The sequence below is a fragment of the Pediococcus ethanolidurans genome, assembly GCF_001437405.1.
Lineage (GTDB): Bacteria > Bacillota > Bacilli > Lactobacillales > Lactobacillaceae > Pediococcus > Pediococcus ethanolidurans.
The window spans coordinates 1-57671 of record NZ_JQBY01000004.1 but is presented as its reverse complement, the minus strand read 5'-3'; the positions used below and the strand labels follow the sequence as shown (position 1 = coordinate 57671).

The 57671-nt window shown below is 37.4% G+C and carries 52 protein-coding genes (1 of these 52 running past the window's edge); 40 read left to right on the top strand and 12 right to left on the bottom strand.

The features are described from left to right. The 3 genes from IV87_RS02635 to IV87_RS02625 all read left to right on the top strand — a co-directional run. Positions 1-1496, top strand: the final stretch of a protein-coding gene (locus IV87_RS02635) for a YhgE/Pip family protein (RefSeq protein ID WP_057805357.1). Its footprint begins 1717 nt before the window's first position; 1496 of the gene's 3213 nt are visible here — the last part of the coding sequence; the start codon falls outside the window, past its left edge; it ends in the stop codon at positions 1494-1496. A gap of 194 nt (positions 1497-1690) precedes the next feature. Further along, positions 1691-2311, top strand: coding sequence for an HAD family hydrolase (locus IV87_RS02630; RefSeq protein WP_057805356.1), 621 nt, complete (start codon positions 1691-1693; stop codon positions 2309-2311). Positions 2312-2338: 27 nt separating this feature from the next. After that, complete coding sequence (locus IV87_RS02625; RefSeq protein WP_057805355.1) at positions 2339-2572, top strand: helix-turn-helix domain-containing protein; 234 nt, start codon at positions 2339-2341, stop codon at positions 2570-2572. 124 nt (positions 2573-2696) lie between these two features. Here IV87_RS02625 and IV87_RS02620 read toward each other — a convergent pair whose 3' ends face one another. Further along, positions 2697-3224: a sigma-70 family RNA polymerase sigma factor gene (locus IV87_RS02620; RefSeq protein ID WP_057805354.1), complete on the bottom strand. Its 528-nt coding sequence runs from the start codon at positions 3222-3224 to the stop codon at positions 2697-2699. 944 nt (positions 3225-4168) lie between these two features. Between IV87_RS02620 and IV87_RS02615 the strand changes: the two genes are divergently transcribed. The 5 genes from IV87_RS02615 to apf (IV87_RS02595) all read left to right on the top strand — a co-directional run bounded on the left by IV87_RS02615 (position 4169) and on the right by apf (IV87_RS02595) (position 8806). Next, positions 4169-5416, top strand: coding sequence for a PTS sugar transporter subunit IIC (locus tag IV87_RS02615; RefSeq protein ID WP_057805353.1), 1248 nt, complete (start codon positions 4169-4171; stop codon positions 5414-5416). Between the two features lie 94 nt (positions 5417-5510). Beyond that, on the top strand, positions 5511-5699 hold the full coding sequence (locus IV87_RS02610) for a hypothetical protein (protein ID WP_057805352.1): 189 nt from the start codon (positions 5511-5513) through the stop codon (positions 5697-5699). 23 nt (positions 5700-5722) lie between these two features. Continuing rightward, positions 5723-6907: a GNAT family N-acetyltransferase gene (locus IV87_RS02605; protein WP_057805351.1), complete on the top strand. Its 1185-nt coding sequence runs from the start codon at positions 5723-5725 to the stop codon at positions 6905-6907. A 265-nt stretch (positions 6908-7172) separates the two neighbouring features. Then, complete coding sequence (gene apf, locus IV87_RS02600) at positions 7173-7832, top strand: aggregation-promoting factor (RefSeq protein ID WP_057805350.1); 660 nt, start codon at positions 7173-7175, stop codon at positions 7830-7832. Positions 7833-8134: 302 nt separating this feature from the next. After that, a complete protein-coding gene (apf, locus tag IV87_RS02595; RefSeq protein WP_057805349.1) occupies positions 8135-8806 on the top strand; it encodes an aggregation-promoting factor in 672 nt (223 codons plus the stop codon). 683 nt (positions 8807-9489) lie between these two features. On the opposite strand, the gene IV87_RS02590 is transcribed toward apf (IV87_RS02595), so the two are convergent. Next, entirely contained in the window at positions 9490-10947 is a 1458-nt protein-coding gene (locus IV87_RS02590) for an NCS2 family permease (RefSeq protein ID WP_057805348.1), read from the bottom strand. A gap of 312 nt (positions 10948-11259) precedes the next feature. Between IV87_RS02590 and IV87_RS02585 the strand changes: the two genes are divergently transcribed. Continuing rightward, on the top strand, positions 11260-12633 hold the full coding sequence (locus tag IV87_RS02585) for an MATE family efflux transporter (RefSeq protein WP_057805347.1): 1374 nt from the start codon (positions 11260-11262) through the stop codon (positions 12631-12633). A 13-nt stretch (positions 12634-12646) separates the two neighbouring features. Further along, on the top strand, positions 12647-12835 hold the full coding sequence (locus IV87_RS02580; RefSeq protein WP_057805346.1) for a hypothetical protein: 189 nt from the start codon (positions 12647-12649) through the stop codon (positions 12833-12835). A gap of 98 nt (positions 12836-12933) precedes the next feature. Here the strand turns inward: IV87_RS02580 and IV87_RS02575 are convergent, their stop codons facing one another. From IV87_RS02575 to IV87_RS02565, 3 genes are all read right to left on the bottom strand, one after another. Then, positions 12934-13557, bottom strand: coding sequence for an ATP-binding cassette domain-containing protein (locus tag IV87_RS02575; protein WP_082623497.1), 624 nt, complete (start codon positions 13555-13557; stop codon positions 12934-12936). A 3-nt stretch (positions 13558-13560) separates the two neighbouring features. Then, on the bottom strand, positions 13561-15546 hold the full coding sequence (locus IV87_RS02570; protein ID WP_057805345.1) for a DUF1430 domain-containing protein: 1986 nt from the start codon (positions 15544-15546) through the stop codon (positions 13561-13563). A 107-nt stretch (positions 15547-15653) separates the two neighbouring features. Next, on the bottom strand, positions 15654-16856 hold the full coding sequence (locus IV87_RS02565) for an acetate/propionate family kinase (protein WP_307724344.1): 1203 nt from the start codon (positions 16854-16856) through the stop codon (positions 15654-15656). 210 nt (positions 16857-17066) lie between these two features. Between IV87_RS02565 and IV87_RS02560 the strand changes: the two genes are divergently transcribed. From IV87_RS02560 to pgmB, 10 genes are all read left to right on the top strand, one after another. Then, on the top strand, positions 17067-18026 hold the full coding sequence (locus tag IV87_RS02560) for a LacI family DNA-binding transcriptional regulator (RefSeq protein WP_057805343.1): 960 nt from the start codon (positions 17067-17069) through the stop codon (positions 18024-18026). Positions 18027-18172: 146 nt separating this feature from the next. Then, positions 18173-19834: an alpha-glucosidase gene (locus tag IV87_RS02555; protein WP_057805342.1), complete on the top strand. Its 1662-nt coding sequence runs from the start codon at positions 18173-18175 to the stop codon at positions 19832-19834. Positions 19835-19848: 14 nt separating this feature from the next. Then, a complete protein-coding gene (locus tag IV87_RS02550) occupies positions 19849-21147 on the top strand; it encodes an alpha-amylase family glycosyl hydrolase (protein ID WP_057805341.1) in 1299 nt (432 codons plus the stop codon). Between the two features lie 144 nt (positions 21148-21291). Next, positions 21292-22587 (top strand): ABC transporter substrate-binding protein, encoded by a 1296-nt coding sequence (locus IV87_RS02545; protein ID WP_057805340.1) that lies wholly within the window; start codon positions 21292-21294, stop codon positions 22585-22587. A 23-nt stretch (positions 22588-22610) separates the two neighbouring features. Then, a complete protein-coding gene (locus IV87_RS02540) occupies positions 22611-23471 on the top strand; it encodes a carbohydrate ABC transporter permease (protein ID WP_057805339.1) in 861 nt (286 codons plus the stop codon). Then, positions 23471-24283 (top strand): carbohydrate ABC transporter permease, encoded by an 813-nt coding sequence (locus tag IV87_RS02535; protein WP_057805338.1) that lies wholly within the window; start codon positions 23471-23473, stop codon positions 24281-24283. The genes IV87_RS02540 and IV87_RS02535 overlap by 1 nt, the downstream gene beginning before the upstream one ends. Before the next feature lie 20 nt (positions 24284-24303). Beyond that, positions 24304-24960, top strand: a complete 657-nt coding sequence (locus tag IV87_RS02530) for a hypothetical protein (RefSeq protein WP_057805337.1) — start codon at positions 24304-24306, stop codon at positions 24958-24960. 92 nt (positions 24961-25052) lie between these two features. After that, positions 25053-26156, top strand: a complete 1104-nt coding sequence (locus IV87_RS02525; protein WP_057805336.1) for an ABC transporter ATP-binding protein — start codon at positions 25053-25055, stop codon at positions 26154-26156. A 69-nt stretch (positions 26157-26225) separates the two neighbouring features. Continuing rightward, positions 26226-28487: a glycoside hydrolase family 65 protein gene (locus IV87_RS02520; protein WP_057805335.1), complete on the top strand. Its 2262-nt coding sequence runs from the start codon at positions 26226-26228 to the stop codon at positions 28485-28487. Position 28488: 1 nt separating this feature from the next. Next, positions 28489-29148 carry a beta-phosphoglucomutase gene (pgmB, locus tag IV87_RS02515; RefSeq protein WP_057805334.1) on the top strand — a complete coding sequence of 220 codons (660 nt, stop codon included), beginning with the start codon at positions 28489-28491 and terminating at the stop codon, positions 29146-29148. A gap of 84 nt (positions 29149-29232) precedes the next feature. Here pgmB and IV87_RS02510 read toward each other — a convergent pair whose 3' ends face one another. Further along, positions 29233-30240, bottom strand: a complete 1008-nt coding sequence (locus IV87_RS02510; protein ID WP_057805333.1) for an aldose epimerase family protein — start codon at positions 30238-30240, stop codon at positions 29233-29235. Between the two features lie 169 nt (positions 30241-30409). On the opposite strand from IV87_RS02510, the gene IV87_RS02505 reads away from it, so the two are divergent. From IV87_RS02505 to IV87_RS02495, 3 genes are all read left to right on the top strand, one after another. Beyond that, positions 30410-31084 carry a CPBP family intramembrane glutamic endopeptidase gene (locus IV87_RS02505; protein ID WP_057805332.1) on the top strand — a complete coding sequence of 225 codons (675 nt, stop codon included), beginning with the start codon at positions 30410-30412 and terminating at the stop codon, positions 31082-31084. Between the two features lie 102 nt (positions 31085-31186). Then, positions 31187-32848 (top strand): glycoside hydrolase family 13 protein, encoded by a 1662-nt coding sequence (locus IV87_RS02500; protein WP_057805331.1) that lies wholly within the window; start codon positions 31187-31189, stop codon positions 32846-32848. A gap of 93 nt (positions 32849-32941) precedes the next feature. Then, positions 32942-33469 (top strand): hypothetical protein, encoded by a 528-nt coding sequence (locus IV87_RS02495; protein WP_057805330.1) that lies wholly within the window; start codon positions 32942-32944, stop codon positions 33467-33469. 91 nt (positions 33470-33560) lie between these two features. Here the strand turns inward: IV87_RS02495 and IV87_RS02490 are convergent, their stop codons facing one another. Together IV87_RS02490 and IV87_RS02485 are read right to left on the bottom strand one after the other, a co-directional pair. Then, positions 33561-34391, bottom strand: coding sequence for a hypothetical protein (locus IV87_RS02490; RefSeq protein WP_057805329.1), 831 nt, complete (start codon positions 34389-34391; stop codon positions 33561-33563). A 205-nt stretch (positions 34392-34596) separates the two neighbouring features. Next, the gene (locus tag IV87_RS02485) at positions 34597-35577 is read right to left on the bottom strand and encodes an ROK family protein (protein ID WP_074693862.1); all 981 of its coding nucleotides are present in this window, start codon (positions 35575-35577) and stop codon (positions 34597-34599) included. A gap of 255 nt (positions 35578-35832) precedes the next feature. On the opposite strand from IV87_RS02485, the gene IV87_RS02480 reads away from it, so the two are divergent. The 3 genes from IV87_RS02480 (at position 35833) to IV87_RS02470 (ending at position 39094) form a co-directional block, all read left to right on the top strand. After that, the gene (locus IV87_RS02480; protein WP_057805328.1) at positions 35833-36696 is read left to right on the top strand and encodes a DegV family protein; all 864 of its coding nucleotides are present in this window, start codon (positions 35833-35835) and stop codon (positions 36694-36696) included. 356 nt (positions 36697-37052) lie between these two features. After that, entirely contained in the window at positions 37053-37781 is a 729-nt protein-coding gene (locus tag IV87_RS02475; RefSeq protein WP_057805327.1) for a gamma-glutamyl-gamma-aminobutyrate hydrolase family protein, read from the top strand. A gap of 23 nt (positions 37782-37804) precedes the next feature. Beyond that, entirely contained in the window at positions 37805-39094 is a 1290-nt protein-coding gene (locus IV87_RS02470; RefSeq protein WP_057805326.1) for an APC family permease, read from the top strand. 97 nt (positions 39095-39191) lie between these two features. Here IV87_RS02470 and IV87_RS02465 read toward each other — a convergent pair whose 3' ends face one another. Continuing rightward, positions 39192-40034: an aldo/keto reductase gene (locus IV87_RS02465; RefSeq protein WP_057805325.1), complete on the bottom strand. Its 843-nt coding sequence runs from the start codon at positions 40032-40034 to the stop codon at positions 39192-39194. A 143-nt stretch (positions 40035-40177) separates the two neighbouring features. Here IV87_RS02465 and IV87_RS02460 point away from each other — a divergent pair, with 143 nt between their 5' ends. Beyond that, positions 40178-41047: an aldo/keto reductase gene (locus IV87_RS02460; RefSeq protein ID WP_201783986.1), complete on the top strand. Its 870-nt coding sequence runs from the start codon at positions 40178-40180 to the stop codon at positions 41045-41047. Positions 41048-41373: 326 nt separating this feature from the next. Beyond that, positions 41374-41628 carry a GlsB/YeaQ/YmgE family stress response membrane protein gene (locus tag IV87_RS02455; protein WP_057805323.1) on the top strand — a complete coding sequence of 85 codons (255 nt, stop codon included), beginning with the start codon at positions 41374-41376 and terminating at the stop codon, positions 41626-41628. A 97-nt stretch (positions 41629-41725) separates the two neighbouring features. Here IV87_RS02455 and pnuC read toward each other — a convergent pair whose 3' ends face one another. Further along, the gene (gene pnuC / locus IV87_RS02450; RefSeq protein ID WP_057805322.1) at positions 41726-42493 is read right to left on the bottom strand and encodes a nicotinamide riboside transporter PnuC; all 768 of its coding nucleotides are present in this window, start codon (positions 42491-42493) and stop codon (positions 41726-41728) included. A 226-nt stretch (positions 42494-42719) separates the two neighbouring features. On the opposite strand from pnuC, the gene IV87_RS02445 reads away from it, so the two are divergent. The 9 genes from IV87_RS02445 to IV87_RS02405 all read left to right on the top strand — a co-directional run bounded on the left by IV87_RS02445 (position 42720) and on the right by IV87_RS02405 (position 52272). Continuing rightward, the gene (locus IV87_RS02445) at positions 42720-43739 is read left to right on the top strand and encodes a YdcF family protein (RefSeq protein ID WP_057805321.1); all 1020 of its coding nucleotides are present in this window, start codon (positions 42720-42722) and stop codon (positions 43737-43739) included. Positions 43740-43787: 48 nt separating this feature from the next. Continuing rightward, complete coding sequence (locus IV87_RS02440; protein WP_057805320.1) at positions 43788-44708, top strand: hypothetical protein; 921 nt, start codon at positions 43788-43790, stop codon at positions 44706-44708. A gap of 162 nt (positions 44709-44870) precedes the next feature. Next, positions 44871-46382: an AcpB/EbpR/MafR family transcriptional regulator gene (locus tag IV87_RS02435; protein ID WP_057805319.1), complete on the top strand. Its 1512-nt coding sequence runs from the start codon at positions 44871-44873 to the stop codon at positions 46380-46382. A gap of 207 nt (positions 46383-46589) precedes the next feature. Next, positions 46590-48101, top strand: coding sequence for a WxL domain-containing protein (locus IV87_RS02430; RefSeq protein ID WP_057805318.1), 1512 nt, complete (start codon positions 46590-46592; stop codon positions 48099-48101). A 14-nt stretch (positions 48102-48115) separates the two neighbouring features. Beyond that, positions 48116-48400 (top strand): hypothetical protein, encoded by a 285-nt coding sequence (locus IV87_RS02425; RefSeq protein WP_057805317.1) that lies wholly within the window; start codon positions 48116-48118, stop codon positions 48398-48400. A gap of 559 nt (positions 48401-48959) precedes the next feature. Next, positions 48960-49685, top strand: coding sequence for a WxL domain-containing protein (locus tag IV87_RS02420; protein ID WP_057805316.1), 726 nt, complete (start codon positions 48960-48962; stop codon positions 49683-49685). A 27-nt stretch (positions 49686-49712) separates the two neighbouring features. Then, a complete protein-coding gene (locus tag IV87_RS02415; RefSeq protein ID WP_057805315.1) occupies positions 49713-50783 on the top strand; it encodes a WxLIP family cell surface protein in 1071 nt (356 codons plus the stop codon). Positions 50784-50946: 163 nt separating this feature from the next. Continuing rightward, entirely contained in the window at positions 50947-51828 is an 882-nt protein-coding gene (locus IV87_RS02410) for a YihY/virulence factor BrkB family protein (protein WP_057805314.1), read from the top strand. Between the two features lie 63 nt (positions 51829-51891). Next, positions 51892-52272 (top strand): DUF3899 domain-containing protein, encoded by a 381-nt coding sequence (locus tag IV87_RS02405; RefSeq protein ID WP_057805313.1) that lies wholly within the window; start codon positions 51892-51894, stop codon positions 52270-52272. A 73-nt stretch (positions 52273-52345) separates the two neighbouring features. On the opposite strand, the gene yidA is transcribed toward IV87_RS02405, so the two are convergent. Further along, positions 52346-53158 (bottom strand): sugar-phosphatase, encoded by an 813-nt coding sequence (gene yidA / locus IV87_RS02400; RefSeq protein WP_057805312.1) that lies wholly within the window; start codon positions 53156-53158, stop codon positions 52346-52348. A 2-nt stretch (positions 53159-53160) separates the two neighbouring features. After that, a complete protein-coding gene (locus IV87_RS02395; protein ID WP_057805311.1) occupies positions 53161-54531 on the bottom strand; it encodes an HD domain-containing protein in 1371 nt (456 codons plus the stop codon). A gap of 146 nt (positions 54532-54677) precedes the next feature. Between IV87_RS02395 and IV87_RS02390 the strand changes: the two genes are divergently transcribed. From IV87_RS02390 to IV87_RS02380, 3 genes are all read left to right on the top strand, one after another. Beyond that, positions 54678-55118 carry a YwiB family protein gene (locus IV87_RS02390; RefSeq protein WP_057805310.1) on the top strand — a complete coding sequence of 147 codons (441 nt, stop codon included), beginning with the start codon at positions 54678-54680 and terminating at the stop codon, positions 55116-55118. A 45-nt stretch (positions 55119-55163) separates the two neighbouring features. Continuing rightward, positions 55164-55736, top strand: a complete 573-nt coding sequence (rpoE, locus tag IV87_RS02385) for a DNA-directed RNA polymerase subunit delta (protein ID WP_057805309.1) — start codon at positions 55164-55166, stop codon at positions 55734-55736. A gap of 176 nt (positions 55737-55912) precedes the next feature. Then, positions 55913-57511, top strand: a complete 1599-nt coding sequence (locus tag IV87_RS02380; RefSeq protein ID WP_057805308.1) for a CTP synthase — start codon at positions 55913-55915, stop codon at positions 57509-57511. The last annotated feature ends 160 nt before the right edge of the window (positions 57512-57671 follow it).

The window sequence follows — 57671 nt, the reverse complement described above, 5'->3', positions numbered from 1 at the left end:
GTAGTACCACAACGGCACTCTCTAGCTTGAGCAGTGTGGTTAGTCAGGCTAATGATTTATTAGCTTCGCCACTGATGAGTGATACAACCGTTCAGACCTTGGAATCACTTGAAAAACAGTTACCAACGTTAAGTGATAACTTGAATGATTTTAAAGAATTTACAGCAGGTGTCAAACAGTTAAACAGCCAAGTTAATGGTGAAAATTCACTTGTCTCAGGTGTAACCACATACACAACTGGTGTTTCCAAGTACACTGCTGGGGTTAGTTCAGCCAGCCAGGGTGCTGCCCAACTTACCGCTAATAACAGTGAGTTAACTGCCGGAGCTACGCAACTGCAAACGGGGTTAGGTTCATTAAACAGCCAAGTACCAAGTTTGACGAGTGGGGTTACGAAACTCAGCAATGGTTCTAGTCAAGTGACAACCGGTCTTTCAAGTTTAAATAGTCAAGTTCCTAGTTTAATTAGCGGAGTTAGTCAATTAACTTCTGGTTCAAGCAAATTAACTACTGGATTGACAACTTTAAAAAATAATTCATCTAAACTGAATTCTGGTTCACAACAATTAAGTTCTGGTTTGCAAACATTGAATGGACAGGTTCCCACTTTAGTTAGTGGTGTTAATCAGTTATCAACAGGTGCAAATAAACTAGCCGCAGGTGGCACGAAGTTAACCAATGCTAGTTCGCAATTAACTAGCGGGGCTAGTCAGTTGGAATCTGGTGCTAAAGAAGGTAAATCAGGTGCTGATAAACTGGCAAGTGGTTCTGATCAGGTTCAAAGTGGGTTGAAAACAGCAACGGCAGGAATTGGTTTGTTAAACTCTAAGCTTCAAGATGGTGCTCAACAGGTTCAAAATGTGAATGCTGAACCTGAAAATGTTAACCATTTTGTTAATCCGGTTAACCAAGTTCAAACATTAGACTCGGTTGGTTCAGTGAAGAATATGTTTGCACCACTGGTTATTGCAATGATCTTATTCATTGCTGCTATTCTTAATCAGTTGGGACAATATGCGCGTCGAAAAGGTCATCGGCATAATGGCTTCGGTCTTTCAAATAATATGTTGCTTCTCCTAACGCTTCTTCAAGTAGTCGGTGTGCTTGCCTTTATTGCGATTGATGGAATTCAGGTTATTCATCCGGTTGAACTAGTGGTCGCAGCAACAGTCAGTGCCGTAAGCTTCACAGCACTGTGTGTCTTTATTGATTTATTGTTTGGCGCACCGGGAATTCTGTTCTCCTTAGTTTTGATGCTTGTTCAATTAGCGGGCGTCTTACTTCCGACTTCGATGCTGACCAATGTATATCAAGCAATCTCAGAGTTATTACCAGTCACTCACGCAATGAGCGCATTTAATTACGCAATTAATGGGGTTGGTAACGGCATGTTGTTGCAAAGCTTGATTGTGTTACTTTATCCAATTGTAATTGGTGCAATTTATTTTTTTGTTTCACCACAAACTAAATTTGGATTGAATCATGTAAAAGATTAATAAAACTAAAAAACTGGGGAAAGTTGAAATTGAGATAGCAGAGCTATTTTGATGGCTAACTTTCGCTAGTTTTTTTTAAAGATAGCGTAAATTTATAATAATAAGGGAAAATTTTAAAAATGCCATTGAGAGAAATCGCTTTCTTATGATATAATGCATTGTTTGTTTCATTAAAAAGAAGAGGGGGGCTAGATATGTATAAAGTTATTCTATTTGATGTGGATAATACACTATTGAGAACTGATAAGGCCGTGTGGGAGACCGAAAAAGCAGTTTTTGATCGTTTATCAATTCCGGTATCAAAGCAACAAGCACGGCAATTAATGGGCTTATCGGCGGTAGAAATTTTTAAAAAATTAGGTTCCCCCGATCCGAAACAAACGGTTCAAGAATATGGCAAAGAATTTCTTCGTCATCAGAATTTAGTAGAAGAGTTTTCTGGTGTGACGACCTTGTTTGAGGCGTTACAAAATTTAGCTGTAAGAATTGGTATTGTAACTTCAAAAACAAAATATGGTTGGCAGACACAGGTTGCTCAATACGAATTTACTAAATTTACAGATCAGGTTGTGGTTGCGGAGGATACTAAACAGCACAAACCACATCCTGAACCATTAATTGCAGGTATGAAAAAATTTCCACAGTTTACTAAAGATCAATTCTTGTATGTTGGGGATGCCCAGTATGATATGCAAGCAGCTCATGCGGCGGGTATTGATTTTGGGAATGCTAAATGGGGTGCAATCCCGAATGCGGATTTTAGCGACGCAGAGTATATTTTTGAGGAACCGTTAGATCTATTAAAAATTTTATAAAATAGTTAGTTAAATGGAGGAGCAACGATGGATAAGCAAGTAATGACAAGTGAAGAAGGAATTAAGGTTCAAGTAGCTAAGGAGTTAGTGCAATTTCGAATTCGAAATGGATTTACACAAACACAATTAGCAGAAAAGGCTGGTAAACGACAATCACAAATTGCCCGAATGGAAAGTGGCCGTGCCAATGTTTCCTTTAAAACGTTGGACGAAATTGTCAGTCGTGCTGGCGGAAAAATTGCCATTAAAATTGAAGATTAAAAATAACAATTTCATTTTTTAAAAATAAAAAGGCAAGGTAGAGAAAAAATTCTCGTACCTTGCCTTTTTTGCTGTGTCAAATTGGTTAAGATCAGTAACTAAAGTTGCTTTTATATTTTTTCTTTCAGTAAATTAACGTTAGGACTTTGTTACCGACATTCCTTCGCCAGTTGGAAACGCACTGTCTTGTGACGTGATGTTTTTTTGCAATCTCAGCACCGGTCAACTGGTGAACATAGCAATCCAGTAAAAATAACCGCTCTGCGTTTGTACAAATACTATACAATCGATGAAACAGTTGATCAGAATAAATCGATTCGTAGCCCTCCTCTAGTGAAGTTTGTTGCAAATTTAAAAGTTCCTGGTCAGTTTGAGTCTTTTCTATGAGTTTATTTGAATGCCTAATTAAATCAAGCAGACGCCAGTAAACAGCTTGGTAGGCAAAGACACGAAACTTTTCCGGATTTTCACTCACATCGTTAGGATACCTAACGTATGCTTTTACAAAGGTGAGTGCGCCTTCTTGAATAAAGTCATCGTAATTTGCATGAAATGGTGAGAGATGTAGTCTTTTAGCAGCTCCATAAATAATCTTTTCGTTGTTGTCAGAATATAAGAAATTAAACCCGTCTTTTATTAGTTGTTCTTCCAATTCTTGAATCTCCTTATAAATAAAGATCCAAGGGCCCTTGGTCATTAACTAGAATATAAAAAAATTAATTGACAGAAAACTGGATAAATTGCGTATTCAATTAGAAACGAAAAAGTGCAATCGATTCAAGCTAAAGGTGAGTTTAAAGGGAAAAACTATAAGTTGAAATCAAAAAAAATATCTCGTTACCTGATACAAAAGCGGTCATAGTAACAAAATTAGATTAAAATGCCGTCTTCCAGCAAATTTGGGCTGGAACGTAGTGCGAGTTCTTGCGGCTGATTTTTGCCACAAGAATCGACATCGTACGGAGTATCAAGATTTTCGGAACGAAAATCATTCTTCTAAACGTAGTAGTGGGCACGACTTAGAGCCGAAATACACGTCTCTAAGCTCGGCCTTTATCTAAGCGAAACCCGCTAAGATAAATGTCACTACTGAGCCCATTTGCTTCCAGACTAAGTCGTGCAATCAACACGTCAATATAAAAGTTATTATATCAGTGTTATTGAACATTATTGAAACATCAAACGATCTTAGTCCGGAGGCGATTGGTCTCAGGGGTGAAATTATTCTTAGTAATTTATTACTTAGAATAAGGTCGAGTTTGAAGACAAGTGTATTTCTTGGCTTCAAATCGTGCCCACCCCGTTCCAGACCGAGTGAGCCGCAGGACGGCAGTTAAACTATTTTTTACAGGCTACGTCGTTTAACAGCAGTTATTGAAATGACTTTGATACTATCAATCTTTAGTTGGGAAACCAAAGAGAAAATGAAAATCATTAAAGGTATATACCTTTAGCAAAACAGGAACAAATTAATAAATGCACAGCAACGATTAGTAATATTACATAAATTTAAACAAAATTATTATGAAAGGGTTTACATTATGGTTTTTAAATCTTATACTGAGTTTGTAATTAAATTGTGGGAGGGTGATTATCTTGAAGAACTTCATGAATTGGATTCAAAACGTGTTAATGCCACCTTTAGCAAAGGCTGGTAACAACAAATATCTGGTTGCGGTTCGTAACGGGTTAGTTATGACACTACCAGCGGTAATTAGTGGATCAGTATTTTTGATTATTGGCAATATTCCAATACCTGCATGGACAGCTTTTATGAAACCTTATATGTCTGCCATCAGTGTTGCGGTCAACGGGTCATTTGGTATTATTTCACTTCTATCAGCGATTGGCATTGGTTATGAGCTTGCTAAGAACTTAGATTTGGATGCCATTAACGGAGCCGGACTTTCAACGATGGCCTTTGTTATTGTTTCGTTTAATGATAAAAACGTCTTGGACACAGCTAATTTTGCTTCGTCAGGATTGTTTACGGCAATTGTTTGTGCCTTTGTTTCCGTACTTATTCTAAATTTCTTTGTTAAACGTAATCTGGTAATTAAATTGCCAGATGGGGTACCAACGGCGGTTAATCATTCGTTTGTTTCGTTAGTACCTGGATTTGTGATTTTGCTCTTATTCTGGACAGTTCGTGTACCACTTCATTTTGATATCAATGTATTTATTCAAGATATTTTCCATCCATTATTATTTGCGATGAATAGTTTGCCAGGAATCATGTTCTATACATTATTAGTTAGTTTACTCTGGGTAGGCGGAATTCATGGTGATATGACACTTGAAGGAATTGCGGATCCAATTTTTCTTCAGTTTTTGACAGCAAACGCAACTGCTTGGTCTCATCATCAAGCAATTCCTTATTTCACTTCAACTGGATTTTCAAGTTTGTTTGTTAATGTTGGTGGTACAGGAGCAACGATTATGTTGGTCTTCTGGATGCTTTCATCTAAGAGTAAAACGTATCGTGAATTAGGGAAAGTAGCTTTTCCAAGTGCCTTGTTTGAAATTAATGAACCAGTTATCTTCGGATTCCCAGTTGTTATGAATCCAATTACCTTGATTCCATTTGTTGTCTTGCCTCAGATTTTGGTCGTTGGTACTTATGCATTAATGGCCTTACATTTGTTAAGACCCGCAGTGACAATGGTGCCTTGGACAATGCCACCAATTATCGGCCCATTAATGGCTACAGGTTGGGATTGGCGCGCAGGCGTTTGGTCAGCAGTTGAATTAGTAATTGCGGCCGCAGCATACTACCCATTCTTCAAAGTAGCTGAAAAACAAATGGTCGAAAAAGAAACTTTGAGTGACGCTAAGGCAAACTAGTTTTAGAAATAAGGCTTGTTTGATAACCTGATACGGATTTTAAAGTTTTTCTGAATTGTGAAATCAACTGACTTATAATATAGAAGGAAAAAATATGAAACCACAAAAAATCATTTTATTAGGAATTATTGGTGCCTTCATTATTGGGACGTTGGCATTGATAACTACAATTATCAAAGTAAAATTTGGTTCTGCACAAACATTGGTTGATATTGTGGGGATTATCATGTTTACCGGTTTTGGTTTATACGTAGCTAAATTACGGGATAAAGCGAAAAAATAAACGTAGGCGGAGGTGTCATCACATTGAGTGAAATTGTCAAACTCACGAGCAAGGATTTAGATGAGTTTTATCATCTATATTTATACGCATTTAATAATCAAGATAGTGAAGAACGACGTGCATTTTTTAATGATCGCTATCAGCATTCACAGGTTTATGGGCTTTTACATGGTGACAAACTGAGTAGTGGAATGCTGAGTATTCCGTTTAAAGTCAATTTTCATGGGGTCATTTATAAGATGAACGGAATTGGGGATGTCATGAGCTATCCGGAGTTTGGGGGCCATGGTGCAATTACCGCTCTAATGCGACAGGCCTTTTCTGATATGCGACGTGATGGCGTGGCTTTGTCTTATCTAGCGCCTTTTTCATACGAGTTTTACCGCCGTTTTGGGTACGAGGAAGTGTTTGATCGCGCGGTCTATAAAATTAAGAATACGGATCTACCACGGGTAAAAATAGCGGAAGAACGCGGACAATTTTTGCGATTACCACTCAATGAGGCGGTTTCTTTAATCGATGAAGTTTATGAAAATAATGAACAGAGTCGTAATGGTGGTGTGCACCGTGATGATTGGTGGTGGCATTATTTAGGGCTTAAGCATCCCGCTTGGCAAGTTGGCGTATATTTAGAAGATGGTAAAAATGCGTCTGGATATGTCATTTACGAAGCAGCCGGCGATACCTTCAAAATTCAAGAAATTATGTATACCAACCAAATAAGCTATCAGTATCTTCAGCGATTTATCTGTCAGCATGAGTCTATGTTTGCGAGATTTGAGTATGCCTCTGGAGATCCGAAAGGCTACCCAGATGTAATGGCTAATCCGTATGTTGTTAGTGTGAATATTCAACCATATATGATGGCACGCATAATTAATCTTCAAAAGTTTATGAATGATTATCCATTTATTCAAAAAGTTAAGTCGTTGCGGTTGGGTGTTAAAGATAGTCTGATTCCACAAAATAACGGCATTTGGCGATTAAAAGTTAATGTCAATGGGACAAGTTTTGAAAAAATCAGTAAAAACGAACAAAACTTAGCTGACATTCATTTAGACATTCAAAATTTAACGAAAGCATTTATGGGTTATCGTCAGTTAGCGTATTTGAAACAGGTAGGAAAAATAACAGGAAATATCGAATCAATTCGTAATTTAGACCTTGCTTTGCGAAACGAATCACCCATGCTTTGGGACTATTTCTAGATAAAATATAACAAAATAGTGATTAAAAACCAGTAATTTCAAAAAAATTACTGGTTTTTTTGTGTTTTTAAAACAGATTTTGTCATTTTTATAATTTGATAACCATGGGGTTTAGAGACATTTTTTTAATCCACAGTTACAGAACATTGCAAAAAGGCCGTAAATAGATATCTTTTTGACATCTGTTTGTAAAAAAGAGGGGGTAACATAATGCACATAAATTAAATAACAAACGAAAACACAACTACTAAGGAGAAATTCATACATGACATTAAGAAGCAAAATTACAAAATTTTCAGTAGCATTATTATCAACAGTTTCATTAGGTTCAGTTATTTTAACAACAGCTGCAAGTGCCGATGAAGTTTATACAGTTAAATCTGGTGACACACTTTCAGGTATTGAATATAATTTGAACAAAGATACTAACTATTCAAAATTAGCTAAAGCTAACAAAATTTCAAACGTTAACTTGATCTATGTTGGTCAAAAGCTATTGATCAAGAGTGATGGCGAAATCAAGACGGCAACTAAGAGCGAAGTTAAGAGCACTCCAGCTGTTAAGAATATTGCTTCAACAACTAAATCAAGTTCTTCAACTTCTAGTTCAAGTGCATCAACAAGCAACCAAAGCTCAACTTCAAGAAGTTCAAGCAATACATCTGCAACAACTAGCACTACATCCACTTCATCAACAAGTAGTAGTGAAGCAGCTGCAAAGGCATGGATTGCTAACAAAGAATCTGGTGGCTCATACACAGCTACAAATGGTAATTACATTGGTAAGTATCAATTGAGTTCATCATACTTAAATGGTGACTACTCAGCTGCTAACCAAGAAAAGGTTGCTAACTCATATGTATCATCACGTTATGGTTCATGGACAGCTGCCAAAGCATTCTGGGTTGCAAACGGCTGGTACTAAAATAAAATAATTAAAATTCACAACAATTCTAAGCTGAAACTGACTTAGAATTGTTTTTTTGTGCGTTATTAAATTTTAAGAAAGATGACCTGATGACTACATCTAATGATTCACTTAAGTAGGAGGTAATAACACAAAACGAGAATTATTAAGTAAAACGCTTAACATTTTAGAGAGATTACAAAATATTACAAAAAGGATAAAACTGATATCTTAGCGAAACTTGTTTGATAACTTGAGTCTGTATCATTGTGCTCGTTGGTTAATAAAAAGGCATAAACAAAGAGGAGAGTTTTATTTATATGAAGTTAAACAAATTTACCAAGTTTTCAGTAGCATTCTTATCAACCATTACATTAGGAACAATTGCATGGACAACTGCTGCTAGTGCTGATGAAACATACACAGTTAAATCTGGAGATACACTTTCATCAATCGAGTATAATTTTAAACATGATACAAACTATCAACAATTAGCTAAAGCAAACAATATTGCAAATGCAAATGTGATCTATGTAGGTCAACAATTAGTAATTGATACTGACAGCACAACAAGTCAAACAACATCTACACAACAGTCACAAGCTACTCAATCAACTAACACTGCTAACACAGCAAGTAGCACACAGAGTAAGCAAAATACACAGTCAACTCAAAATAGTTCAGCTTATAGCAAGCAAAGTACACAAAGTACTACTAAGAGTCAATCAACCAACACCAATACTACAAGCTCAACTAGCACAACAAGTGGTAGTGATGCATCTGCTAAAGCATGGATTGCAAACAAAGAATCAAGTGGTTCATATACAGCAAGAAATGGTCAATACATTGGTAAGTATCAATTGAGCTCATCATACTTAAATGGTGACTACTCAGCTGCTAACCAAGAAAAGGTTGCTAACTCTTACGTAAGTTCCCGTTATGGCTCATGGACAGCTGCTAAGGCGTTCTGGCAAGCAAACGGTTGGTACTAAACTACTTAGTGTTTAAAGATTAAAAATGTCGTTCAACAAACTTGGAGTTTGTCTCCAAGATGTTGAACGATATTTTTTTGTTATTACGGCTTTACTTTGCTTTTTTTTAGGACAGCTGCTTGAAGCAGTCCCATTCATATAAATACACCTAGCGCAGGATTTCATCCCGCTGACGGTGCACTTATATGAATGGGACTAATCGCTTCACTCCGCTCACTTTTTAGGACAGCTACGTGAAGCAGTTCAAGTCATATAAGCACACCTAACGCAGGATTTTATCCCGCTGACGGTGCACTTATATGACTAGAACTAAACGCTTCACTTCGCTCACTTATTTAGGACAGCTGCGTGAAGCAACAACAGAGAAATAAGCCTGACTAAACGCCCGATCACGATCGTTCGCCCGTCAGTCTTATTTCTCTGTTATTAGCGCTTCACTCCGCTCACTATTCTAGGACAGTTCCGTGAAGCAGTCCAAGTCATATAAATACACCTAGCGCAGGATTTCATCCCGCTGACGGTGCATTTATATGACTTGAACTAAACGCTTCACTCTACTCACTTATTTTAGGACAGCTACGTGAAGCAATAACAGAAAAATAAGCCCGACTAAACGTCCGATCACGATCGTCCGCCCGTCAGTCTTATTTTTCTGTTATTAGCGCTTCATTCCGCTCACTTATTTATGCAATCGCCAGCACCGTGAAGTTCAAAACGAACAACGCCGAGACAATCCAAATCAATGGATGCACTTCCTTTGCCTCTCCCGTCACCGTTTTTACAATACAATAGAAAATAAATCCAGCCGCAATACCATACGTGATATTGTAACTAAAAGCCATAAAAATCGACGCCATAAACGCCGGCACCGCCTCATTAAAGTTCGACCAGTTAATTTTCTGGAAAGAACTCATCATCATAATACCCACAATAATCAAGGCCGGCGCAATCGCCGCATCAGGAATCACCGAAAGTAATGGTGAAGCAAAACTACTAAGCAAAAAGAGAATTGCAACTACGACACTTGTTAAACCCGTTCGACCACCAGCACCAATTCCGGCCGAACTTTCCACATAGGTTGTTATGTTTGATGTTCCGAAGATTGAACCAACACCGGTTGCAATTGAATCTGCAAACAATGCACGATCCAGTTTAGAAGAAAGACCAGCATTATTTTCCAAATCTTTTTCGTCTTCAGCGGAGAAAATTCCGGTTCTTCGGCCAGTACCAATGAAAGTCCCAAGAGAATCGAAAATATCTGATAAACTAAATGAAAGAATGGTCATAAAGACTAAAATTAAACGATGCCCACTTGTAAATAGGGATCCCATACCTTGTGCGGAGAAGGCAGCCAAGAAGGTTGTCTTAAGAGCACCAATAGAATTGATTAAGGAATTAGCCGCAGAGATATGCAAATCAGTAACGCCCATGGGAATTCCGATTAAGGTTGTCACAACAATACCAATTAAAATACTTGCAGGAACTTTTTTGATTTGAAGAATTACCGTTAAAACAATACCGATTAGGGCTAGAACAACACTAGGATTATTGAAAGTGGTTAATGATGGCGTAATTCCACCGCCGGTAACAACACTTGTCACACCGTGTGTAAAATGGGTAACCGCAGTGTTATAAGCTTGATTGTTAATAGAAACAATGCTACTTGAGTCACTTGAGAATTGTAGCAAATTAGCATTTTTTAACCCCAAGTAAGCAATGAAAACACCAATACCACCACTAATGGCTAGTTGAATTGTTTCGGGAATGGCCGTGATCAGCATTTTCCGAATTTTAGTGATGGTAATGATAATGTTAATCACGCCGCAGAAGAATACTAAAGCAAGTCCTTCTTGCCAGGTAAAGCCCAGTGACATGACAACTGTATATGTAAAGAAGGCCTGTAAACCAACCCCAGGGGCCAACGCGTAAGGAACATTGGCGAAAAGACCCATAACTAACGTTCCAGTAACTGAGGCAATAATCATAGCTAAGAAAACCGCTTGAGCCGGCATCCCGGTTTGACTAAGAATTTCCGGGTTTAAAAATAAAATATAAGACATGGCGAAAAAAGTAGTGATACCAGCAACAACTTCGGTAGAAACTTTAGTACCGTTTTTCTCTAAATCAAAAAACTTTGACATGAAATTTCCTCTTTTCTTATGATGTATATTTATAATAAACGTTTTTAAAAGAAAATTCTAGCCTAAATACGTAAAATATACGAATTAGTTTTATTATAGTTCGTGTTTTACGATTGATGATGAATTAAAATTATATTTATATAATTTAGTTCAATGAAAACAAGAATAAGCGTTAAAGGACGTCTCTTGGATTACAAACAAAGTCAATTTTTTTCGTTGTAATTTGAGTCAAACAAGTTATAGTATAGAACTAAACTGTAAATCGAAGAAACCGGTTTCGATGTAGAAATAACGGTAGAGGAGGTGCATGCAATGGACAATTCGCTCATTAAGGGCAGTCCGATTAAAGGGATTATCTTTTTTAGTATTCCATTATTTTTAGGAAATATTTTTCAACAAATTTATACCATGTCTGATACGTTAATTGTGGGTCGCGCGGTCGGTGTAAATGCCTTAGCAGCTGTTGGTGCAACTGGTGGACTTAGTTTCTTGATTATTGGATTCGCTCAAGGAATGACAACTGGTCTTTCAATTGTGACAGCTCAAGATTATGGAAATGGTAATCTTAGGGGTGTTAAGCAGAGTTTCGCTAATAGTATTTGGATTTGTGCGGGGATGAGTATTATTTTAACCGTGATTAGTGTGAGTCTGGCTCGACCTCTACTGCAAATTATGCAAACTCCCGCAGTGTTACTGAATGGTGCGGAAACATTTATTAGTATTTTATTTGCGGGTGTCACGGTTACCATGTTTTTTAATTTATTTTCAAATATGTTACGCGCACTGGGGAATAGTCGAACGCCACTGATATTTTTAATCATTGCAGCCGTTTTAAATGTTGTTTTAGATGTTGTTTTGATTATTGGGTTGCATTTGGGGATTGCCGGTGCCGGAATTGCGACAGTTGTGGCACAACTAGTTTCTTGTATTATGTGTATTTGGTACATTAAACGCCGTATTCCCGAACTAGATGTATCACGTGAAGATATGAAAATGGATCGAGATATTATCAAACAAGAGCTTAAAATTGGATTGCCGATGGGATTCCAAGCGTCAATTATTGCAATTGGATCCATTATCCTACAGGTTTCATTAAATGAACTGGGACCACAATCAATTGCGGCATACACGGCGGCTGGTAAAGTAGATCAACTAGCCACACAACCAATGGTGTCATTGGGAATTACGATGGCAACTTTTACTGCACAAAATTTTGGTGCCAAAAATTATGATCGAATTTTAGTTGGTATTCGGCAATGTTTGACTGTCACCGTCATTTATAGTGTCATCATTGCGGCAGTTATTATTTTAAATAGTCATGCCTTAGTAAATCTTTTTATCGGAAACTCGGAACCCCATGTTACGCAGTTGGCTCAGACCTATTTCTGGGTGGTCAGTACGAGTTATTTCCTGCTATCAATTTTGTTTGTTGTGCGGTATGCTTTGCAAGGACTTGGGCAAAGCTTTGCACCGACAATGGCAGGTGTGGCCGAACTTATTTCCCGAATTTTTATTGGGGCTGTCATGGTACCGATGTTTGGGTTCATTAGTGCTTGTTTTGCAAGCCCGTTAGCCTGGTTGGCATCTAATGCCGTTTTGATCGTTTCATTCTTGCGAACTATTCGTAATTTACGTGGTGCAAGTGGATTAAAACGCGAAATACCAATTCCAGAGAAAAAAGATTAAGTAGGAGAGTAAGATGAAATTTTCAACTATCATTCTGTTAGTTTTAGATGCTTTGATCGTTCTTGGTTTACTTGGTGTAGTGATCAATCAAATTCGTGCAGGCAGTTTTTCAGATAAATTCTGGATTGGTATTGCAGGGATGTTAGCGTTTGGTTATTGTGGCTGGTATTTGTTTAAATATACTGGGAAAAAGCAAAAATAAAAAAACGATATTATGCGTATACTAAAATCTGTCAAATTAACAGACATTAGTAAATTAACATAATATCGTTTTTTTATGGGATTGGGACATTAAATTTGTTATTTGAAGGCTGTAATATCTACACATTTATCAACAGCTGCTTTCACCTTATCATCATGAGTGGCGATAATGACAATTTTGCCTGAATTAGTCATCGTTCGTAAACTATCAAGCACTAATTGGCCATTTGCATGATCCAAGGCGCCCGTGGGTTCATCTGCCAGTACAATTAAAGGATCTTGTAAACTCAAACGTGCTAAGGCAACTCGCTGTGCTTCTCCACCAGATAATGTAAATATTTTACGCGTTAAATAGGTATCATCTAAACCATACTTAGCCAAATGGTCCCGTAATTCAGCGGTTCGGTAATGTTTCACAATATTAAGATTTTGGGCAACCGTTTCTTCATCAACCAGGGCATAATTCTGAAACAAATACCCGATAAATTGACGAAAATATTTTAAACTCGGAATAGTTGTGATATCTGTGCCCGCGAAACTAATTGAACCAGCGGTTAACTTTTCTAACCGCCCAATGCTATTTAACAGAGTAGTTTTTCCACTCCCAGATGGGCCGACAAGTGCGTACATTTTTCCGGATTCAAATTGATAGTCGACATTTTTGAACACATGATACTGATCAAAGCTTTTGCTACATTCGGTAAGTTTTAAATAACTGGTCATGATTTATTCCCCCTTGATTGCTTTATTAATATTCAAATAGTGGTTCTGAATGCTCAATATCAGCAGTTCACCAACATTGGATAATCCTAGTAACAGGATCGTAACCATCATATTTTTAGTAATTACCCACACAATGCAGGCTTCAAAAAGACTTAGTATTAGATTCAAACTGATGAATTTACCAAAAATACTAATGAAGTGACTTCCTAATAATCGTTTAATGGCAATCTTCTTACGATTATTATTAAAATAAATACTGTTAAACGAGATGTTTTCAATGATAATGATTGTTAAGGTAATGACCAGCACAGCTATTGAAATTTCCAGCTTGCGACGAACTAACGTCAATTGTTTCATCGCATAACTTTTGGTATCCACAATCCCGCCAATATAGCGGGACATTCCCGATTTTTGAATAGCTTTGCGCATCACTGAAACATTGGAACTAAGAAAGGCTTCATTGGAAAGATAACTGGACCAAATACTATTTGCGTCCGTATTATTCTTACTGATGCCACCTAAAGACTCGTTTGTTAAAACAAGCACAACTGGAGAATTGACATAACCATCGTAGTACCCCAAGTCCAGTGCATCCGCACTATAGGTAAACGAACGTTGTGAATTCTTGATCTTAATTGCTTTGATTGTCAGTTTCTTTCCAGTTTTGTGCTCGGCACTGTTTAGCCACAAATCACTGCGATATTCTCGTAAGATCTGACTACGATTGGCATACTGGGCTTCCGGAATTAGGACATAAGTTGTCCTGGTTTTATTTGGGATACGAACCCGCTTACCATCAGAAGCTAGAACCGAATTTGTTTTTAAATAACTGGGATTTACAGTCAAAACATGACCGTTGGAAGAGTTCATGATGTCTGCTTTACCAGTGCCCCAGCCCTGATAATTAGCAAGCATCCCACCGTGATTCTCAAGATAATGGAATAAGACGGTAGATCCATGATTAATGAGTTTATCTTCTTTACTTGTCGTATCAATCGGAGAAAGATTGACGGTATAGTAAGTCTTACCATGTGTCCAAACAGATAATTGGTTGCTTAATTGTTGATTTTGTTTTAACGTTCCCAGTAAAGTCACGAAAGTCAAACAAGCAAAGATTTCTACGACAATTTTAATGATCATATTAATATAGAAGGCAAGTTTGTTTTTAACATTACCTTTAATAGCACCAATAATGGTTCGTTCAGAATGGGAGTGAGCTCTTAAAATAGCGGCTACTCCGGTTACCAAAATAACTATCAAGTATAATAACAACGCAAAATAAGCCACGATTTGATAACAATTCATGAACTTACTTATCCACATATAAAGCGTCAATAGAACAATACCAAGTAAGTAGCTACTTAAGAAATAACCCTGATCATCTACAAAAGTATCAAAAGCATCATCAAAATTCGACATACCCAATAAATTACGAATATTGGCTTTTTTTAAATTATGTAAATTAGCTAAAATAATAACGATTCCCATTACTAAAAAGGCCAATATTAGAATACTAGATATTTGATTGGTATTCAGGAAATTCGAAATTCCCCAATTCCAACTCTCATTTATTGATGAGTATTGAATTCTATTACGCTTAAACATTCGTTGAATGGATTTCTGACTCACATTCCCAACAAAATAAAGTGGATATCTTATGTCGCTGGTTTGCATTTCTTGTTTTGATGCCAGCGATTCTTTAGGTACTTTTGCATCCCCAAAAACGTACATTTTAGTTTGTGTATCGCCAGTATCATTTACAGTTTGAGCATTGAATACCTTTATTGCTGAAACATGGTGTCGCTTTGTGTAATTTGTGATCGCGCTATTAAATCTTTTACTATCGATACCGCCGCGCATACCATTGATTTCATAGGCAGTACGACTTGATTCAATATAAGTTGGCGCGATAGACCGAACAAAAGCAAAGAGCACGATTAAACAGATAACACTGACCATTCTAATTGTGATCCGTCTAATTTTATTCACTTTAGTTACTCCCCCCCGAAATAAGTGATCGTTATGAATGAATTAATAAAAAAACTGAGTTTCAAAAATTTCTTTATTCTTGAATCTCAGTTTTAATTTAGATTGTTTTATCTTTCAGTAGTTAATTTTTTAACAGCTTTAGCAATTGCCAACTCTTCGTTAGTTGGGATCATTAAAACTTTGACCGTGGAATCTTCAGAACTAATTACCCGAGGCCCCTTACCGTTGTTATTGCTTTCCTCATCTAACTTTATGCCTAAAACTGCTAGTCGATCGACAATATCGGTTCGTAACGAAGCCTGATGTTCCCCAATGCCTGCAGTAAATGTAATCACATCTAAACCACCAAGTTCTGTAAAGTAGCCGCCGATATATTTAACGGCAGAATTGATAAACATCTCATAGGCCAATTTAGCACGTGCATTAGTTGGTGCATTGGAAACGATGTCGCGCATATCAGCTGAAATTCCGGAAACACCTAACAATCCAGATTTTTCGTTGAAGATATTAATGATTTGATTGGCATCTAAATGCAACTCGTCCATTAAGAAAGGAACCACAGCAGGATCAACAGTTCCGGAACGCGTACCCATTGGCAAGCCTTCAAGGGGTGTAAAGCCCATAGATGTATCAAATGGTTTACCTTTTTCACTAGCGGTGATGGATGCACCGCCGCCTAAATGAAGAGTGACCAGTTTCAAATCATGATAATCTTTTTTGAGAAAGTTAGCTGTTTCATGCAGAATATATTCATGACTGATGCCGTGTTCACCATATTTACGAATTTGATACTTTTTTGAATAGTCGTAAGGAATGGCATATAGTGCATTTTGTTCCGGCATATCCAAGTAAAATTTACTATCAAAAACAGCAATTTGCGGCGTTGATTTTGGTAAAACCTTCATGAGGGTTTCAATACATTCCACCTGAACGGGATTATGCAAAGGGGCGTATTTATTTAAAGCTTTTAATTGGCTTAAATTTTTTTCGGTAATCTGGGTTGGTTGCGTAAAAGTTGTTGCACCAGCAACCACTCGGTGACCAACGGCAGCAATTTCGTCAACATCCTGAATTAAATGAAGATGTTTTAGTTGATCAAAAAGTAATTCGACTCCCTGTTGATAAGTCAAATTAGCAATTTGTTCTGTAAATGCTTCACCGTTGCGAACAATGGTAAAGATGGCTTCAGGTGTTTTCATTCGTTCCATGACACCTTTATTAATGAGAGAAAGATCATCAATTCCAAAAAGCTGCCATTTCAAGGAAGAACTTCCGGCATTGAGAACTAAAATTTTTTTCAAAATACGCACACTCCTAGTTATTTTTCGTATTAAAGATTTTGCTTAAACTGGTTATTATAACTTCAATAAAAAGTGTAGCACAGTTTCGACCCTGATAAATAGTAATAGTAGGAAAGAAACTTAAAGTAAAGGGTTTCAAAAAATAACTAGGTTTAGTAAGGGCTTACTTGTTATAATGGAACTAATCGTAACAAAAAATCACTGAGGGGGAGATACCGAATGGCAACTTTAAATGATGTCGCAAAACTCGCAAATGTGTCGAAAATGACCGTTTCACGAGTGATTAATCATCCTGACAAAGTAACGGATGATTTAAAACAGTTAGTTTATCAAGCAATGCGTGAAGTAGATTATCATCCAAACGTTGCTGCTAAGGCACTGGTGAACAATAGTACGCGTATTATTAAGTTTTGTGTACTGGAAGATATTGATACGACTGAACCTTATTATATGAATCTGATGATTGGGATTGCGCGCTCACTGGATGCCCAACAGTATTCACTTCAGTTGGTAACGAGACGAAATTTTGATATTGGTAATTGTGATGGTTATGTGATCACTGGTATGCGAAAAAAAGATTTTGACTGGATTGGTGAATTAAAAAAACCGCTGGTTATTTTTGGAGAGAATCGGTTTGGTTTTGACTACGTGGATACAAATAATAAGGCCGGAACCTTCATGATTTCTAACTTAGCGTTACAGCGTGGGTACAAACGCCTGATCTTTATTGGTATGGATAGTCGTGAATCATTTGAATATTCTCGTGAAGCGGGCTACTTACAACTGTTACAGGAAAATCAAATGTTGGCCGAAATTCACCGTTTTGACAATCATAGCCATTTGTCACAACAGTTTGTTATTGATAATTGGGATAAGTTTGAACCCAATACTTGTTTTATCTGTGCTTCTGATCGCTTGGCACTGGGAGCAGAACGTGGTATTGAAAGTTGTGGTGGTTTAATTCCTAAAGATTATGGTGTGACTGGTTTTGATGGCGTATTTTTAAACCAGGTGGCGTTTCCCCAGATTACAACCGTCAAACAAGCCATTGTGGAAATGGGAATGGCCTGTGGGGACAAACTTTTGGACAAGATTGTCAATCATCTTGATACATCAGGATCATTAATGTTTGAACCTAAAATTAGTGTCGGTGGCACTATTCGAGACGATGTTAAATAATGTTATCGGTAACATGCACGATAAGCCTTGCAATCAGCGGGCTTATTTTTTATGCTTTCAATGAAAAGGTTTTCAAACCTAGTACGATTAGTTGAGATGAAAATCGAATTTTATAAAAGATAGCATGAATATGAGGAGGGGTTGCGATGAACAAATGGTATCAAAAAGCAATGATTTATCAAATATATCCTAAGAGTTTTAAGGATTCCAATAATGATGGCATCGGTGATATAAACGGAATTACGGAAAGTTTAGATTATGTACAACAGCTAGGAACTAACACACTTTGGTTGAATCCCATCTTTGTTTCTCCACAAATTGATAATGGCTATGATGTTTCCAATTACTTTGCCATTGATCCACTGCTGGGAACTATGGATGATTTCCAAAAGTTAGTTGAAGCAATTCATAAACGAAAAATGCATTTGGTTTTGGATTTGCCAATTAACGATACTTCTGATCAGCATCCCTGGTTTCAGGATGCGATAAAGAATAAGGATAGTATTTTTCGAGACTATTATATTTGGAGTGAAAATCAAGGTAACCGTCCGAATAACTGGGGTTCTTTCTTTGGTGGAAGTGTTTGGGAACCAGATCCGAATGGTGGATCGCAATATTACTGCCATATTTTTGATAAGAAGATGCCAGATTTGAATTGGAAAAATCCAGAAGTTCGTAAATCAATGGCTGACATTGCTAAGTTCTGGATTGATAAAGGCGTGGACGGTTTTAGACTAGATGCGTTTATCCATATTGCCAAGGCAAATTTTGGTCAAAATATTTTAAATCAGAAGGAAAAATTCCCAGTTGATTCTTCTTTTTATGCCAATTTACCAGAAGTAAAACTTTATCTAAAAGATTTCATTAAGTTGGTTAAAGGCTATAAAGACGATGTTTTCTTTCTTGGTGAGGCATCATCGGCAGACGCTTATCAGGCTGCAGAGTATACACGACCCGAGAGATTTGGTTGTGACATGGTTGTAACTTCAGACAACTACGGTGAAATGTATCCGATGACAGATTCAAAGATTCCGATGTTTTTTCAGCCACGCCAATTAAGTATCAAACGATTGAAAGAAACCTTTTCAGTTTGGGAAGCCGTGTTAGAAAAGATTAGTTTACCAGCTTTAACGTGGGGCAATCATGATATTAGTCGCGTTTTAGATCGACTACATATTGATTCTCAAGATAATGATTTACCAAAAGCGTTAGCCGTTTGTATGTATTTGCAACGAGGAATTCCGATTATTTACTATGGTGAAGAAATTGGGATGCGCAACTTGAAGTACAAGAAGTTACGTGATTTTCACGATCAACGTGCACTCGACTTAATTGATTTTATGCAATCAAAGGGCTATTCGGATGAAGAAATTTTAACGCTGTTAAATCAACAAGATGAGATGACTGCCCGTGGTCCATTTCAGTGGTCGGCAGATAAGTTTGTGGGCTTTTCTAATCATCATCCATGGAATTGGGCAACTCATAACGATGCTGCGGCAGACGAAGCTGTAAAAAATGATGGGAGTTTGTTTGCCTTTTATCGAGCTGTATTGAAGATTAAAACACAGCCTTTGTTCTCAGAAGGTCAATATTTATTATTGAAGACAGATGCAAAAATCTATGCATTTGAACGTGAATTGAATGGTAAAAAGGCATTTGTTATTGTGAATTTTGATCATAAAACTGTTAAATACCGTGTGCCAACAGTAAAGGTGGTTCACACTTTGCTGTCTAATAAGGCAAGTTCGTTAGTAGATAATGTGGTCACGATGGAACAGTCAGGCAGCATTGTGATTGAAGAAAAGTAGAGGAGAATAACAAGATGGCAGATGATACAAGTACTGATTTACGAAAGTTACAGATTTATAGTGTTTTTGTGAGAAATCATACGCAAGCAGGAACGCTAAAGGCGTTGGAAGCTGATTTACCAAGAATTAAAGCACTAGGAACTGATTTTATTTGGCTTTTACCGATCAACCCCGTGGGTGAAGTGGATCGCAAGGGCAAGTTGGGATCCCCGTATTCAATTAAGGACTATCGTAAAATTGATCCAGCACAGGGAACCTGGGATGATTTTATTCACTTGGCAGAACAGATTCACCGACAAGGGATGAAGCTGATGATTGACATTGTCTATAATCATACTTCCCGAGATTCAGTGTTATTAAAGCAACATCCAGAATACTTTTTACATGATGAACAGGGGAAACTGTTTAATAAAAACCCCGAATGGTCAGATGTTGCGGAGCTTGATTATTCTAATCATGATTTGTGGAATTATCAAATTGAAACTTTAAAACAGTATGCCAAAATTGTGGATGGTTTTCGTTGTGATGTTGCGCCTCAGGTTCCCTTACCATTTTGGTTAGAGGCACGTAAAGAAGTGGCTGAAGTTAAACCAAATATAGTTTGGCTTGCGGAATCGACAGGTGGCGATTATATCCGTGACATCCGTAGTAAGGGCTTTTGGATTTCTTCGGATGGTGAAATTTATCGAGCGTTTGACCTTGCTTATGATTACGATATTGATCAAGACTGGCATGAATATCTTGCTGGAAAGACTTCATTGAGTGAATACGTGAAAGTACTGAACCGACAGGATCTGACTTTTCCTGCTAACTATATTAAAATGCGTAATCTTGAAAACCATGATCATGAACGTGCGCATGAACTCTTTCCAAATTTAAATGATTTAATTAATTGGACTGCGTTTTCTGAATTTCAAAAGGGAGCTACATTAGTTTACGCTGGTCAAGAATTTGGTTTAAAGGAAACGCCATCGCTATTTGATGCAGATAAGTTAAATTGGCATACTTCTGTCGATTTATCAAAAATGATTAAACGAATGCATGAATTGAGTCAAGACGAAATTCAAGTGAACGGTAGTTGTCAATTAACGAGTTTCGAAAATGATATTGTCAAAGTCTCTTTTTCTAAAGGTAATTCAAAACGGATTGGGATATTTAGTTTAAAGAGTAATAATGGTCGAGTAAAAACAACCATTAAAGATGGTGAGTACATGAATCTGTTAAGTCACGAAACAGTAGATGTAACAAATGGTGTGATTCAAATTGCTGGCGAGCCAGTGATAATTGAAACGGGTAGTTTGCACAAAAAATAAGGACATTTGAAGGATGTTAGTTAAAAATAAAAGAAAAAGCTGTTAACGGTAACAGTCGGAAAGCGCTTGCATAACATTAATTAGCCTGCGTACAATGTGAAATGTAAGAACAAGTTAAAAAAATTTTACAGGGAGGTTCTTATCATGAGTCATAAGTTTTGGAAACATCTCGCGACGGTTACGATGGTAGCCGGAGCAGCTTTAACATTGGCTGCTTGTGGAAGTAGTTCCGCAAAGAAAAATGTTAAGATCACAATTTTGCAAGGAAAGGTTGAAAATAATAAGCAGTTTAAAACAATTGCTGCTCAATATGAAAAATCTCATCCTAATGTCAAAATCGAGGTTACCTCAATTGGTGGTGGTACTCAGTATGATCCAGTATTAAAGACTCGTATTTCATCTGGTAATGCACCAACAATCTTTAGTTTAGCTGGTCCAGCAGATGTTAAACAGTTCAAATCACATGAAGCCGATTTATCAAATACTAAGGCTGCAAAAGCAGCACAACCAGGAACATTGGATGCTGTAAAGACGGATGGTAAAACAGTTGGATTACCATTTAACGTTGAAGGTTATGGATTTGTCTACAATAAGAAAGTCTTTAGAGAAGCAGGAATTGATGCAACAAGTTTAACAACCTATGCTAAATTACAGGCCGCTGTTAAGAAGATCGATTCCATGAAGACTAAGTTAGGAATTAAGGGTGTCTTTGCTTTACCTGGTAAAGAAGCCTGGATTATGTCAGACCATTTAGCTAACTTGTATATTGGTCAAGATTTCAATGGTAATGCTTTAAAATTATATAACTCTAAGACAATGCCATTCACAAAGAATGCTGACATGAAACAAATGCTTGATTTGCAGAGTACATACTCCATCAAACCAGTAATGCAAATGGATTATTCAGCACAAGTTAACCAGTACTTCTCACAAGGTAAGACAGCTATGATTCAACAAGGTGACTGGATTTATCCAACTATCGAACAGATTGATAAGAAATTTGCTAAAAATGATGTTGGTATGATTCCAATTCCTGTTAAAGGTGAAGAAGGCAAATTACCAGTCGGAACATCATTGTACTGGGCTGTTAATAAGCAAAAATCTTCTGCAGAACAAACAGCTGCAAAGAACTTCTTGGATTGGTTATACACATCTAAAGCAGGTAAAAAAGATGTTGTAAACACATTACACTTTGTACCAGCTTATAAAGGTTATAGCAATTTCAAGATGCAAGATGCTTTGACACAAACTGTATTCAAGTATTCTAATGAAAATAAGACTATCGGCTGGGCATTCCCTGGATACACTGGTACTTCATGGGATCCAGATGTTGCACAACCAAACTTACAGAAGTATCTTTCAGGCAAACAAAGCTGGACTGCTACTGTAAAGAACATGAAAGATGGTTGGAAGAAACAACAAGCAAGTAGTTCGAATTAATAAATAAAAGAGGGTAATGTAACATGAAAAATCGTAGTCTTTCATTTTGGCTGTTTCTGACGCCAACCCTCGTTGCGTTAGCCTTGGTTGTCTTTATTCCGATGTTAGAAGGATTGTTTTATTCCTTTACTGATTGGGATGGATTGTCATTTACCAAAATGGTGGGATTTCAAAATTACATTACGTTGCTTCACGATAAGGCGTTTGTTAACGCCTTTTGGTTTACAGTTGCGTTTGTAATCGTCACCGTTATTGCACTTAACGTAATCGGGTTAGGTTTAGCACTTTTAGTTACACAGAAGTTTAAAGGGAGTAGTTTTTTAAGAACCGTATTCTTTATGCCGAACATGATTGGTGGATTAATCTTAGGATTTATTTGGCAATTTATTTTCACTCAAGGTTTTAGTGCTTTAGGTAGTGCACTTCATGCCGGGTGGCTGGAGAATTGGTTGACAACGGAAAATACCGGATTTTGGGGATTAGTTATTGTAACGGTATGGCAAATGAGTGGTTACATTATGATTATCTACATTGCTTATTTGCAAAATATTCCTCAAGAAATTATTGAGGCTGCAGAAATTGATGGTGCTTCTGCTTGGCAAAGATTTACCAAAATTACTTTTCCAATGATTGCACCAGCATTTACCGTTTGTATGTTCTTAACACTTTCAAATGGGTTTAAGATTTATGATCAAAACCTTTCGTTAACTGGTGGAGGACCTTACAATTCGACACAAATGTTAGCAATGGATATTGTGAATACAGCTTACAACTCTAGTAATTTTTCGTTAGCAGAGGCCAAGGCCATGATCTTCTTCATCATTGTGGCAGCAATTTCGTTAATCCAAGTCTTCTATAATCGTAAACGGGAGGTGGATTTGTAATGAGTAAGAAAAGTACACATTTGATTGCCATTTTTGGAGCTTTGATTGGATTATTATGGTTATTTCCATTCTATATGATTGTGACCAACTCTTTTAAGACACCTAAAGGTATTTTTGCTTCCGTACTAGCATTACCACATCCAGCTACCGGACATAACTACGTAAATTCATTTAAGGCTTTGGATTTTATCGGATCGTTAACTAATTCGCTTATCATTACCGTTTGCAGTGTGTTGCTAATTATTCTTTGTTCGTCGATGGCAGCTTATGCATTACAGCGTAATCACAGCAAATTAAGTAGTGGCTTGTTATTACTCTTTATTTCAGCAATGTTGATTCCGTTTCAGTCAGTTATGATTCCTTTAACTGCCAATTTCGGTGGTGTGCACATGTTAAACATGTGGGGACTTATGTTCATGTATTTGGGATTTGATTGTAGTTTATCCATATTCCTTTATCAAGGAACACTTTCAAGTATTCCATTTGCTATGGATGAAGCGGCTGAAATGGAAGGTGCTAGTCGATGGCAGATTTTCTATAAAGTTATTTTTCCAATGTTAAGTCCGATGACTGTGACGGTTGCAATTTTAAATATCATTGCAATCTGGAACGATTACCTATTACCTTCATTGGTATTACCACAGGCACAATATACAATTCCGCTGCAAATGTTTAATTTCTTTGGCGAGTATACCAAACAATGGCATTTAGCACTTGCTGGAATTACACTTTCAATTATTCCGGTAATTCTATTCTATCTTGCAGCACAGAAATGGATTATTAAAGGTGTTACTGATGGTGCCGTTAAATAAGTGAGGAGTTGGGATAACAAATGATTAATCTAAAAACTAAAGGTGGTCAAAAATTACTTGCAGCAGGCAATTGGGTCTGGTCACTTTTTACCATTAACTTCGCGTGGTTTTTAATTAATTTTTCCGTTATTCTGACGGCGATCATTTTGGGAAGTCTTGATTTTAACGTAACTTTTGTGGTGATTAATTTAATCTTAACTTTTATGTTAGCAATCTTTACGATTCCCAGTTTGATGGCAAGTTTTGCAACTGTTCAAGATTGGCAAATTAATGGGAATGCATCATATTTTAAAAAACAGTTTATAAATTGGATTGATATGCTAAAAAATTACAAACTTAATATTGGTTTTGCGTTTGTGTTTGGTATCCTGATCTTCTTGAATAAATGGTTCTTTGGTAATGTGTTTCCACATATGTTTATTTTAACAAGTACAGTGATTGTTATGGCGATATTAATTACCATGAGCTTTCAGGTTGGTACGAAATCTGAGCAAAGTTTTACGGAATTGTGTCTTGAATATCCAATGCGAATTTTAGGTGCAACTTTGATTTTTATCGCGTTATTGGTTTTAAATTTAGTTTTACAATTGGCATTCTTGATTGTAATTTGTAGTATTTCTCTTTCGGTTTATTTCACATATCGGATGTTTGGCGGAAGAGTGGAAAAGAATGATTGACTTTGGGATGTGAAGTTACCACATCTAGACTGATTCATAGAAGTATCTATGATTACTGAAAGTCAAAAAATTAAAATGAGGGGCGTTTCAGAATGGTACAAATTAATTTAGATCACATTTATAAACGCTATCAAGGCAATACTGACTATTCAGCTAGCGACATCAATTTAGCTATAAACGATGGTGAATTTATAGTCTTTGTTGGACCTTCCGGATGTGGTAAATCCACCACATTACGTATGATAGCAGGTTTGGAAGATATTACTAAGGGCGACTTTAAGATGGACGGTAAAGTGATGAACAAAGTCGCGCCTAAAGATCGTGATATTGCGATGGTTTTCCAAAACTATGCACTTTATCCACATATGTCAGTCTTTGATAACATGGCTTTTGGTTTGAATATTCGTAAAAATGATAAAGCCGATACGAAAAAAAGAGTTGATAATGCAGCCAAAATTTTAGGATTAACCGATTATCTTAAACGCAAACCAGCTGCACTTTCAGGTGGCCAACGACAGCGTGTTGCGTTAGGTCGAGCAATTGTGCGCGATGCCAAACTATTCTTGCTTGATGAACCTCTTTCAAACTTGGATGCTAAGTTGCGAGTTCAAATGAGAACCGAAATTGCACAATTACATCAACGATTAGGTAGAAACTTCATTTATGTTACGCATGATCAGGTAGAAGCTATGACCATGGCGGATCGAATTGTCATTATGAATGAAGGACGAATCCAACAAGTTGGGACGCCTGCACAATTATATAACGAGCCAGTTAACAAATTTGTTGCCGGATTTATGGGCTCACCTGCCATGAACTTCTTCGAGGTTAAAGTAGAAGACGGGTTTGCAGTTGGTAAAGAAGGGCTTAAAGTTGCTATTCCTGAAGGTCAACTCAAAGTATTACAAAGTAAAGGATACGTTGGCAAGAATTTAACATTGGGTATTCGTCCTGAAGATATTCATGCCGAAGAGGTTGCCTTACAAACATTTCCAGATGCAATTATTGATGCTACGGTTGAAGTCTCTGAATTGATGGGTTCTGAATCTATGCTATATTCACGCACAGGAACAACTGATTTCATTGCTAAAGTAAATTCGCGAGACTATCACGAACCAGGTGATACTCTAAAAATGGCATTTGAAATGACAAAAGCTCATTATTTTGATGATGAAACTGAAGAAACGATTATTTAGGTTGAATTATAAGAGGGATTGGGCGTAAGTCTTGCCTGATCCCTTTTTTATAGAGGAGGAGATTAAATCATGCTACGAACTTTTGAGATCGATCCGTGGAAGATTGTGACACACAAGCTGGATAAACAAAATAAGCGACTTCAGGAGTCCATGACCAGCATCGGTAATGGGTATATGGGAATGCGGGGAATGTTTGAAGAAGACTATTCTGCTGATACCCACTCAGGTATTTATATTGGTGGCGTTTGGTATCCTGATAAGACCGTTGTGGGTTGGTGGAAAAATGGTTATCCAAAATATTTTGGTAAGGTAATTAATGCAGTTAATTTTGATAAGGTTAATGTTTGGTTAAATGATAAGAAAGTTGATTTGGCTACCACAGCGATTGAAGACTTTGAATTATCACTGGACATGAAAAATGGTATTTTGACACGGAAATTTACAGTATCTGAACCAGATACGAAAGTGCGTTTTACTATTCAACGTTTTGTAAGCGTTGCCGAAAAAGAATTGTTTGATGTCAACTATCAAATTCAAAATTTGGGCGATCAGCCGGTTTTTGTAAAATTAGTGTCTGAAATTAATGCAGATGTTTTTAATGAAGATTCTAATTATGATGAAAAATTTTGGAATGTAAAAACAAAAGCACAAACACCAGATAGTGGCTATTTAATAGCAGAGACCAAGCCAAACAATTATGGCACACCTCAATTTACGGTTGGAATGGAAATGACACATAAGGCGGACCTCAAGGCACTTGAGGAACCCGTTGATGATCTCAAAGTAGCCAATACGTTTAGTGGTGCACTTGATACTCAACAGACTACTAACTTTGAAAAACGGGTGATCGTGGTAACTTCACGTGACTATGACGATGATGCAACCCTAAAAGCTGCTATGCAAAATCTCAGTCAACAAGTGACAACGGTTGCCTATCAAAAACTGGTGGCCGACCAAACTGATGGTTGGGCTAAACGATGGGAAAAGGCCGATGTTCAAGTGACAGGTGATGATGCTGCTCAACAAGGAATTCGGTTTAATCTGTTTCAACTGTTTTCCACTTTCTATGGTGAAGACAAGCGTCTAAATATTGGTCCCAAAGGATTTACAGGTGAAAAATACGGCGGTGCAACTTACTGGGATACTGAAGGATTTGCCATTCCACTGTATTTGTCGTTAGCAGATAAGAAGGTATCTGAAAATCTGTTAGAATATCGATACAACCAATTGGCAGGAGCTTTCCATAATGCACGTGAACAAGGGCTTAAGGGTGCCTTATATCCAATGGTGACGTTCAACGGTATCGAGAATCATAACGAATGGGAAATTACTTTTGAAGAAATTCATCGTAATGGGACCATTGCGTATGCCATTTATAATTACACCCGTTATACCGGCGATGAAACGTATCTCAAAACTAAAGGTATTGATGTTTTAACTGCAATTTCGCGTTTTTGGGCAGATCGCGTTCACTGGTCACAACGACAAGGTGTTTACATGATTCATGGTGTCACTGGACCTAATGAGTATGAAAACAATGTGAACAATAACTGGTACACCAATATGTTGGCGCAATGGACACTTAAATATACACTCGAAAGTTTGGATAAGGTAACACCAGAGAAGCTAGATGAACTGGCAGTGAGTGCAGAAGAGAAACAACATTGGCAAGAAATTATCGATAAGATGGATTTACCAGAAGACAAAAAACTTGGTATTTTTGTTCAGAATGATTGTTTCTTGGATAAAGATCTGAAGCCTGTTACGGCTATTCCTAAGGATCAACGACCAATTAATCAACACTGGTCATGGGATAAAATCTTACGTTCGCCTTATATTAAACAGGCTGATGTTTTACAGGGAATTTGGTACTTTATTGATCGTTTCCCAGAGGATGTGAAAAAGCGTAATTTTGATTTTTATGAACCTTTAACAGTTCATGAATCCAGTCTTTCAGCATCTGTCCATGCTATTTTGGCAGCGGATCTTCATTATGAAGACAAGGCTGTTGAAATGTACGAACGAACAGCACGTTTAGATTTGGACAATTACAATAATGATACGGTTGACGGATTGCATATCACGTCGATGACAGGCAGCTGGTTGGCAATTGTTCAAGGTTTCGCGGGTATGCGTGTTAAAGATGGTACGTTGTCATTTAAGCCGTTTGTGCCTAAAAAATGGACTTCTTATCAATTTCGCATTAATTTCCGTGATCGCTTGATTAAAATCGTGGTTGATAAACAAGGAACAAAAATTAGTTTATTAAAGGGCGCTCCCTTAACTGTTGAGCTGAACCATGAATCCTTAGAACTTAAGGGAGGCGACTAACATGCAAGGCGTTTTGTTTGACCTTGACGGTGTGATTACGGATACTGCTAAGTTCCACTTTAAAGCATGGAGTAGGTTAGCTAAAGAAAAGTTGAACGTCACATTACCAGCTAGTTTTGAAAGTGATTTAAAGGGTATCAGTCGACTTGATTCAATGAATCGAATTCTTAAATTTGCGAAATTAGAAAACAAGTATTCGGCTGATGAAATTGATGCGATGGCACAGTATAAAAATAAACTGTATTTGAACGAAATTAGTAAGTTAACTCAAAAAGATATTTTACCTGGTATTGAAAATTTATTGGATGAATTGGCCGTTAATAAAATCAAATTATCGGTTGCTTCAGCAAGTAAAAATGCCCCTTTTATACTAGAAAAATTAGGTTTGAAGGATCAGTTTGATGCTATTGCTGATCCGGCCAAGGTAGCTCATGGGAAACCAGCTCCAGACATCTTTATTGAGGCTGCTAACAAGATCCATGTTGACCCTGGTCAATGTGTGGGCATTGAGGATGCTAAAGCAGGAGTCGAAGCTATTAAGGCCGCTGGTGCTATTGCAGTTGGTGTGGGTAGTTCCACCGACTTAAGCGAAGCAGACACGGTAGTTGCAAATACTGGTGAACTTACTTATTCAGTTTTGGAACAAGCATTTAGAAAATAAAACAAAAAAATCCGCCATTGGCGGACTTTTTTGTTGTTCAACTAACCGTTTGAAGATTGAAAATACGAGCCTATATTTTGCCCTTTAGTTAAACGTATAGGAGTTCTGATAAATCATCGGACTATCAGGAGTAATTACAATATTATCAAAACCGGGATGATTTGGAGCATCCGGTAACATTTGTGGTTCAATGGCAAGCCCCAACTGCGAAGTCATTGTTCGTATGCCATCAACGAGAAAATCACCTTCAAACCCGGTTGTTGAAAATAGAATCAGGGAATTTGAATTGGTATGAATGGCTAGTTTTCTCCCAGACAAAGGGTCCTGTAAACGCAACTGTGGTTTTGAATCGGTTTGTGTGTTCAGTTTAAATGGGGTGTCTAAACCATTAGGTAACTTTGATAGCGCATCACCTAAGTTAGTTTTTTGACGAAAATCAAAGGGCGTTTCAGCAACGGAAAGCAACGTACCAGTTGGCACGTTAGCTGCATCAGTCTCGGCAATTTCATCAGCGTTAACTTGTAAGTCAGAGTCGTTGATTAAGCGCTGAGCATTACCTGATAAATTAAAGTAGATGTGAGTTGTCGGATTGAACAACGTGGGTGCCGAAGTGTTGCCAAAATAAGTAATGGTAAATTTATTGTTTTGATCCAGAACAAACATAGCCGAAATTGACAGTCGTCCTGGATAGCCGTTTTGCCCAGCTGGACTGATGTATTGTAAGACAGCGCCAATCTGACCATCTGTTTTAATTAATTTGATCAGGTTCCAGTGTGAATAACTAATGGAGGGATGATCACCGCCATGAATGTGATTTGTACCGCTATTTTGATCCAGTTGATGGCCGTTCCAACTGGCACCGCCTAGACGACCAGCAACGCGAGCTACCGTGGCCCCAAAATAATCATGGTGTTGCGCATAGTAATGTGAGTGCATGAACCCTAAGGTAATGTTAGCAACGTTACCATCTTTATCTGGGGTATTAATTGCAATCACCGTGGCACCAAAATCGCTGATAATAATTGAAACATCGTGATCATTAGTTAAAGTGAACCAGGTTGAGTGGTTATGAATTTGTTTAGTAATATCCATTAATAATTCCTCCATTTTAATCCTTACTTTAAGAATACCGCAAACGTTTTCAATAGGAAAGTAACGTGTAAAACAAGTTTGTGTTTTTAAGTACTAATCTGTAAGTTGCGTTTAAAGAAAGTAACGTCTAAACTAATAGCATATCGGAATCGTACGAGGGGGTAATCTAATGAAGATGGACTGGCAGCAAGGTTTCTTTAATGTTTTGAAGTTTATTGGGATGTTCATTGTGTATCAGATTGGGACAATTCCTTTACAAATGGCTTATTTGATGCCAACCAATCAAATCTTCGTGTTAATTGCGTTTACTATGTACCTGATTACAACTGGATTTATGTTGGTTTTATTTATTCAGATGTATTCAACTCAGCTACATAAAGATAATCCCGCTCATTTTGGTCGTACTAAACCAACCAAACGAATCACACGGTTTATGATTGTGATTGTAATTTTATGGATCCTATTTTTGGCGTTGCAAATCTGGCTAAACCAATCTAATCTGTTACCACAGTCTGAAAATCAACAAACGGTGATGGCTCTAGCAAAGGCAATTCCTTGGTGGCTCGCGCTTGATGCCGTTGTGTTTGCACCAATTATTGAGGAACTTTTATTTCGCGGATTATTTTTTAATTGGTTTTTTAATTCCAACGACAAAAAAGTTCGCCTGCTTGGCGTATTTTTTAGTGGAGCTGTATTTGGTGCGGTTCATGACGTTAGTTCGTTGCTCGGTTGGTTAGTTTACGCGGTGATGGGGTGGTTATTAGCTCTCACGTATGCATACACCAAAGACATTCGGTATGATATCGGACTGCATGTTTTTAACAACCTTATTTCACTAATTTAATTAATGAAAAAGGCTTATAAATCGAGATAATTGAAACCGATTCCGTGACGCGTCATAATGAAGTTGTTAGATAGTTGATATTTCTAGATGGGAGTGTTGTTTATGGAAAAACATTGGTGGCAAGAAGCAGTTGTCTATCAAGTTTATCCGCGTAGTTTTCAAGACACGAATGATGATGGCGTCGGCGATTTAAACGGCGTCATTGAACATTTGGATTATATAAAAAAACTTGGAGCAGATGTAATTTGGTTAAACCCAATATATAAATCACCCAATGATGATAATGGCTACGATATTGCTGATTATGAGCAAATTATGGCTGAATTTGGTAATATGGCAGATTTTGATCGACTTTTAAAACAGGTACATGCAAAAAAACTCAAAATTATGATGGATTTAGTTGTAAACCATACTTCAGATGAACATCATTGGTTTGTTGAAAGCCGCAAAAATCGCTTGAATGATTATCGAGACTACTACATTTGGCGTGATCCTAAAAATGATCAAGAACCCAATAATTGGCAAAGCGCTTTTGGCGGATCCGCTTGGCAATTTGACGAAAAAACGGGTCAATATTATTTGCATTTGTTTTCTAAAAAACAACCAGATTTGAACTGGGATAATGAAAAAGTACGCCACTCAGTTTTTGATGTCATGCGCTTTTGGTTAGATAAGGGTGTCGATGGTTTTCGAATGGATGTTATCAATTTGATTTCTAAACCAGAGGGCCTTCCCGATGTAAAAACTGAAGGTCAAGAAAATTTGGCGGCCAATGGACCACATGTGCATGATTACCTTAAGGAAATGAATCAAGAAGTGCTCTCACATTATGACGTGATGACGGTAGGGGAAACTCCGGCTGCTTCAACGCGAGATGCGATTAGATATACTGGTTTTGACAGCCACGAACTAGAAATGGTTTTTCAATTTGAACATATGGGTTTAGATGGCAATGAGAATCCGGTGATTGGTAAATGGAGCACAAATCAAGTAAAGTTAACTGATTTAAAACAGGTAATGTCGAAGTGGCAAACTGATTTGAATGGTAAAGCTTGGAATGCCTTGTATTGGAATAATCATGATCAACCACGAGTTGTTTCTCGTTTTGGCAATGATCAAGATGAATTCCGGGTTGCCTCAGCAAAGATGTTGGGGGCAACACTTCATTTTATGCAGGGAACACCTTATATTTATCAAGGTGAAGAGCTAGGCATGACTAATGCAAATTTCAAGACTTTAAATCAGTATAAGGATATTGAAAGCCTAAATGCTTATCATGAATTGGTTGATCAGAAAAAGTTAGTAAGTTCATCGCAAATGCTAGCCTATCTTCGTCATTCATCACGTGATAATGCGCGGACACCAATGCAGTGGGACGCGACTAAAAATGCGGGATTTACTAATGGAACCCCCTGGATTGAAGTGAATGCCAATTACAAACAAATTAATGCCAAACAAGCTGTTAATGACGATCAGTCCGTCTTTAATTTCTATCGACGAATGAACTTGTTACGCAAACAGTATGACGTTATTGTGTATGGAGATTACCAACTGTTAGATCCTGATGATGATCAGGTTTGGGCATACACCCGTCATTTAGACAATCAAGATTTATTGATTATCAGTAATTTTACGGAACGAACAGTGCAACGGTGGTATGATTTGAGTCAACAGAGCAACAAGATCGAGCTGTTGAGTAATTATGAGGATGATCAAAATGAAACTTTACGCCCTTATGAATGTAAAGTTTATCTGATTCAATAAACGAATTTTATCTGTAACATGCATTTACGATGAATAGTTGTATAATGGATTTTATGAATAAAAAACGCTGAACAATCAGTGTGGGAGGTTAATATGCTTTACCAATATCCAACATTAGCAAAGATCAATGAAACAGGGCACGCCATTCAGGTTAATGAAGACAGTGTCATTCAAAGCTTACCAAATATGTCAGGAATCGATTACTTTGTTAAAAGTAAGAAACAACATGACTACTATGTTTTTATTGATCGCGGTGAACAGGGTGGAGCGGTTATTCATACTGACAATTACAGCGATTTAGGTTTCTTCTTAATTGAGACACCATTATCTGATTTTGATTTGGATATTAATCCAGAAACAAGTTTAGTGGAAATGTATGATGGCGCAGGTGTTGTCACTGACTTTTCTGATGCTGTTGAAAAAGATGAAATCAAAAAAATGTTGACTGAATATCAGAATGCTTCAGATGATGAATTGGCAGCAAGTGATGTTTATAAAGAGCTAGATAAATATGTTAGTCGTTATCTGGAATTAGACGAGACGACAGAAAAACATGTCAATCTTTCAATTATTCGTGTAGCCATTTTGAGTATTAGTCAGGATGAGACAACTAAACAATAAAATTTGACCTTGGTTGAACTAGTTTGAACTTAAAAACGACCCTATTTATTAGGATCGTTTTTTGAGTTAGTTTTGTTTTCTCAGCTTTAAGTTACCAGTAAAAAAAGACAAGTAAGTTTTCAACAAGCACTTGTTTAAGGCTTTTCCTTAATTTGTGTCCAGTTGCAGTAAAATTCTGGAGTACGTAAATTGGTTTGCGATTGTCATTAGAAAAGTAAAAGACAGCTTGATCGGCAGGAAAGTCAGTTAATTTCCAATAAAAAGGAAGCGAACCAAGAGAGGGCAACACATCAAAAAAAGTGAACAGATGGGAGAAATGTTTACTCAAAAATTGACGGATAGCTTTGATATCATAATTAGTAGCGCGTTGAAAACCAAATCTGCCTTCTATAATGTGGCTAATTCTATACCATTCTTTTTGATTTTCTGGAGGAAGTTTGTCAAGGGCAGTACGGAATTCTCCGGCGATTGGGTCTTGATTCACAATCAACATTTCATGTGCATTCAATTCATAAGCATAGCCCACTTTTAAAAGGCGTTGGTTGGTTTGAACTTCATTGAATAAGGAATGAATTTTCACTTCTCGAATGATTTTTTCAATAATTTCGTATAGTACAGCTAACTCCCAGACGGTAACACACCAATAGATGATGGATGCCGGTGTGAAAGAGAACGGAATGGCTAACACGGGTACAATTTGTAGGTACAGAAGATCAAATAAAGTTGAGAATGCGATATGTGATCCGATTGCAAGAAATGAAAAGAAAACAAGACCAATAAGATAGATAATTAGTCCAAACCAAACAATAAGTCTTGGAAATACTGCGTAGTTAATGAACAATGCATGTTTAAAGGTTCGATAATTTTTAAAATTGTGCTGTATATCTTGTTCAAGTGCTGTGAGTGTTTGGGGATGTGTCATGAACCTAGCCTCCAAAGAAATGGTGTTAAATATATAGTTAAAGATAAAATTAACTGCCATTTTTAACTTTATTTTATTATAATTGAGTTTACCACATATATAAGAAAACAAATAATAGAATTAGAAAAATAAAAAATAATACAACTTAAACAAGAATCAAATACCTGTTTAAGTTGTCTTACTTTTTGATAAACATGAAATTTATTTATGAAGGATTTTCAGAAGAATCTTTGGACTTTGTTTCCGTGTTAGGAATAAGGTCTTCATCATCTAGCTGCAGTAAAAGATTGTAAAGTGCTCCATATAAATTGGCATCACTCTTAAAATGAGCCGTGAGAATTTCGGGAGCATCCAAAGTTTTACGCAAAAGTGTATTTTCGTCTCTAAGTAATTGTAATTGATGTTTGATTTCGGGAACCAAAATGCTTTCACTACTAATACCTCCGCCAATTACGTAACGACTCAGATCCAACACGGCTTGAATATTTACAATCATATAGGCTATTCGGCGACAATACTGGTCAAAAATTTTTCGGGCCGTGGGTTCACCGTTTTCAATGGCCTTGAAAACGCGCATGCCATCAGTACGATCAGGAAACTCTAGGGCGGTTGCAATTTTATCAATCATTTTAATTGCTGAACCCGAGTTGAACATTAGATTTTCTGGATCTTCCGGCGCGCCGTTAATTTGAGAAAGCATGAAGCTAAGATCGCCACCCTGAGCATTAGTGCCATGCCACAAATGACCATTTAAAATAATGCCACCATCTACAGCAGTACCCAGAATAATGGCCGCACCATTTTTTATATCTTTTAAATTTCCTAGCCAAAATTCGGCTAGAGCTCCTGCTTTACCACTGTTTTCCATGCTGACAGGTAAGTTATAACGACTACTGATAATTTTGCTTAGGCTGAGTCCATGTAACATTGGCAAAGAACCACCATGATAAATAATTTGTTCTTTTTGATCGATACGTCCGGGCACACTAAACGCGACGCCCTTGATGTTAGGGAGAACTTCATTAATAACGCTATATAATTTTTTTAAGAAATTGTCCACACTGTCGCGTGGGGTACTAAATTGGGACTTAACCTTTAAACTACCGCTATGGTCGATAAGTGCGTATTTTGTATAAGTTGCACCAATATCAATACTTAAGTAATCTTTTTCAGGATTGTAATTCATTCCATTTATCCCTTCTTTAACTCAATAATGCTATTATAGCGCAATTGGTAGCGATGTCACAATTTGAATTGATGATGAAAAGAATATGTGTTTTTCTGGTAGATAAAAACTACCAAACATCACAGAACAATCCAATTTTTTGGAAATGTCCTTAAAAATTACCGAATTTTGAATATTAATGAATTGATCAATTTAATTTGCTATTCTTGCGTAAGTCTTTATACTAAAAGGTATCCAAACAATGAGGAGAAATGTATGAAAACAGCAATTGTAACGGACAGTTCGTCTTACCTTTCTGAGCAACAGGTTCGGGAAAATGATATTATTGTTGTCCCAATTACAGTTATTTTTGGGCAAGAAACTTTTTTAGAAAATATTGATATTGATGATCAACTATTTCATGAAAAACTTCAAACATCTGGTTTGATGCCGTCCACAACTCAAATCACGTTGGGACAAATGCAGGAAGTTTTTGATAAACTGATTGCTGAAAATTACGATGAAGTGATTTGTATTCATCTTTCAAGTGGCATTACGAGTTTTATTGAGAACTTAACCGAATATGCAAAGGACATTACGGAAATTAATGTGTTGCCGTTTGATTCACGAATGACTAGTCAAGGTGAGGCCAATATGGTGTTGCTGGCGGCTAAGTTGAGAAAAGAAGGTAAAACGGGCAAAGAAATTATTCCGTATCTTGAGCATTTAAGAGAAACAACTAAGGTTGACTTTATGGTAGACAATTTAAGTTTTTTGATGCGTTCTGGTCGCATTACAAATCGTTCGGCGATTATGGGAAATCTTTTGCGAATTAAGCCAATTCTGGATATGGACGAAAAGGGCCAGATTGTGATTCAGAGTAAGGAACGAACGCGAAAACGAGCGTTGCAAAAGGTTTTGAATAATATGCATTCAGACTTGGATAGGGGAGCGGAGGAGTATCGGGTTTCAATTATCTATGGTGTGGATCATGAGTTGAGTGCGAAGTGGGAAGAAACGATTCAGCAGGAATTCCCGGCGGCTAAGTTTGAGAGTAATCAGTTGGGTCCAGTGATCATGTCGCATACGGGTGAAGAAATCGTTGGCGTGATCTGGGGTAAGGATTGGATGAAAATGTAGAGTGTGAGGGAGGGCGAATAGCTGTTGAGCATTAGCCTAGCTATGTGAATGATGTGTGGGGTTGCACATCATTTACATGGCGTAGCTAAGCGGAAACGGCTGCCCGAGAGAACACGTTTCAGCTATAAAATATAGTAGGAATCTAAACAAAAGATAGTTGAATTATATCTTTTCGGCGTAGCTATCTGCCCAAGAGAACACATTCCAACCATAAAAACCAAAAATAGATAGTACACCAAGCCCGGGAGAAAATCCCGAGCTTTTTTGTTACTCATTTTTTGAAACTTGAGAAACTGATCAAAAAATGTTATATTATTAAAATTAAATTAAAATAATGAGAAAGAAGTGTCATTTACATGAAACCAATTATTGCAATTACCGCGGATATTAGGGTAGCTGCCTCAGAAATCATTAATGAACGGCGGGCTGATTTTGCTCCTCGAGGGGCCGTTGACGCTGTTTTGGCAGCAGGTGGCCTTCCCATCGTTTTACCTTACACTGCACCTGAATTAGTTGAGGAACTTGTAAGAACGTTTGATGGTCTAATCATCCCGGGTGGTCCCGATGTCGATCCAACTTTTTTTGGTGAAGAACCGATCCCTGAAATCGGCCGTACTTATTACAAACGCGATGCTTTTGAAATTGCCTTAATAAAAGCAACAATTGCTGCTCAAAAGCCAATATTTGGTATTTGTCGAGGCATTCAAATCATTAATGTAGCCATGGGTGGTACAGTTTTTCAGGACTTGGCCACACAAGATCCTACTTGTCGTATTCGACATGCACAGGCAGCTCCAGGAGAGTTTCCAACACATCATGTCATGATTGAACCTAATAGTTATGTAGCTTCAATTTTAAAAACTTCACGAAGTTATGTAAATTCCCGTCATCATCAAGCAGTTCGTAAAGTTGCGGTTGGTTTGACTGTTTCTGCGCAAAGTGATGATCAAGTCATTGAAGCGGTGGAATCAACCCAAAATTCTAATATAGTAGCTGTTCAGTGGCATCCAGAAAATATGTGGCAAGAATTTCCAGAACAGTTAGAATTTTTTAAAGATTTGGTGCATCGTAGTCAACCTAAATAAAATTATTGAAAGAAGGACAACTTATGCAAACTGAAACCGAAAAACAAAAGATGGGATTCTGGAGTATTGTTCTGCTAGGAATAAACGGAATTATTGGCTCAGGGATCTTCCTTTTGCCTAACCAGGCCATGAAACTAATGGGTACGGCAAGTATTGGTGTTTTTATTTTTGACGCCTTGTTAGTCACGAGCATTACAGTTTGTTTTGCTGAGTGCGCCTCTTTATTTGAAGTTAACGGTGGTCCATACATATATGCAAAGGCAGCTTTTGGAGAATTTGTGGGCTACGAAGTTGGCTTTGTGACTTGGGCAATTCGAATGATTGCTGAGGCAACAATGGCAGTTGCTTTTGCGACTGCTTTAGGCGGAATTGTACCTGCTTGGAATACGGTGATTATCAAGAATGTCATTGTGACTGTGGTTATTGTTAGTTTAGCTTTGATGAATATTTCTGGTGTGACCCTTTCTAAGATTGTCAATAACATTGTGACAATTGCCAAACTACTACCATTACTGCTATTTGTTCTAATTGGTTTCTTTGCGATTAATGGCAGTAATTTTACACCCATGTTTCCAGGTGGAACCTATCATAGTGGTGCATTTGCTGCTGCCGCTGTGTTGCTCTTTTATGCTTTTACCGGTTTTGAGGGCTTAGTGGTGGCTGCAGGAGATATGCGTAAACCTGAAAAAAATTTGCCGCGAGCAATTTTACTAGTAATTGGAATTGTGACGTTTTTTTATGTTTTATTGCAGATAGTTTCTATTGGAATTTTGGGTCAAAAACTAGGCGCCTCAACCGCACCAATTCAAGAAGCGTTTGGAAAAATTGCTGGAAACTTTGGGACAAGTTTGGTAGCCGCAGGAACTATTATTTCAATTGGGGGTATCTGCGTGGCTTCTTCCTTCATCACCCCTCGTTCTGGAGTAGCAATGGCAGAAAACGGGATAATGCCTGCGATTGTTGGACGAAGAAATCGAAAGAACGCACCCTATGTAGCCATCATCATCTCTGCAACCATTTCATTATTAATTGCGTGGTCAGGAACTTTTGAAACCTTGGCTCAAATCAGTGTTGTCTCTCGGTTTGCACAGTATATTCCAACGTGTTTGGCAGTCATTGTCTTTCGGTATACCCGGGCACAGGAACCACGGACTTTTAAAATTCCCGGTGGATGGTTAATTCCAATTGTTGCAGTTTTAGTCAGTATTTGGTTGTTAATTCAGGTGGATGTCTCCCAGTTGTTATTTGGATTTGGTGCACTTCTAATTGCGGTACCATTTTACTGGATCATGAAAAAACAGGTTAAAAATTAATTGAGAAATATTGTATTTTTGGTAAATAAAAAACTGAGAAAGTAATAATCTCAGTTTTTTTGTCGTCAATTTTAAAAAGTTTCTAATTTTGTTTAAGTTAAAATTCTTCATAAACCGCAGGATCCTGATTTTTGACACGGCCATCTGGGCGATCTAAGTCCGTGATCATTTTCATTTCTTCTGGAGTCAATTCAAAATCAAAAATGTGGAGGTTTTCGCGTTGACGGATGGTCGAACTTGATTTAGGAATTGGCATAATGCCCAACTGTGTTTCCCAGCGCAAAATTGTTTGACCAACCGATTTTTTGTGTGCATCGGCAATTTTTTTAATGGTTGGATCCTGTAAAACGGAACTGGCACGACCAAGCGGACTCCATGCTTCAGTTGCAATATGGTGATCAGCATCATAAGCCCGTTGGGGTGCTTGAGAGAAGTAGGGATGCAATTCAATTTGATTAACAGCAGGTGTTACGCCGGTTTCATCAATTAAGCGATCAATATGTTCAGGTAAGAAATTAGAAACACCAATTGAACGAACTAAGCCCCATTTTTGTGCATCAATTAAGGCCTTCCATGCTTCAACATAGTGATCTTCCTTTGGATTTGGCCAGTGGATCAGATAAAGATCAAAATATTTAAGCCCAGTTTGATAGAGTGACTCCTGAATGTTGGTTAGCGCCTCTTCATATTGATGATGACGACCTGGTAGCTTAGATGTAATCATAATCTGAGAACGAGGAATGTCACTTTGCCGAATTGCTTCTCCAAGCGCTCCGTGGTTTTCGTAATTGTATGCGGAGTCTAGGGCACGATAACCATTATCAATGGCACTACGAATTACACTTACGCCAGATGCCCCATTCAATTTATAAGTGCCAAAACCAACCTGTGGAAAAACAGCACCATCATTTAATTTAATTTGTGGATTTTGATGACTCATTAATGACATCTCCTAGAATTTAAAATAGTTGACATTGTCCTGAAACGGTTAAACAATGAAAACGTTCTACAGATTTAGGATAAGCTAAATTTGGTTTTCATGCAAAAATTAACGCTTTAGTTTAAAGAAGGATAGGTGACAGAATTATGGAAATTAATGCTAAGAACGCTGGAACATTAACCTTGGGTGATAAAACGTTTAATCGATTAGGCTACGGAGCAATGCAACTGCCTGGAAAGGGAGTTTGGGGACCTTCAAGAGATTCTAAAAATGCAGTGGCCGTATTACGTCGTGCTGTTGAATTGGGGGTTAATTTTATTGATACAGCCGATGCTTATGGACCATTTACAGCCAATTTATTAATTCGGGATGCATTTGCGCCATATAAAGATAAATATAAAAATGTGTTTATTTCTACTAAAGTGGGCTTTACACGACAAGGCCCGGATAAGTGGATTCCGGTAGGCCGTCCAGAATATTTACGCCAAGAAGTAGAGATGAATTTGCGTACTTTAGGTGTTGATAAAATTGATTTACTGTTTCTTCATCGAATCGATCCAAAAGTTTCAGTAGCTGATCAAGTTGGCGAACTTGCTAAAATGCAACAAGAAGGAAAAATTAGTCATATTGGACTGAGTCAAGTTTCAGTAGCACAAATTAAAGAAGCAAGTAAGTATGCCAAAATTGAAGCGGTCCAAAACTTGTATAATGTCACAAATCGAAAAGATGAAGATGTCCTGTCTTATTGCGAAGCACATCAAATTATTTTTGTGCCTTGGTTCCCATTAGCAACGGGAGCACTTGCTAAGCCAGGATCTGTTTTAGATGGATTAGCAAAAAAGCATCAAGCTAGTCCTTCACAGATTGCGTTAGCTTGGTTATTGAAACGCTCACCAGTTATATTACCAATTCCAGGCACTTCTAATTTAGATCATTTGGAACAAAATGTGGCTGCTACGAACGTTAACTTAACAGATGAAGATGTTGCAGCAATTAATGCGTTGAAATCATAATTTAGATTTAAAAAGTAAGGTTTAATAGCTTCTTTTGGCGATAAGAATATATCAATTGTAATGATAAGCAATAATATTGCCTGAAGCCCTTAATTTTTGCTATTCTGACTGTGTAAACAGATCTTGTATTTTTGAAGAACTGTTTATGACGGAAGCTGAGCAATCGCTAGTTTGGAAATGAAATTTTGTGATAGCAAAATAGTCATTAATTACAAAAGGAGCCATTTCGACTAACCGGTGTTCGGAGTAGGTCGAATGGACATCCTTTTGCAGATGAGATTTTGCGGTAGCAAAATAGTCATTAATTACAAAAGGAGTGATGCACGATGCTTGGATGGTTATGGGCTTTAATTATTGGTGGAATTATCGGAGCACTTGCTGGTGCGATTACAAGTAGAGATCTGCCAGCTGGGTGGATTGGTAATATTGTCGGCGGATTAGTTGGTGCGTGGATAGGACAATCACTATTAGGCACATGGGGGCCTCAATTGGCTGGAATGGCTTTAATTCCTTCAATCATTGGGGCAATCGTGGTTGTACTGATCGTATCAGGAATTTTTGGAATGAGAAAAAGAATGTAAGCATCATTGACTAGTGATTTTTACTCCGTTTTCTTAGGTGTAGGCAGACAAAAACGGCGTACTCGCAAATTGGAGTACGTCGTTTTGTTGTATAATTTTAAGCGTGTGTAACGTCGCCAACGGTTTCTTCTTTTTCGGAATAACCATTTTCTTCTTTAATAAGACGAGCACGTTCTTTTTTGTTGTACCATGGAGAAGTGGTGAATGCTAAAACATCATTAATTAGATAAATTGAGCTATTCACGAACATAGCTAAGGTTGCGGAACCCTGACGGAATGAAATGAACCAAAGAACCATTTGAGCAATTCCGGAAGCAACCCACCAGAAATATTGGTTGTTGAAACGTAAGAAACAAATAACACCGGCAGTCAAACTAATTGAAAAACTAATAGCATCAACCCAAGGGCGAGGATCATTTGTGAATGTACCAATTAAGTAACCAGAAATAAAGTAAACAATTACTGTTGAAGCTAGTGCAACAAACCAAGTTTTACCAGTAAATTTACGGATCTTGGAAACCATGTTGACATTCCAGTTGGCACTCATTAGAACTGGTAAATCAAGTGTAACGACGTAAGCAAGTTGTTCAGCCATACTTAAGTAGTTTTTAGCCGCAAATCCGGTAATAATAAAACAAAGGGCAGATAAGAGACCTAACCAACCATTAACCGATTTTGCTGCATTAATTGCTAAAATACATAAAACGCCTAAAGTGGTTCCAATAAAAGTTGTGATTGTTAAAGCTGTAATCGGTGAATTGACTAAGGTCATGATCTGACAACCCAAACTGAAAAAGAATAAATAGTAGTTTTGTTGTGGCCATCCCTTTAATTGATGTGCCAAAAAATGTAAGTAATTAGACATTTGATCCTCTCCCTAACTTAATTTCTATATGTACGGCCGTACACAATATGTTCTGATCTCAAAATCAGATAACACTATATATTGTATCTCGAAATAAAATAAATGAAAGTCTTGATTTTGATTTTTTTTTGATGTATGAGAGAAAGTACTATAAAATATATGTCATTAAATTTTGAAAAATAGTGCAAGCGTTTTAAAATATTACTATAGAGGGAAGTGATTAAAGATGGACTTTAGTTATTGGGGAAGTATTTGTTTAGCTGTTTTTATCACCTTATGGTTAACTGATCGTCGACGGTTTTTAAATGGGTATTTTTTAATTGCCGGTCTCCTTTGTTTTGTTGTGGCTGTTTGGCAATGGCTTGAAATTACGCAAGCTCCTTGGATGCAAGCACTATTGCTGGTTGTGAGCTTAGCACTTACTGGAATCATTCCCGTTGCTTTAGCCCTCTTTGCACTGGCTTGTGTACTTTATAGTCACCGACTGATTCGACATGCAGGGTCAAATCCTGGTTATGTTCTCCTTGAGATGGTGGGTTTTATAATTTGGGGTATGCTATTATTAACATTACTCAATTCACTTCTTTTTCATAGTCAATTTATTTGGCTGATCCTTGGGCTCCTTTTTATATGGATTGGTTATTTTATGATTGGCTTTCTTTCTTATGGCTTGGCTTCTTTACTCGATGAATTACCAATTCTGTATTCAGTTGATTTTATTGTGATTTTAGGGGCCGGTTTACTCGCTGATGGGACTGTTTCAAAGATTTTACAACGACGGCTTGATAAGGGAATCGCGATTTATCAACAACAACTAAAACGTGGTGCCCATCCACAATTTGTTGTGTCAGGTGGTCAAGGCGCCGATGAAATCATGCCAGAAAGTCAGGCCATGAGGAATTATTTGGAGAAAAAAGGAATTGCCAGTACACAAATTATTCAGGAAAGCACATCAACTTCTACTTATGAAAACTTACGCTTTTCAGAAATTATCATGACTAAAATTAAAATATTTCATCGAGCCATTTTTGTAACCAATAGTTTTCATGTATTTCGTGCTGGCGTCATTGCAAAAAGATTAAATACTACAATGTCTGGGGTGAGTGCCTCGACTTCAATGAATTATCTGCCGTTTGCTGCCTTTCGAGAGTACCTAGCATTGTTCATGATGTTTAAATGGATTAACGCAATTATTTTGGGAGGTATTACCGTGGTTTACTTAATCTATGGGTTATTCATTTATTAATTAAATCTGTGGGTAACATGGTATAATATCTCCAAGGAGGAGAAAATCATGACCTTACAATTAAATATTAAAAGGAGTTTAACTGGTGTGATTGCCATTGCAATGCTGTTTTCTCTTGCAGCATGTCGTAATAGTAGTCAAAGTGGTGCAACAAGTGGTTCTTCCAGCACTTCTAGTTCGGAGCAATCTGACCAAAAAAGGGCCGCAACTCTTTTAAAAAAAGCACAAAAACAAATTGAAAATGGACAAACAACGAGTGCGTTAACAACCTTAAAAAAGGCACAAGAATTAGATAGTAGTAACGATAAGGTAAGCAAACTACTTGCGAATGTTCAAAACTATCTGGATGCAAAAGATGCTTTGAATGATGGGGATACCAGCTCTGCTAATGAAAGTTTGGCAAAGATGACTTCGGAACAAACTAATGGTGATGCGTTGACTTCGCAGGCCAAAGATTTGAGTACCAAAGCGGCTCAATTAAAAGAAGCCAACCGATGGTATCAAAATGCTTATGACGCTGTGTCAAATGGTTATTATGAAACGGCTAAGGCTGATTTGGCAAAATTAAATGCTTTACCATCATCTGTTAGAGGAATCAAAAATCTCCAAAATCAAGGTAAAAGTCTAACTAGTCAAATAAATGCAGCCAGCAGTAGTACAACTACAGCCCAAAGTTCTAACTCAAGTTCTAGTTCAACAAGTAGTTCGACAACATCTCAAACTACTGGGGGGTTAACCGATGAACAGACTGATCAAGTTATTACTTCGTTTACTGGGACGGTAGGCATTACCAATCAAAGTGGTCTTTCGTTTGGCGTAACGCAATTAGGGACTAATTACTATCAGGTTGAAGTTCGACAAAATAATTCTTCAAATACTGTGGGTAGTTTGACCGGAATTTATCGGTACAATACACAAACAGGTAGTTATACAAAATTAAATACAATTACTGGAAAATACGAAAAATAACCAAAATCGTAAATCGCAGTTTAAACGTCATGACACAATTGAAAACCAATTGTACCACGGCGTTTTTTTATAGAAGCAAGGTAAATTAAAATTTGTTGTAAGCGTTTCACGATTAATATGATAAAGTGAAGTAGATAGATAAAGATAAAGGAGCCAATGTTCATGTATAAAACAGATTTATTAGAAAAAAATCAACAGTATTTATTCAAAATATTAGAAATCTTATACTTGAATGGAGCCCCGGTGACCAAGCAGTCGCTAACTAAGCAGTTGGAAATTTCACCGGCCACCTTGAAACACTATCTGGAAGATCTTCAAACAGATGTTCAGCCACTAATTGACGAAAAAAAAGTCAAAATCAAAATTGAAGCGAATACGGCAAGTTTTCAAATGCTCCAAAATTTTGCCCTTGATGATTGGTTATTTCTTCGGTATTTGAAATCATCACCTAAATTTCAACTTGTGATGCTTTTTTATAATCATGTTGGCCTCACAAATTATGAATTACAAGAAAAGTTGAACTTGAGTGAGGCTTCGTTATATCGGACAATCAAACAACTCAATGGTATTTTAAAAGAGTTTAATTTGACTATTCGTAATGGCAATATAGTGGGCAGAGAATTACAAATTTGCTTTTTTTACTATAATCTTTTTCAAGTAATTAATTATTTTCCGGAGCAACAGGTTTTTAACTTAGATCATTTTATTAACGAGTTACAAACGGAATTACATTTCTACTTTCATTCAGAAGCGGTCCATCGGGTTCGCTTATGGCTCACAATTTCGCAGCACCGGTTAGCCATCCAACCAAATTTGAATATGACAATCCCTGACACGGTTCGAGAATTATATCGGAATAATGAATTGTACTTTCATATTAGAAATGTCTTTCAGCGAGTTTTTCATGTGCGTTCTAAAGAAAAGGCTCAGTTTGAAACCGAGGCCTTTTGTACGATGCTAGTCAGCATGGCTGTGTTTAACAGTAAAACAAACGTTGCCAAACGGTTTTACGATATTTACAATTCTCAAAAAACGCACTTATCACAAGTGGTTGATAAGATGAATCATCTGATCCAAACGACACTAAAAATTAAGGATAATCAGTGGCCGTTTGAATTAATGAAGCTTGTTTTTGATATTTGTGCCCGTCCATTCTGTTTTGCTGGTAATTTAGAAAATATGGATGATATTTATGCGAACTACTACATTAATCACTTTTTTTCACATCAAGCCCGACAGGTTGTTAAAGAATTAATGCGTGTTCTGAGCGTTTCGGATTCTAATGAAGTAAGCGACTTGGTTAAGCAACATCAGATGTATTTTCAACGCCGGCTGTTGTTTGTGATTCGCGATTTTCGATATCAACAAATACAAGATATTAATATTGGTGTGGACACAACGTTTGATTATTATATAAGCCAGTTGATTATCAATCTTGTGCGCCAAATGTTTAAAAAGGATTTACGCGTTAGTGTTAATTATTATCAACCAGGGAATGCCTATGACTTGGTGTTAACAAACTATCATGAAGAACCCTATGATGATACGGATTATACCTATTGGCTAACTAATTTAGGCACAACGCGAGATTTGGAAGCCATTAAAAAAATTGTAGAAACTCATTTTTATGAAAAGACGCCGGTGCATGAATTAATGTTTAAAAAAAGAAAATAGAATGTAAAGAGAAACGCAACCTTGATTCAAAGAAGAGGTTGCGTTTTTTTGTAGTTGTAGGTACTAATTAGCCTAGTAAATGTTAAAAAATATCAGAATTCTTGCAAAAATTTTGAGTGAACTATAAAAAAATGAAATCGCTGCCACTGAGAAGCTGTTATGATTAACTTGTAAAAAGGAAGTGGATTAGTTAGAGAGGTGATGATTGTGAAACGGCTTTTAAAATTGATAGTTGTATTCGTGTCTTTAGTTGGCATTTCCGGTTTTTATAATTACCAAAGAACTTACGCAGACGATGATAGTCCACTTTTTAATCTTGAAACCAGTAAAAGTACAGTTAATGTTGGCGATCAGATTGTTGTGCAGGCCACACAACTTGAACACTCAGACGCAGTTTCGAAAGAATTTCAGATGGTGATTCCTACTGGGCTAAAAATTGATAAACCAGCCCTAAAACAGGCTGCGGCTTCTGAGAACTTTCAGTACCGTCAAGAAAATGATCGCTTGATTTTACTGATTTCTGATCAAACGAAAGAAAATTTTCAGTTAACATTTATTGCACAAACGGCAGGTACCTATTCAGTTAGTTTACTGGATAAAAATCAAAATCTTGTTAGTAATGTTCTACAGATTGTTGGTGAACAAACTCAATCGCAAGAAAGCTCAACCAGTTCCTCTAGTGACCAAAGTCAGACAAGCAGCTCAAGTAGTAATGAAACGAGTGCAGCAGAAGACTCTTCACAGGTAACCTCAACTGATTCCTCAAAAGAAAGTTCGTCAGTGAATTCAAGTGAGAAAGTGCAAAAGGAAACAAGCTCGCAAACAAGCAAGGCTGATGAAGCAAATAGTAGTTCGCAAAGCAAGTCAATCACCAAAAGTGCTAGAACTATTGCGAATTCAATATTTTCAGTTGATCAAGCGACGAGTCAAACTGCCCTAACTTATTTATACTACTACGCAGATAGTAATGGACAACCGCTAAGTGGTTATGTCCAAGATCCAGATAAAGAAAGTGTTTTGGTTAGCTATATTATGAATAAAGTTTCTGGTAGCGGACCAGCACCGCCTCAAGCTGGCGTTTCACAATCATTAGGAACCATTCAAACAACGGGCGGAAATGTTAAAGATAAGTTTAGTTTTACCATTCCAAGCAACAAACTTCCCACGTATGCGACAGCTGTTGGTTCTGTTTATTCAATGAGATTGAATTTTTCAGATAACAAGGGAAGTATACGAAGCTTTAATTTTCGTTTTGCTTATCTGACGGGACAATTGAGTATTATAGCGCCGGATCAGATCGATTTTGGAACGGCTTTGGATGCTACCGCAACCGGTAATCCAGTTTATATGGGAACTATCGGGACAGGGAGCCAAGCGCTGGCCGTGAAAGATACTAGGACGATTCCAAGTGGCGTGACGATGAACGGGTGGAGTTTGACAGTTTCTTTAGCCAAACAAATGACCGGTGAAACTACTAGCGGTGTTTTAACCAATAGCTTGCATTATCTAAATGAAGGAACGGACTACACGTTAAGTTCTGCCGCGAGTCCCGTCAAAAAATTGGCGGTCTCGACACCGAATACGACAACAAACATTTCGGACTCATGGGATAGTAAAAATGGTTTAGCGTTTGAACCTACTGCAGGGCAACCGGTGGCAGGTGAAAAGTATTCTGGAACGGTAACATGGAATTTGCAGGATACGCCAGCAAACAAGTGAGGAGTTGATGCGATGTGAAAAGAAAACTAATGCTCGTGGTGCTGAGTATGGCAGCGATGTGTTTGTTTAATTCACCGATTCGTGGTGATACCCATGTTTCTGAAAGTTTTGTGGGATTTTCAAAACCAGTTGCTCAGCACAATGTTTCTGACAAACCAATTTATACCAAGGTAGAACCAAATCGACAAGCATATTTACCGCAAACAGATGAACAGGATGGTGTTTGGATGAGTGTGGTGGGTATGACAGGTGTGGTCGTGATTGTAGGTTATGAAATTAAGAAAAGGTTGATTCGGTAACAAAATGGAAACTGATGTAGAAGAAAAATAGACATTAAAAACGAATAGGAGCCAGTCCGACTAGCCGCTTTAGCGGTGTAGGGAGGATGGACATCCGTGAAGAGAATAAGATTTTGTTGAAAACAAAATAGACATTAAAAACGAATAGGAGCCAGTCCTACTAGCCGTTTTAGCGGTGTAGAGAGGATGGACATCCGTAATGAGAACAGGATTTTGTTGAAAACAAAATAGACATTAAAAACGAATAGGAGCCAGTCCGACTAGCCGCTTTAGCGGTGTAGGGAGGATGGACATCCGTGAAGAGAATAAGATTTTGTTGAAAACAAAATAGACATTAAAAACGAATAGGAGCCAGTCCTACTAGCCGTTTTAGCGGTGTAGAGAGGATGGACATCCGTAATGAGAACAGGATTTTGTTGAAAACAAAATAGACATTAAAAACGAATAGGAGCCAGTCCGACTAGCCGCTTTAGCGGTGTAGAGAGGATGGACATCCGTGAAGAGAATAAGATTTTGTTGAAAACAAAATAGACATTAAAAATGAATAGGAGCGATTATCATGAAAAAAACAACTTTAATCTCACTTATCAGTATGAGCGGTCTTGTTTTGGGAGCAATTGCCCCAGTTACGGCCTTTGCAGCAGATAACCGTAATGAAAGTACCAACGCAACAGCAACATTTGAAGAAAATATAACTAATCCAATTGATCCAGTTGATCCAACCGATCCAAACGAACCTGGTGATGGTGGTGGAACGGGTGAAGTAGGACCATTAAGTATTGATTATGTTTCTAATTTTAACTTTGGAACACATGACGTTCCAACCGCTGATACGGTTTATACGGCAGAGGATGATACAGGTAAAAACACCGGTAAAACTTATCCGAACTTTGTCCAGGTATCAGACCAACGTGCTGGAGATCCAAAGGGATGGAGTTTAACGGTTAGTCAAAACGGTGATTTCAAGGATAGTGAATCAGACAGTTTAACTGGAGCCGAAATCATTTTAGGTAAGGCCACTGTTAAGACCACAACGAACAGTTACCCAAGCACTAACAATACAGTAACCTCAGCTACTAATGGTGCTTCATTACAACCTGGTGGCGCGACGATGAATGTAATGGCTGCTAAGGCCGGTGGTGGTGCAGGAACTTGGCTTGATGTGTTTGGAACCGCGAATGATTCAACCGTCAAATTAGATGTTCCAGCAGCTGCACATCCAAATGCAGCTAGTTACAGCACAACATTAACATGGAGTTTGGCCGATACACCAACAAACTCTTAAAAAAACTAGTTAAAGGGGGTTGTCACTGTGAAACGAAAAACTTTTATCTTGATACTAATGACTTTGGTACTGAGCTTGCTCACTATTTTGCCAGTTTCAGCAAATGAATTAACATTTGGTGTTCAGGCAAATTTACCGAAAAATCAAATTGACACAAAGGTCACCTATTTTGATTTGAAACTAAACCCGGGTGCTAGTCAAACAGTCACTGTTACAGTAACCAACGGAACTAAAAAACAAGTTAAGATAAAACCCGAAGTGAACACAGCGACAACCAACTTAAATGGGGTAGTTGAGTATCAAAAAGTATCTGCAAAGAACTTTGATTCTTCGTTAAAGTATTCACTGGCAGATTATGTAAAACCAGTAGAAACATCTGTAATTTTAAAGGCGAACCAATCTAAAAAAATTCATCTTCGCATAAACATGCCGAAGGGAAAGTTTAACGGTGTCATGGCTGGCGGTATTCGTCTTCAAGATGAAAATGCGGAAGTGAGTAAAAATGCTAAAAAGAAAAAGGGAACCACAGTTCAAAATGAATATGCATACTTGATTGGGATGATATTACAACAAAATACAACCAAGGTTACCCCTGATTTGAAACTAGCCAGTGTTAAACCTGATCAGAATAATTTGCGAAATGTGATCAACTCCCGGTTACGAAACGTTAAGGCAACCTATTTAAACAAACTGTCAGTGAATGCCAAAGTTTCAAAAGTTGGCAGTACCAAAACGTTGTATCAACAAAAATCAACGAACATGCAAATGGCGCCAAATTCAGTTTTTAATTATGGATTAAAACTAAATGGGCAACCATTGAAGGCCGGAAAGTATGTTATGAACATCACAGCGAAGTCGAAGCAACAAACTTGGCACTTTAAGAAACAGTTTACGATTACAAGTAAAAAAGCGGCCACGTTGAATGCGAAGGATGTGTCCATCAAAAAAGATTACAGTTGGATTTACGTGACGGTGGGTGTTGTCATTTTGCTTATCCTGATTGCGATTGCCTTTTGGATTGTTCGAAAGAAATTAAAGGCAAAAGAATTTGAAAATGAAGCACTGAGAGCTCAACTTAAAAAACATGAACATGATTAAAATCGCAAATAATTTGTATTAAATAATAACGATTATAAATAATTTGAAGGCTAGAAAGATGACTTTTTTCTAGCCTTTTTTAATTTGTTCTATATCATCTTATTATTTTTATAAGTGATGTTCCAATGGTAAACTTAAACAAAAGGTGAAAGGAATTTTGAACATGTGGAATCAATTTAAAGAGACGAAATCATTTAAATTTATTACGATTTTTTTACGTCGATATAAAAGTGGCAATATCTCTAATAACAGTATTGTTTTGTCATATTATACGTTATTATCATTTTTTCCGTTACTTTTATTAATTGGTAATCTTTTACCTTTCTTGAATTTACCGGTTCACACTGTGTTGATGTATGTTGAGCAGGTAATGCCTGAAAATATATATGTTATTTTAAGGCCGCTAATTCGTCAATTACTTACTACGAATAACGGTGGTGTTCTATCAATCGGATTAGTTGTGGCTCTTTGGTCAGCGAGTCGAGGTATTTCAGCATTTCAAACGGCCTTGGATGCAACATATGATATGAAAAATGCTGCGAATGCAATTCTAAATCGGATATTTTCATTCGTGATTGTTTTTGCATTTATAGTTGCGCTGGTGATTGTTGTGTTGTTTTTCTCTTTGAGTTCAATAGTGGTGGCCTACTTAACTCCAATTTTACATTTGCCTCAAGATTGGCTTGAAATTGTTGGAACTATAAAATGGCCAATTGCTATTGTGGGTGTCTTTGTAATTTTAGCTGTTTTATACGTTGTCGTACCAACGGCTAGGGTGTATTGGCGTTATGCCTGGGTCGGTTCTGTATTTTCAATGATTGGATTATTGTTATTAACTCAATTTTTTACGCTATATTTACGTTATTTTGGCGGCGCAGTGACAACCTATAGAACAATTGGGACTTTTATTGTGATTATGTTATGGCTTAATTTTTTTGCGGAAATTTTATTGATCGGTGGCGTGATCAATGCTTCGGTTCAAGAAAACTATCATCAAAAGAAATTCGAGCCTAAACCACCTCGTTCAAAGAAAGCAAAAATTTGATAAACTGTTATAATACTGTTATTCAGATTAGAATTGAAAATAAAATTAAGGTCAGAGTTATGTTTGACCACAAATAAAGGTGTGAAAATTACGAATTTTATTAAGGCACATAAGGCATTAACAACGGATGCTGTTTTAGTTTTGATCGGTTTTATTGATTGGTTAATTACACGAAATACAATTGTGACCAGTAATCATTTTTTTATGGTCGGTTTGGCACTATTGTTGATCGGCGTGGTTTTTGTTTTGGAACGGGGCCATTTATTTACGGGTTGGTTTAAACGACCCGCAAAAGGTGAAGAAAAATTACCACAAAAAAAGATTGATGTTCACAAGGTTGGCCGAATTAAGAATAGTCCTATTGTGCTGACAAAACCGGCACGGTACTTTTTACATGTGGGTATTTTTACGGTTGTTGTAAGCATATTAGTTTCATTTATATAACATAAAAATCGATTGCTTTCCTAGAAATGAATTCAGGAAACAATCGATTTTTTGTTTGGTTAAAAAGTTAAAACTATAGGCCTAAAACGAATTTTTGAATGGCCTTTGCAACGCCATCTTCTTCGTTACTAGCGGTGATAAATGTGGCTAACTGTTTAGCCTCTGAAATGGCATTTGCCATTGCAACGGGTGTGCCAGCCACCTTGAGCATGGATAAATCATTTCCTTGATCACCAATAGCCATGAGATTTTCGGGCTTTAATTTTAAACGTTTGGCTAAATCTCTCAATGCGTGGCCTTTACTAGCGGATTTATTTAAAACTTCTAAGAAATAAGGCTCGCTTTGCACAAAGTAATAGTTATCCAAAAAAGTTTGTGGAATCTTGTGTCGCAGTGCAGTAATCTTTTCCGGTGGGTCAATGAACATCCCCTTAGGAATTTTTAAACTAGTCGGCATTTCACTGACTGCACGATAACGAATGCCCATTCTGACATAAAAACTTTCACCAATTGTATAAGGACTGAGATTTTTATTGGCAGTGTAAATATGATTTTCGGTTTCTACGTGAAAATGACTGCGTAATTTACGACTCAAGGCTTCTAAGTCTGTGTAATCGTTGTAATTTAACGTGTGGCGAATAATGGTGTGACCTTCAATCGTTTGCACGAGTGCGCCATTATAAGTAATGACATATTGATCGCTGCCAGCTAAGCCTAGTTTTTTTAAATGTTCAGCAACCCCAGTTAATGGTCGACCGGTACACAGTACAATTTTTACGCCTTTTTGACTGGCCTGTTTAATGACAGTAACGGTTTTATCGGTGATTTGTTTTTCATCCGTTAAAAGCGTGCCATCAAGATCAATAGCAACTAATTTGATTGCCATGATTAACGTCCTCCTTTAGCATCCTGCAAAACACCATTTTTAAGATAAGATTGAAATTCTTGGTAAATTGGATGAAAAAGTTCACTATCGTCTGTTGATAGCATTTTCTTAGGGAAAAAGAACCGTTCATCCCCTGAAACACGACCAGTTATAGCTGCAACGAGTGCACTAACTGTGGAGAGTTCAACCAAACTACCATCGTGTTGCATTAATTCAATTTGTGTTCGTGGCTTGCTAGTACTTGGATCGTAAGCATCATAGGGTAAATCATAGCTGTTATTAACAGCAGTGTAATAGGTACTATTGAAGCCAGCTTTTTCAATAAGTTGACGTAGCTGCGGCAAAAGATATTCCGTTTCGTGTGTAAAACGCACAGATTTTAAAGGAATTCGATTTAAGAACCGTTTGGACAAATCATTTAAAACGGGGTCTTTATCGTCTTCCCATTGCTGAAAATACGTATTTAAAACACCATCATCTAAACGCAAATAGTCGGCAACCGTTGCGGTGTGATTAAAAAAGGGCATTAAAAAGTAGGGAACAAAATCGCGCTGTTGACTAATGTCTTGAGGACCATCACCATAAATTTCGTTCGCACGTTGAAGCAGATGACTCAAAATCATTTCCATAGAACGAGAAACGGGATGGAAATAAACTTGTAAGTACATTTGGAAACGACTTACGATGAAATCTTCAACAGCATGAATACCACTAATTGAAAAGGCAATTCCATCTTTATAAGGGCGCATAACTCGTAAAATTCGCGTTAAATCAAATGTACCGTAGTTGGTTCCAGTGTAATATGAGTCACGAAGCAGATAGTCCATCCGATCGGCATCAATTTGACTTGAAATCATTTGAACAACCTGAGGATTGGGATATTTATGAGAAATAACACTCGCAACTTCAGCTGGGAACTTGGGTGAAACACGGCGCAAAACTTGATTTACTTCCGTTTCAGGGTCGGTAATGATGTGTTCGGTGTAACTTTCATGATCAGTATGGAAAATGTGCTCAAAGGTATGAGAATAAGCACCATGGCCTATATCATGTAAAAGAGCAGCACATAGCGTTACTAAGCGCTCGGAATTATCCCATAAGCCATCGTCAGGTGTTTTTGAAGGGTAATTTCGTTCGAAGCTATCACAAATTCGACGGGCAACTTCATAACAGCCAAGTGAGTGTGAAAAACGGGTATGTTCGGCTCCATGAAAGACAAGTGAAGTTGTACCAAGTTGGTGAATGCGGCGTAGTCGTTGAAATTCTTTCGTATTAATTAGGTCTAGAATAACTTGATTTTGAACATAAACATAGTTGTGAACTGGATCGCGAAACACCTTTTCCATTGGTAATAATTGATTGCGATAATCCATGAAAACAGGCTTCCTTCCATCTAAATTTATTTGTTAAGCTTAGTATAACAATTCCGTTCAGATAAAGCCAAAACGCTATGATGAATGCATTTTTGGGTTTATACTAATAAAGAAGATATTTAGAAGAAAGAAGGGTGCTGGCTTTAATGGATGAACTTAATACTGGCGTACCGGTTGCCATTCATTTGGACACGTATATCACACAAGAAGGAGAAGAATCCCACTTTGCGTTTGATGAAAATGGGCAACTTTTTCAAATGGGTGATTCTTTTTATATTCGTTATCAAGAAACGGATGAAGATACCAAAGAACAAATTCCGGTAACTATGAAAATTGATGGTGAGGGCGATGTCTTACTCACAAGATCTGGTGAAAATAAACTTCGTCTACGCTTCAGTAACGGCAAACGAATTCAAGCTCGTTATCGAACACCATATGGCATTTTACCAGTGGATACTGTTACGCCATTTTTAGAGGTTCGTTTGCGTGATAGACCATTTTCAGGAACCGTAAAAGTTGATTATCAGTTGTTTGCCGGTGAAAGTTTGTTAGGTGACTACAAAATTAGATTGCAATTTACAGCTTAGGTAATGTATTATAGGGAGTAGACTGTTGAAAGGACGTGCACCAGTTTGGATTTGAAAATTTTTGATGGTCAAGACAAAACTGAACTTTCATTGATCGAGGTTGCGCATGCAATTCTCGCACAACATGGAGATCCGATGGCTTTTGTGGATCTTGCTAATGAAGTTCAACAGTATCTTGGCAAAACCGATGAAGAATTCCGTGATCGTTTGTCACAATTTTATACTGATTTAAATACGGATGGTAGTTTCATTTCACTAGGTGACAATAGTTGGGGCTTACGTACTTGGTATCCCTTTGAGTCAATCGATGAAGCTATTATTCATGCTGACGAAGATGAAGATGATGATCGTCCAAAACGTAAAAAGCGTAAAAAGGTTAATGCGTTCTTAGCTGACGCTGCCGATGACGATGATGTAATTGATTATGATGCTGATGATCCTGAAGATGATGATGTAGTTGCCGATGATGACAACGATTTTGATTCTGACGATAATGATGATTATACTGATAGTTCAAAAGACGATGATAGTGATGATTTACCTGATGATGACTTACCCGATGGTATCGAGGGCCAGTTGTCAGAGTTAGATGATGACGATTCTGACGATGATGAATAAGTCAGTTTTTCGAACTTGACATTAGATTGGTTACCTTGTATTATCTTTATTGGGCGCTTTGCTGTATGCAGAGCCAAACAGTACGGATTTTAAATTGTGCTCCCTATTCCAAATGAATAGGGAGCATTTTTATTATTTCTTGAAAGTCCCTTAAAAAACCTCAAAGGAGTTATAAAATGACTAAATACATTTTTGTCACTGGTGGCGTTGTTTCTTCGCTTGGAAAAGGAATCGTAGCAGCTTCTCTTGGCCGTTTGCTTAAGAATCGCGGTTTAAAGGTTACAATTCAGAAGTTTGATCCCTATATTAATGTGGACCCAGGAACGATGAATCCTTATCAACATGGGGAAGTATTTGTTACGGATGATGGTACGGAGACCGATCTTGATCTCGGTCATTATGAACGTTTTATTGATAATGATCTTAATAAATACTCCAATGTGACGACTGGAAAAATATATTCTGAGGTTTTGAAAAAGGAACGCCATGGTGACTATTTGGGAGCCACTGTGCAAGTTATTCCACACATTACCAATACAATTAAAGAAAAAATTATGCGAGCAGGCACAATCACAGATTCCGATATTGTGATTACCGAAATTGGTGGGACAGTTGGTGATATTGAATCTCTTCCATTCCTAGAAGCTTTACGTCAAATGAAGAGTGAAGTTGGTTCAGAAAATGTTATTTATATTCATACGACTTTAATTCCATATTTACGTGCGGCTGGTGAAATGAAGACAAAACCAACACAACACAGCGTTAAGGAACTTCGTGGCGTTGGTATTCAGCCCAATATTTTGGTTGTGCGAACAGAAAAACCAATTACACAATCAATGCGCAATAAGATTGCTTTGTTCTGTGATGTAGATCCTGAGGCAGTTATCGAATCTCGTGATGTAGATAACCTCTATCAAATTCCATTGAATCTTCAGGCTCAGGGAATGGATCAGATTATTGTTGATCATTTTGGCCTCAAAACTCCTAAGGCTGATATGGAAGATTGGCGTAAAATGACTGAACACGTTCGTAATGATTTGGATCATGTGGTGAAAATTGCACTTGTTGGTAAATATGTGGCGCTGCAAGATGCTTACATTTCTGTATCTGAGGCCTTGAAACACGCCGGTTATCCAGTAAATGCCAAAATTGAAATTAAAAAGGTTGATTCTGAAAAAATTACAACCGATAATGTTTCCGAAATCTTAGGCAATGTTGATGGGTTGATTGTGCCAGGTGGTTTTGGTGATCGTGGAATTGAAGGAATGATCATAGCCATTCAGTATGCCCGTGAAAATGATTTACCTTTCTTGGGAATTTGTTTAGGGATGCAGATGGCTTCCGTTGAGTTTGCCCGTCACGTGTTGGGTCTCAAGGATGCTAATTCCACTGAAATGGATGCTAACACACCACATAATATTATTGATTTAATGGCAGATCAGGAAGATGTTCATGATTTGGGAGGTACCCAACGTTTAGGCCTGTATCCATGCAAGCTTAAGGCTGGTTCGGTAGCTGCTGAAGCATATGACAATCAAGATGTCATTCAAGAGCGTCATCGTCATCGTTTTGAATTTAATAACAAGTATCGCGATGCTATGCAGGAACACGGATTAGTATTTTCTGGAACTTCACCAGATAACCATTTGGTTGAAGTCATTGAACTACCAGAGAAAAAATTCTTTGTGGCTTCTCAATATCATCCTGAATTTCTTTCAAGACCACAACGTCCAGAGGGATTATTCAAGGCCTTTATTGCGGCTGCTAATAAGTAAACGAATATAATTTAAAAAAATGGTACATGGATATCAAAAACTGAATCCGTGTACCATTTTTGCATTTAACTAAAGGTTGAAAGTGTCAAAATTACTTCAATAACTACTGTTAAACGACTTATCCTAAAAAAAAAGTAGGCTAACTGCCGTCCTGCGGCTC

Bases quoted from the DNA above. Each gene is read 5' to 3' on its own strand.
- IV87_RS02630 (WP_057805356.1), top strand. From the start codon at position 1,691: ATGTATAAAGTTATTCTATTTGATGTGGATAATACACTATTGAGAACT.
- IV87_RS02625 (WP_057805355.1), top strand. From the start codon at position 2,339: ATGGATAAGCAAGTAATGACAAGTGAAGAAGGAATTAAGGTTCAAGTA.
- IV87_RS02610 (WP_057805352.1), top strand. From the start codon at position 5,511: ATGAAACCACAAAAAATCATTTTATTAGGAATTATTGGTGCCTTCATT.
- apf (WP_057805350.1), top strand. From the start codon at position 7,173: ATGACATTAAGAAGCAAAATTACAAAATTTTCAGTAGCATTATTATCA.
- apf (WP_057805349.1), top strand. From the start codon at position 8,135: ATGAAGTTAAACAAATTTACCAAGTTTTCAGTAGCATTCTTATCAACC.
- IV87_RS02590 (WP_057805348.1), bottom strand. From the start codon at position 10,947: ATGTCAAAGTTTTTTGATTTAGAGAAAAACGGTACTAAAGTTTCTACC.
- IV87_RS02585 (WP_057805347.1), top strand. From the start codon at position 11,260: ATGGACAATTCGCTCATTAAGGGCAGTCCGATTAAAGGGATTATCTTT.
- IV87_RS02580 (WP_057805346.1), top strand. From the start codon at position 12,647: ATGAAATTTTCAACTATCATTCTGTTAGTTTTAGATGCTTTGATCGTT.
- IV87_RS02575 (WP_082623497.1), bottom strand. From the start codon at position 13,557: ATGACCAGTTATTTAAAACTTACCGAATGTAGCAAAAGCTTTGATCAG.
- IV87_RS02560 (WP_057805343.1), top strand. From the start codon at position 17,067: ATGGCAACTTTAAATGATGTCGCAAAACTCGCAAATGTGTCGAAAATG.
- IV87_RS02555 (WP_057805342.1), top strand. From the start codon at position 18,173: ATGAACAAATGGTATCAAAAAGCAATGATTTATCAAATATATCCTAAG.
- IV87_RS02550 (WP_057805341.1), top strand. From the start codon at position 19,849: ATGGCAGATGATACAAGTACTGATTTACGAAAGTTACAGATTTATAGT.
- IV87_RS02545 (WP_057805340.1), top strand. From the start codon at position 21,292: ATGAGTCATAAGTTTTGGAAACATCTCGCGACGGTTACGATGGTAGCC.
- IV87_RS02540 (WP_057805339.1), top strand. From the start codon at position 22,611: ATGAAAAATCGTAGTCTTTCATTTTGGCTGTTTCTGACGCCAACCCTC.
- IV87_RS02535 (WP_057805338.1), top strand. From the start codon at position 23,471: ATGAGTAAGAAAAGTACACATTTGATTGCCATTTTTGGAGCTTTGATT.
- IV87_RS02530 (WP_057805337.1), top strand. From the start codon at position 24,304: ATGATTAATCTAAAAACTAAAGGTGGTCAAAAATTACTTGCAGCAGGC.
- IV87_RS02525 (WP_057805336.1), top strand. From the start codon at position 25,053: ATGGTACAAATTAATTTAGATCACATTTATAAACGCTATCAAGGCAAT.
- IV87_RS02520 (WP_057805335.1), top strand. From the start codon at position 26,226: ATGCTACGAACTTTTGAGATCGATCCGTGGAAGATTGTGACACACAAG.
- pgmB (WP_057805334.1), top strand. From the start codon at position 28,489: ATGCAAGGCGTTTTGTTTGACCTTGACGGTGTGATTACGGATACTGCT.
- IV87_RS02510 (WP_057805333.1), bottom strand. From the start codon at position 30,240: ATGGATATTACTAAACAAATTCATAACCACTCAACCTGGTTCACTTTA.
- IV87_RS02505 (WP_057805332.1), top strand. From the start codon at position 30,410: ATGAAGATGGACTGGCAGCAAGGTTTCTTTAATGTTTTGAAGTTTATT.
- IV87_RS02500 (WP_057805331.1), top strand. From the start codon at position 31,187: ATGGAAAAACATTGGTGGCAAGAAGCAGTTGTCTATCAAGTTTATCCG.
- IV87_RS02495 (WP_057805330.1), top strand. From the start codon at position 32,942: ATGCTTTACCAATATCCAACATTAGCAAAGATCAATGAAACAGGGCAC.
- IV87_RS02490 (WP_057805329.1), bottom strand. From the start codon at position 34,391: ATGACACATCCCCAAACACTCACAGCACTTGAACAAGATATACAGCAC.
- IV87_RS02485 (WP_074693862.1), bottom strand. From the start codon at position 35,577: ATGAATTACAATCCTGAAAAAGATTACTTAAGTATTGATATTGGTGCA.
- IV87_RS02480 (WP_057805328.1), top strand. From the start codon at position 35,833: ATGAAAACAGCAATTGTAACGGACAGTTCGTCTTACCTTTCTGAGCAA.
- IV87_RS02475 (WP_057805327.1), top strand. From the start codon at position 37,053: ATGAAACCAATTATTGCAATTACCGCGGATATTAGGGTAGCTGCCTCA.
- IV87_RS02470 (WP_057805326.1), top strand. From the start codon at position 37,805: ATGCAAACTGAAACCGAAAAACAAAAGATGGGATTCTGGAGTATTGTT.
- IV87_RS02465 (WP_057805325.1), bottom strand. From the start codon at position 40,034: ATGAGTCATCAAAATCCACAAATTAAATTAAATGATGGTGCTGTTTTT.
- IV87_RS02455 (WP_057805323.1), top strand. From the start codon at position 41,374: ATGCTTGGATGGTTATGGGCTTTAATTATTGGTGGAATTATCGGAGCA.
- pnuC (WP_057805322.1), bottom strand. From the start codon at position 42,493: ATGTCTAATTACTTACATTTTTTGGCACATCAATTAAAGGGATGGCCA.
- IV87_RS02445 (WP_057805321.1), top strand. From the start codon at position 42,720: ATGGACTTTAGTTATTGGGGAAGTATTTGTTTAGCTGTTTTTATCACC.
- IV87_RS02440 (WP_057805320.1), top strand. From the start codon at position 43,788: ATGACCTTACAATTAAATATTAAAAGGAGTTTAACTGGTGTGATTGCC.
- IV87_RS02435 (WP_057805319.1), top strand. From the start codon at position 44,871: ATGTATAAAACAGATTTATTAGAAAAAAATCAACAGTATTTATTCAAA.
- IV87_RS02420 (WP_057805316.1), top strand. From the start codon at position 48,960: ATGAAAAAAACAACTTTAATCTCACTTATCAGTATGAGCGGTCTTGTT.
- IV87_RS02410 (WP_057805314.1), top strand. From the start codon at position 50,947: ATGTGGAATCAATTTAAAGAGACGAAATCATTTAAATTTATTACGATT.
- yidA (WP_057805312.1), bottom strand. From the start codon at position 53,158: ATGGCAATCAAATTAGTTGCTATTGATCTTGATGGCACGCTTTTAACG.
- IV87_RS02395 (WP_057805311.1), bottom strand. From the start codon at position 54,531: ATGGATTATCGCAATCAATTATTACCAATGGAAAAGGTGTTTCGCGAT.
- IV87_RS02390 (WP_057805310.1), top strand. From the start codon at position 54,678: ATGGATGAACTTAATACTGGCGTACCGGTTGCCATTCATTTGGACACG.
- IV87_RS02380 (WP_057805308.1), top strand. From the start codon at position 55,913: ATGACTAAATACATTTTTGTCACTGGTGGCGTTGTTTCTTCGCTTGGA.